Here is a 57,671-nt window from a genome sequence, read left to right as displayed (position 1 = left end):
TCCATATACCATTTGTGCGGAATTGACCAACTCAATAGCTAATTTGCCATGAGCGGCGATGATCAAATGCACCATTTTTCACCTCTGTATAAGTTGTGTTGTATTTGTTTGCTAAACCGCTTTAGCGGTGTTGCGAGCATATGCAATCGTTTGCTTTTTTGCAAACAGATAATCGTAAATATGAGATCTAGATCAGTTTTTTATAAAAAAAGCCTTTTGCTTATTTACAAAAGGCTTGGTTGAATCAAAGTAAAATACTACCGATAAGAGCAATTATAAAACCTACCACACCAATTGAGGTTTCAAGCATTGTCCAAGTTTTTAAGGTGGTTTTAGTATCCATTTCTAAGAAACGGCTGATTAGCCAGAAACCAGAATCATTCACATGAGAAAGCACTGTTGCACCAGAAGCTATCGCAATCACAATAAAGCAAAGGTCAAACTGACTTAAATCAGTCGCATTTGCAACACTTGGTGCAATTAAAGCAGCTGCCGTAGTGAGTGCAACGGTTGCTGAACCTTGGGCGACACGCATTGCTACCGCAATAATAAAAGCTGCAACGATAATTGGCATACCAGTATCCGAAAGCATTGCAGAGAGTACATCGCCAATACCACTTGCACGTAATACCCCTCCAAACATACCGCCAGCGCCTGTGACTAAAATAATTGAACAAATTGGACCTAATGCATTGTTACATAAGCTTTCGATTTGTTCGTAGCTACGTTCACCACGCAACAGCATAATTGCCAACAATAACGTAATTAATAGTGCAACAGGTGTTTTACCAATTAAACGTAGGCTTTGCACCCAAAGTTCGGATCCATCAATCACTTTTGCTACGCTTAAGGTATTTAAACCTGTATCAAATAAAATTAAGAAAATTGGTAATAGCAAAATAAATAATACTCTAGCGAATGAAGGAGGCGTTTGTACCGAGGTTTCACTAATGGCAGAGCTGTTTAAAAATGCTTTTGGAAGTTCGACATAAACACGTTTACTCACAAGCATACTGAATAAGTAAGTGCCAATGTACCAAGTTGGAATCGCACAAATTAAACCGACCAGAACCATTAATCCCATATTCACACCAAGCAAATCGCCAGAGGCAACTGGACCTGGGTGAGGTGGTAAAAATGCGTGCATGACCGCAAATGCCCCCGCTACAGGGAAGGCATAACGTAATACGGAACCGCCAAACTGTTTCGCTACACTAAATACGATGGGTAACATCACTACTAGACCCGCATCAAAGAAAATCGGAAAACCAAATAGCAACGCCGCCACCCCTAATGCAAAGGGCGCTTTTTGTTCACCGAATTTATTGATTAGCGTATCGGCTAATATTTTAGCGCCACCTGTAATTTCCAATAAACGTCCAATCATAGCGCCTAAGCCGACTAATAATGCGACCGAAGCGAGCGTATTACCAAAGCCTGTTAGCAAGGTTGGCAGAATTTTATCAACAGGAATACCAGCCGCTAATGCGGTTAATAAACTGACGATCAGCAATGCAACAAATGCATGTACTTTGAATTTTATAATCAATACTAACAGTGCGATTATCGCAACAACCATAATAAAAATTAACATAAGAACCTCATTCAGAAGTATTTAATTGTTACTGGTAACATAAATTTAAACGTTTGTGTTGTAAATATAATGTTAGAATTAATTTTAAAATTGAGAGCTAACTCACAAAATTTAATGTTACCTGTAACATTAAACGTTAAAATTTGCTATGTTGTATTTAACAGGAGGAAATGGCTATGAAATCTGGTCAAAGTTTTATTCTAATGGGGGTTTCCAGTACAGGAAAAACGAGTATTGGCAGCGAAGTCGCACGCCGTCTAGGGATTAAATTAATTGACGGTGATGATCTGCACCCAAGAGCTAATATCCTAAAAATGGCCCAAGGGCAGCCATTAAATGATCAAGATCGTTTTCCATGGCTAGAACGCATTAATGATGCGGCATTTAGTCTTGAACAAAAAAATGAAATTGGCATTATTGTTTGCTCGGCATTGAAAAAACAATATCGAGATCACATTCGCCAAGGTAATCAAAAGGTGAGATTTATTCACCTACATGGTCCATTTGAATTAATTTTAGAACGTATGAAAAAGCGTCAAGGGCATTTTATGAAAACCGAAATGCTAAAAAGTCAGTTCGAAACACTCGAAATCCCGCAAGCTGATGAACCTGATGTAACTCGCATTGATATTAGTGGTAGTTTTGAAGACGTAGTAGCGCTATGTGAACAAGCCATTCTCTCACTATAGAAATTAAATGGAATGTTGAGTAGTACAAGCGGTCATTTTTTGTGAAATTTGACCGCTTTCTATTTCTAAATACTCTCCCCAATATGAATTTTATAGCCTAAGTTAATTACTTCATCTTGGATCGGGTGCTGGTTAATGCGGTTTAACAGTTGTTGGGCGGCAACTTTGCCAATTTCAAACCGAGGGGTGATAACGCTAGCAAGTTGTGGAGTGATTGATTGCCCTACATCGTGTCCGTGGAATCCTGCAATGGCAATTTGTTCAGGAACTTTAATGCCTAACCGTTGGCATTCGAATAATGCGCCAATTGCTAAATCATCATTGGTGCAAAAGATACCGTCCATATTTGGATATTTTTCCAACGCAATATGCAGTTGTCGAGCGCCTAAAGTGAAAGATGATGGCTCTTCAGTGGCAATAGTGTAAGGCGTTAGTTTATGCTTTTGCATAGCAAGTTCGTAACCTTGCATCTTTAAGCGGGTGCGTTTGTCCATCCTGGCGGAAAAATAGACCACTTGACGACAACCTCTTTTAATCATGGTTTCGACCATTGCTTGTGCGGCAAAAATATTATCAAATCCGACCGCTTGTTGTAGGCCTTTTTCAGCCGTATCCATAATTTCAATCACAGGAATTTTTGCTACGCTGAGCATTTTGAGCGTACGCTCGCTATGTTGATTTTCCGATAAAATCAGTCCATCCACATGATAAGAAAGCAATGATTCAATTCGTTGTTCTTCCTTTTGTTCGCTATAACCATAGTGAGCCAGCATCGTTTGATAGCCTGCTACATCGGTTACGCTTTCAATGCCTTTGAGTACATCGGCAAACACTTGATTAGTTAAAGACGGTAACAAAACGCCGATCGCTTTACTTTTGGCATTAGATAAAATATCGGGCGCACGATTGGGTATATAGCCGAATTGTTCAATCGCCACCGCAATACGTTTGCCTGTTTCGTCAGCAACAGAGGCAGGATTGCGTAAATAGCGACTTATCGTCATTTTAGTAATGCCTAAATGTTCGGCAATATCTTGTAATGTAGGGCGTTTATGTTTGCTCATAATGGTGAATTTTGTGAAGTTTGTCGCTATTTTAGCGAAAACTACGATTTTATGTTTTATTTGTAAAATAACAAGCGGTAAGATTTTAGCTAGATTTTGCAAGGCGCTATTTAAATAAGGTAAGTAAGGCGATTTTATGGCAACAATGAAAGATATTGCTCGCATTGCGGGCGTTTCGACTTCCACTGTATCTCATGTGATCAATAATTCTCGTTTTGTGAGTGATGAAATTCGCCAGCGTATTGAGAAAGTGGTAGCGGATCTCAATTACACCCCTTCATTAGTTGCACGTAGCCTAAAAGTGAAAGAAACTAACACGATTGGTATGTTAGTCACCACCAGTAGTAACCCTTTCTTTGCGGAGGTAGTACGCCATGTGGAACGCTACTGTGAGCGACATAATTACCATTTAATTTTAGTGAATACCGATGGTAAAACACGTAATTTGGAGCAACATTTAGACCGCTTGTTACGCAAACAAGTGGACGGTTTATTGCTGATGTGTTCCGAACCACAAGATCTGGATGAAAGTGTTATGGCAAATATTCAGTTACCTATGGTGATTATCGACTGGTGGCAACAAGCGTTAAAAGCAGATAAAGTTCACGAAAATTCAGAATTAGGTGGTTATCTTGCAACAAAAGCATTAATTGATGCAGGTTATCGTGATATCGCAGTGATCACAGGGGAACAGTCCAAATCGCATACCCAAAACCGTTTACAAGGCTACAAGCGGGCAATTTTGCAACATAATTTACAATTACACCCAGAGTGGATTGTCGAGGGGCATTTCCATTCGCAAGCAGGGCTTGAATGTGCCAGTCGATTACTGGCGCTTACGCCTCGCCCGCAAGCGATTTTTGCGATGAGCGATAGCATTGCAATCGGTGTATATCAAGCCGCATGGCTGGCAGGATTACGTATTCCCGAAGATATTGCGGTGATCGGTTACGATAATATCGAATTAGCACAATACCTTGCGCCACCACTTTCTACTATTCATCAACCCAAAGCCCGTTTGGCTAAAAATGCGGTGGAACGCTTGATCGCCCGCATTCAGCAACCAGACAGTGCTTATCAAGAAATTGAATTAACGCCTGAACTGATCGTTCGCCGTTCCTTTTAAAAAATTGTGATAGAACTCTCAATTCTGAAAAGAAGCATTTGCTTTTTTGGTTGATATTTTCTATTTTTTATTCATCGAAACGTTTCGATAGGTGTAATTCCAACATTTTGTTGAGAGCAAAGGAGGCAATATGAAAAAAACAGCACTATTAAATGCAAAACTTTCAGGCGTGATTGCAAGCCTTGGGCATACAGACGGTTTAACCATTTGCGATGCGGGGTTGCCGATTCCTTCTGAGCAACAATGTGTTGATTTAGCCCTCACTCAAGGTGTGCCAAGTTTTGTGACAACGCTGAAAGTGGTGCTCACTGAACTCTTTGTCGAACGTATTGTATTAGCGCAAGATATTAAACAATTTAATCCAAGCGTTGAAAAACAACTTATTGAAATCATTGATGAAATTGAACAGCAACAAGGGCGTAGTATCGAAATTGAATATATTGCGCATAGCGAATTTAAACAGCGTAGTAATCAAGCAAAAGCAGTGATACGCACGGGCGAATGTTCGCCTTATGCGAATGTAATTCTCTACTCGGGTGTGCCATTTTAGTGTGAGAAAAATATGAAAATCTTGTTAAAAATCAGTGGTATAGACAAAGCTTTTCCAGGTGTGCAAGCGCTCAAAAATGCCTGTTTGAATGTGTATGCAGGCAGAGTGATGGCATTAATGGGCGAAAATGGTGCTGGTAAATCAACGCTGATGAAAATCCTAACAGGAATTTATCAGCGGGATGCAGGCACGATTGAATACCTCGGTAAAGCGGTCAGTTTTGCGAATCCAAAAGCATCACAAGAGGCTGGACTAAGCATTATTCATCAAGAACTCAATATTTTGGGGAATTTGTCAATTGCAGAAAATATTTTCTTAGGGCGAGAATTTACCAATGCTTGGGGAGGGATTGATTGGCGCAAAATGTATCAAGAATCCGACCGCTTGTTAGCGCGTTTGGGGGTAAAGCATTCTAGCCGTTTGCCTGCTAATGAATTATCAATCGGTGAGCGACAAATGGTCGAAATTGCCAAAGCACTCAGTTTTGAATCCAAAGTGATTGTAATGGATGAACCGACCGATGCGCTTACTGATACTGAAACTGAAGCATTGTTTAGCGTGATTCGAGAACTCAAAGCGGAAGGACGAGGTATTGTTTATATTTCTCATCGTTTAAAAGAAATTTTCCAAATTTGTGATGATGTTACTGTACTACGTGATGGTCAATTTATCGGCGAAAGTGCAGTAGCAGATTTAACCGAAGATCGCTTAATTGAAATGATGGTTGGCCGCAAGTTAGAAGATCAATATCCGCATATCAATAATCCAATCGGCGAGGTTCGCTTAGCGGTGAAAAACTTGTCGGGTAGTGGCGTAAACAACGTTTCTTTTGAATTACATAAAGGTGAGATTCTCGGTGTTTCAGGGCTAATGGGGGCAGGGCGAACCGAATTAATGAAAGTGCTGTACGGTGCATTACCAAAAACGACTGGTGAAGTGCAATTAGACGGCAAACTAGTCGACAATCGCTCTAGCCAAGATGGATTGAATAACGGCATTGTTTATATTTCGGAAGACCGCAAAGGCGATGGCTTAATTTTGGGGATGTCTGTCAAAGAAAATATGTCGCTAACCGCGCTGGAATATTTGTCTCACTGGGGGCGAATCAATCATGCCAAAGAACAAATGACCGTGGTAGATTTTATTGATTTATTCAATATTAAAACCCCGAGCCCCGATAAAATTATCGGTGAACTCTCTGGTGGTAATCAGCAAAAAGTAGCGATCGCCAAAGGCTTGATGACTCGCCCAAATGTGCTGATTTTAGATGAACCGACCCGAGGGGTGGACGTTGGTGCTAAAAAAGAAATCTATCAACTCATCAATAAATTTAAAGCGGAAGGGTTGAGTATTATTTTAGTTTCCAGTGATATGCCAGAAGTATTAGGGATGTCCGATCGCATTATTGTGATGCGAGAAGGTGCTATTAGTGGTGAGTTTTTCCGTGAGCAAGCGACCCAAGAAAAAGTATTAGCGGCAGCAATTGGTAAATAAACAAGCGGTCGAATTTAACTCAAATTTTGCAAAAGGAATCAATATGAACAAAGCTTTTAATCTCAAAAAATTCCTGATAGAACAACGCTCGATCATCGCATTGTTGGCGCTTATTGCGGTGGTGTCATTTTTAAATCCAAACTTTTTTAGTGCGGATAATTTATTGAATATCCTACGTCAAACTTCAGTCAATGCAATTATTGCGATCGGTATGACGTTTGTGATTTTAATTGCGGGGATCGATCTCTCAGTTGGTTCAGTCTTAGCTCTCACAGGGGCGGTGGCGGCAACACTTATCGGCTTAGATTTTTCGATTTATTTAGTGGTGCCAGCGGTATTGGTGTTTGGTGCGGCAATTGGTTTACTAAATGGTGCGTTGGTTGCATTTGGTAAAGTGCAAGCCTTTATGGCAACTTTAATCACGATGTTGTTGTTACGAGGCGTAACCATGATTTATATGGAAGGTCGTCCAATTTCGACAGGCTTTTCCGATAATGCCGATTATTTTGCTGAAATTGGTACAGGCGAATTATTTGGTGTACCAGTGCCCGTTTGGGTAATGTTTGTGCTATTCGCTATAGGCTGGTTTATTCTGACCCAAACACGTATAGGTCGTTATATTTATGCGCTAGGTGGTAACGAGTCGGCAACCGCATTATCTGGCATTAACGTGAATAAAATTAAGTTATTCGTGTTTGCAGTAAGCGGTTTATTAGCCGCATTAGCAGGGTTGATTGTCACTTCTCGTTTAGGCTCTGCACAACCAACAGCAGGCACTGGCTACGAGTTAGATGCAATTGCAGCGGTGGTTGTGGGAGGTACCAGTTTAATGGGCGGAAAAGGGCGTATTATCGGCACGCTGATCGGTGCATTAATTATTGGTTTCCTGAGTAATGCTCTGAATTTATTAGATATCGACTCTTACTATCAGCTAGTGGCAAAAGCGTTAGTAATTTTAGCTGCGGTCATTTTAGATAACTTTCTTGGCCGCAAAAAAGCGTAGTTTGTTATTTCTATCCTCAAAAGGAGCTTCCTATGAAAAAATTAACTTCTTTAGCAGTTGCTTTAGGTTTGGCATTTGGTGCAAAAGCGATGGCACAAGACACATTAGCGTTAGCCGTTTCTACGCTAGATAACCCGTTCTTTGTGACGTTAAAAGAAGGCGCAGAGCAAAAAGCAAAAGCACTTGGTTACAAATTAGTGGTGTTAGATTCACAAAATGACCCCGCAAAAGAATTGGCAAATGTGGAAGATCTCACGGTGCGTGGCGCTAAAGTGTTATTGATTAATCCAACGGATTCAGAAGCGGTCGGAAATGCGGTAGCGATTGCAAATAAGAAAAACATTCCTGTTATTACACTCGACCGTGGCGCCAACAAAGGTGAAGTGGTGAGCCATATAGCTTCAGACAATATTGCAGGTGGTAAAATGGCGGGGGATTTTATTGCGGAAAAAGTGGGTAAAAATGCCAAAGTGATTCAATTAGAAGGGATCGCTGGTACTTCTGCTGCTCGTGAACGAGGCGAAGGCTTTAAACAAGCCGTTGCAGCAAATCAATTTGAATTATTGGCAAGTCAGCCTGCTGATTTTGACCGTACCAAAGGTTTAAACGTAACCGAAAACTTACTGGCAAGCCACGGTGCAGCAAAAGCCATATTTGCACAAAATGACGAAATGGCATTAGGTGCGTTACGAGCGATTAAAGCGGCAGGTAAAGAAATGATTGTCGTTGGCTTTGATGGTACTGATGATGCAGTAAAAGCAGTGAAAAGCGGAAAATTAGCCGCGACCATTGCTCAACAACCAGAAAAAATTGGTGAGCTAGGCGTAGAAACCGCAGATAGATTACTGAAAGGCGAAAAAGTGGAAGCGAAAATTCCAGTGCCATTAAAAGTGATTAGTCAGTAAGTTTTACAGAATGGTTGGTGAAAAACGTTCTGCGTTTGAACGGAGAGGGAATGTGCTAAATTTCTCAGAAATTTGGACCGCTTCCCTTTCCGATAATAGTACGAACGATATTGAGGTAATGATGAAAAAACTTTGTGTATTAGGCAGTGTCAATGCGGATCATGTAGTGCGAGTGCCTTATTTCCCACAAGCAGGTGAAACGCTTAAAGGAGGCGCTTATCATATTGCTTATGGTGGCAAAGGCGCGAATCAAGCGGTAGCAGCAGCTCGTGTGCGTGATCGATCATTAGTTTCGGTGGATTTTATTGCATGTATCGGTAGTGATGAAATTGGGATAGCAATGAAGCAAGCATTCGAGCGCGACGGTATTTATACCGATCATATTGTGGAAATTGCTGACCAAATGACGGGCATTGCAATGATTCAAGTGGCGGATTCTGGCGAAAATAGCATTGTGATTTCAGCAGGCGCAAATGCGAAACTGGATGAAAAAGTGGTGGAAGCACATCAAACCATAATTGAAACCGCCGATTGTTTACTGGTTCAACTTGAAACCCCATTACAAGCGATTGAAAAAGCGGTCAAAATTGCAAAAGCGCACCATACGCAAGTCATCTTAAATCCCGCCCCAGCTCAACCGCTTTCGGATGAGTTATTGGCGCATATTGATATTATCACCCCAAATGAAACCGAAACTGCTCTGCTCACAGGCGTACACGTAACAGACGAACAAACCGCACAACAAGCGGCAAATGTATTCCATCAAAAAGGTATCCAAACCGTATTGATTACCCTCGGCGCCAAAGGTGCGTTTTTAAGTGAAAACGGCAAAGGTGAAATTATCGAAGGCTTTAAAGTAAAAGCGCTAGATACCACCGCTGCGGGCGATACATTTAATGGTGCATTAGCAGTGGCATTGTTAGAGGGCAAAACCTTGCAACAAGCGGTTGTTTTTGCGCATAAAGCCTCGTCTATTTCGGTGACGCGTCTGGGTGCACAAAACTCAATTCCACAGCGTGCAGAACTGAATTAGTATCCTTTTTCTATTACAACATTTTTTGCGTGAATTTCACTTTTTTCACCGTTACAATATCCGAAAAGAGGAATGCAAAAATGTCAGAAAATTTAACCGCTTGTCCGTGCCAATCGGGCAAGCTTTATCACCAATGTTGCCAACCATTTCACCTTAAACAAGCCTTTCCTTCCAATGCCGAACAACTTATGCGCTCACGTTATAGCGCTTATACGTTAGTCAATATTGATTATATTGTAAAAACCACGGTGGCTAGTCAGCAGAAGTTTTTAAATCAAGCAGCGATGAAATCATGGGGCGAAAGCACGAAATGGGCAGGGTTAGAAATTATTGCGTATCAGCCGAATATCAGCAAAATACATAGTTTAGTTGAATTTAAAGCCTTATTTGATACTGAAAATGGAATTGAAGCACACCACGAATTGTCGTTATTTGTGCAAATCAATCATCGTTGGTATTTTGTTGATCCAACAGTGCCACTCCCGTCTCAAAAACAAAATTGCGTTTGTGGCTCAGGCAAAAAATTTAAACATTGTTGCGGGGCATATCTTGCTTAAAAAATAAGGGATTGATTAGATATTGGTTAATCAATTCCTTATCTCATCTCTTTAATCGCTCAATTTCTTTTACAACGATTATACCTAATCTCTTTTTCAACTTAACATTACTTTGCTCAAATTAACATCGTTACAACATTTCGCTAATTATTATTCTATTTAGTTATTTGAAGCTAGTCACAAATTTTCTAATAATGCGCCACAACACAACCTCATACTTTTTATCTATTAATAACATCTCATTAAGAGGAACCTACTATGTTAAAAAAATTATCAGTTGTTGCCGTCTCAGCGATTGCACTTGTAACCTCAGCAACGTCATTTGCAAAACAAAGTTTAATTGAAAGAATTCATGCGAAAGGCACGATCACAGTTGGTACAGAAGGAACTTATGCGCCATTCACTTATCATGATGCAAGCGGTAAATTAACAGGCTACGATGTAGAAGTAACACGTGCCGTGGCAGAAAAATTAGGCGTCAAAGTGGAATTTAAAGAAACCCAATGGGACGCAATGTTAGCAGGTTTAAAAGCGGATCGTTTTGATTTAGTCGCAAACCAAGTAGGCTTAACTACCCCAGAGCGCCAAGCAACTTTTGATAAATCAGAGCCTTATAGCTGGTCTGGTGCGGCATTAGTGGTGCGTAATGATGAACAAAAAATCAAACAAGCAGCAGATGTAAAAGGCGTGAAAACTGCACAAACCTTAAGTTCAAATTATGGTGAGTTAGCGCGTGCGAATGGTGCGGAAATCGTGCCAATCGATGGTATGGCGCAAGGCTTATTATTAATTCAACAAAAACGTGCAGATGCAACCTTTAACGATAATTTAGCATTATTAGATTATCTGAAGAAAAACCCAAAATCTGGCTTAAAAATTGTGTGGGAATCAACCGACAAAGTGGGCGCAGGCTTAATTGCCAACAAAGGCAACCAAGAAGCATTGGCTAAAATCAGTGAAGTTATTGTTGAGCTACAAAAAGACGGTACACTGAAAAAACTCGGCGAACAATTCTTTGGTCGTGATATTAGTGTGAAATAATTGATTGGTTCAGACGTAATTTAAACAAGCGGTCTAAATCTGCAAAATATTAGCAAATTTAGATCGCTTGTTTTTCTCTTTGGTTAGATTAGCCGTCTAGACGTATACATTTCTATCTATATCGCTTAGAATTCAAACTATGATTTTGAAGAAAAATACATCTAATTAGGAAAGCCTGTGTTAGAAAATTTATTACTGCAAATTCCATTTATGGATGAAGCTCGTGTGAAACTAGTGATAGATGCGTTCTTACCTATGGTGGAAGCGGCTGTATTGGTTTCTATTCCGTTGGCGGTAGCCTCTTTTATTATTGGTATGGCAATTGCAGTTGGGGTTGCGCTAATTCGTGTTACACCAGTGAATGGTCTTTTACATCGCATTGTTCTGGCGATTGTGAAGGTGTATATCTCGATTATTCGTGGTACGCCAATGTTGGTGCAAATCTCGGTAGTATTTTACGGTTTGCCTGCGCTTGGTATTTATATTGATCCGATTCCTGCAGCGATTATTGGTTTTTCGCTGAATATCGGCGCATACGGTTCAGAAACGGTGCGGGCAGCGATTTCTTCCGTCCCGAAAGGACAATGGGAAGCGGGTTATAGCATCGGTATGACCTATATGCAAACCTTCCGTCGTATAATTGCGCCACAAGCGATTCAAGTGGCAGTACCGCCGTTAAGCAATACCTTTATCGGTTTGTTTAAAGATACTTCACTTGCGTCAGTCGTGACGGTAACTGAAATGTTCCGAGTGGCACAGCAAATGGCGAATATGTCGTATGATTTCTTGCCAGTATATATTGAGGCGGGGTTGATTTATTGGTGCTTCTGCTGGGGTTTATTCTTAATTCAAGCAAAACTGGAACGTCGTTTTAACCGCTTTGTAGCGAAATAATAGCTAACGGATAATAAGATGATTAAAATTAGCAATATTCATAAAACCTTTGGCGATAACACCATTTTGCGTGGCATTGATTTAGAAATCAAAAAAGGCCAGGTAGTCGTAATTTTAGGACCTTCTGGCTCGGGTAAAACGACTTTCTTACGCTGTTTAAATGCGTTGGAAATGCCAGAACAAGGCTCTATCACTTTTGATGGATTAGCTCCGCTCAGTGTGGATTTTTCAGTTAAAAATGTGAAAAAACAGATTCTTGCTTTACGCCGTAAATCGGGCATGGTTTTTCAAAATTATAATCTATTCCCTCATAAAACAGCGCTAGAAAATGTGATGGAAGGCCCAATTTTTGTGCAAGGTAAAACGCCTGAACAAGCAAAAATAGAAGCGGAAAAATTATTGGCAAAAGTGGGATTGTCCGACAAAGCACAACTCTATCCGTACCAATTATCTGGTGGTCAGCAACAGCGTGTTGGTATTGCGCGTGCCTTGGCTATTCAACCTGAATTAATGTTATTTGATGAGCCAACCTCAGCGCTTGATCCAGAGCTTGTGCAAGATGTATTGAATACGATGAAAGAGCTGGCTGTAGAAGGCTGGACGATGGTGGTGGTAACTCACGAAATCAAATTTGCGTTAGATGTGGCGGATGTAGTGGTAGTGATGGACGCTGGCGAAATTGTGGAACAAGGTTCTCCTGCACAACTGTTCCAAAACCCACAACATGAGCGCACCAAACGTTTCTTACACCAAATTCGCGCAGAATAACCCTTCTAACAAGCGGTTTAAATTAGCAAAATTTTGCAAATTTAGACCGCTTAATTTTATTCCTTTTAGCCCTGTGGTTTTTTCCACTTCCTCAATCTGTTACACTTATCGCCTATTTTTTCTTAACTTAATAGCGAACTCATGACTCAAGATCTTTCTAAACACACGCCAATGATGGCGCAATATTTACAGCTTAAAGCGCAAAATCCCGATATTTTGTTGTTCTACCGAATGGGGGATTTTTACGAGTTGTTTTATGACGATGCAAAAAAAGCGGCGGCGTTATTAGATATTTCTTTGACTAAACGAGGTGCGTCGGCAGGCGAGCCGATTCCAATGGCGGGCGTGCCTTATCATGCAGTAGAAGGCTATTTAGCAAAATTGGTGGCGTTAGGCGAATCAGTTGCCATTTGTGAACAGATTGGCGATCCTGCAACTAGTAAAGGCCCTGTTGAGCGCAAAGTGGTACGCATTGTTACTCCTGGTACGGTCAGCGATGAGGCGCTATTGCCCGAACGACAAGACAATTTAGTGGCGGCGATTTATGAAGAAAAAGGTGTATTTGCCATTGCGACACTCGATATGACTTCTGGGCGCTTTCTAATTAGCGAATTAGCGAGTAAAGAAGCGCTCGCAGCCGAATTGCAACGCTTACAGCCCGCAGAAATTCTTTACGCAGAAGATTTTTCCAGCGCAGAAATTCTAAATAATTATAAAGGATTGCGCCGTCGTCCAATTTGGGAATTCGAACTGGTTACTGCAATTAATTTACTCAATCGCCAATTTGGTACGCAAAGTTTAGCAGGCTTTGGCGTGGAAAAAGCGGTCGTAGCATTATGTGCTGCTGGCTGTGTTTTACATTATGCGCAAGAAACACAACGTACAGCGCTACCGCATATCAACAGTATTCATTTAGCGCAAAATAGTGAAACCGTGTTGTTAGATGCCGCTACGCGTCGCAATTTAGAACTCACTCAAAACTTGGGCGGTGGTGTTGAAAATACGTTGGCAGCCGTATTAGATAAATGTGTTACGCCAATGGGCAGTCGCTTACTTAAACGCTGGATTCATCAACCGATTCGAGACCTAGAAAAACTCAAAAAGCGTCAAGATGTAATTGACACTTTGCAAAAAAAACAGCGAATTGAATCTCTTCAAGCGCTATTGCAAAACGTAGGCGATATGGAGCGAATCCTTGCGCGTATTGCATTACGCTCGGCTCGTCCTCGAGATTTAACCCGCTTGCGTTCGGCATTGGCACAGTTGCCTGATATTGCAAAAGATTGTGAAAATTCGACCGCTTGTTTAGAAAACTTAGTTGGTCAAATTGCTGATTTTAGCGAATTACATACCTTGCTTGAGCGAGCAATTATCGAAACACCTCCGCAATTAATTCGTGATGGTGGTGTGATTGCCGAGGGCTACAATGCGGAGTTAGACGAATGGCGAGAATTGTCTGCGGGTGCAACCCAATATTTAGAAAATCTTGAAATTCGAGAAAGAGAAGCAACGGGAATTGATACGCTTAAAATTGGTTTTAATGCAGTGCATGGCTATTATATTCAGATTAGCCAAGGACAAGCACATCGTGCGCCGATTCATTATGTGCGCCGTCAAACCCTTAAAAACGCTGAACGCTATATCATTCCAGAGTTAAAAACCTATGAAGATAAAGTGCTGAAAGCAAAAGGCGCATCGCTTGCGTTAGAAAAACAGCTTTACGATGAATTATTCGATCTAATTATGCCTCGCTTGGGCGAGTTGCAATTAGCTGCAATGGTTTTATCGGAATTGGATGTGCTGACCAATTTGGCGGAACGTGCGGAAAGTTTAAATTATGTGCGCCCAATATTCAGTCACCAGCGTGGCGTGAATATTAAAGGTGGTCGCCATCCTGTGGTGGAGCAAGTATTAAAAGATCCATTTATTGCTAACCCCGTATTTCTTAACGCACAGCGCCATTTATTGGTGGTAACTGGACCGAATATGGGCGGTAAAAGTACCTATATGCGCCAAATTGCGTTGATTTGTTTAATGGCATACATCGGCAGTTTTGTACCAGCAGAAAGTGCTGAAATTGGCGCATTAGATCGTATTTTTACTCGAATTGGTGCTAGCGATGACCTAGCTTCTGGACGTTCTACCTTTATGGTAGAAATGACTGAAATGGCGAATATTTTGCATCAAGCGACAGAAAACAGCTTAGTGTTGATCGATGAAATCGGGCGTGGTACTTCAACTTACGACGGTTTATCGCTGGCTTGGGCGTGTGCTGAATGGTTGGCTAAGAAAACCCAGTCGCTCACGTTATTTGCGACTCATTATTTTGAGTTAACCAGTTTACCGAGCCAGCTCAAAGGTGTAGCAAATGTGCATTTAGATGCTAGAGAACATCAAGATTCGATCGTATTTATGCATAGCGTGCAAGAAGGGGCAGCAAGTAAAAGTTATGGTTTAGCGGTTGCCGCACTAGCAGGCGTGCCAAAACAAGTGATTCAGCTAGCAAAACAGCGTTTAGCACATTTGGAAGAAATTTCGATACAAACCAAAGAAGCGAATGCCAATCCACAAGCTGATTTGCTATTTAGCGCAGATTTGCCAGAAATTGAGCAAATTCAACCGCTTGTAGCAGAGGAAAGTGAGTTAGAAAAAGCGTTAAATCGTATTGATCCCGATGAATTAACCCCTCGCCAAGCGCTGGAAGCGCTGTATCGTTTAAAAAAATTAATGACTTACGTAAAATAAGAATTTCTGATACTCAACGAAATATATTAGCAAATAAAGTGAAACGTATTGTTGAATTAGAGATAAGGAGTAGTAGCGCTGTTATTGCGAATGGTAGATAAATCATTGCAATTATTGGAACAAATGGCGCAACTATAACTTCTTAAAATGCAAGCGGTTAAATTTGTAAAAAATTTTGCAAATTTAACCGCTTTACTTTTATCCATTTATCCGAACCCAAAATTTTTATGTTAAAATCCAACATTTGTATTTTTAAGAAAAGAGAATGTGTTGTGGAACAAAATTTAGTCGAATTTTTAACAAAAACATTAGATGATTTAAAAGCGCAAGATGTGTTAGCAATTGATGTGCGTGGCAAATCAAGCATTACTGAAACCATGATTATTGCAACAGGGACTTCGGTTCGTCACGTTGCTTCAACAGCAGATCGTTTAAGTGCTGAAGCGAAACAAGCAGGTTTTGAAGTATTCGGAGAAGAAGGTAAAGCAGTTGCAGATTGGATCGTGGTTGATTTTGGTCAAGCGATCGTGCATTTATTGCAAGCAGATGCACGTGAAATGTATCAGTTAGAGAAACTGTGGGCATAATGGCTCACTTTGTGGTTATGCAATGAAAATACAACTAATTGCGGTCGGACAAAAAATGCCTGATTGGGTGAAAGTAGGTTTTGAAGAGTATCAACGCCGTTTCCCAAAAGATATGCCGTTTGAACTGATCGAAATTGCTGCGGGCAAGCGAGGCAAAAATGCAGATATTAAACGCATTTTAGAGCAAGAAGGCAAAGCAATGTTAGCAGCGGCAGGCAAAGGCAAAATTGTAACCTTGGATATTCCAGGTAAGCCTTGGACAACGGAACAACTGGCGAGTCAATTGGAAGCGTGGAAGAACGATGGGCGAGATGTGTGCCTATTGATTGGTGGTCCAGAAGGGCTTTCGCCAGAATGCAAAGCTGCAGCGGAGCAAAGTTGGTCGCTTTCACCTCTAACCTTACCGCATCCTATGGTGCGTGTTATTGTAGCGGAAAGTTTGTATCGTGCGTGGTCATTAACAACAAATCACCCTTATCATCGAGAATAGTTTAGCTGTGTGAAACGGCAAAATTGCAAAAAAAATAGCAAAATTTGACCGCTTGTGTTCACACGGCTAAGCCAAAAATGAGATCAATAATGTTTGGTAAACTCGGAAAATTAACAAATCCAAAACCGCGAGAAAAAGTGCGAGATGGGCAAGCGGAAAGTAATCTGTTTGCCCGTCGTGCGTTGATCGCTTTTGTTGGGGTGTTGGCGCTTACGGGCGTGTTATTAACCAATTTGTATCACCTGCAGATTGTTAATTATGACGACTACCAAACTCGCTCAAATGGTAACCGCATTAAATTATTACCTGTACCGCCGACTCGAGGTTTAATTTATGACCGCAACGGTAAAGTATTAGCCGAAAATATCACCTATTTTGGGCTGTATATTATTCCTGAAAAAACTGAAAACTTAGAGGAAACGTTGGTTGAATTGCGTGATGTGGTTGGTTTAACCGATGAAGATGTTGAAGCGTTCCGCAAAGAGAAAAAACGTACTTCTCGCTATACACCTATTTTATTGAAAGGCAATTTAAACGAAGAACAAATGGCGCGTTTTGCGGTAAACCAATATCGTTTTCCAAGTTTAGATGTTCAAGCTTATTACAAACGTAATTATCCTTACGGTGAAACGCTGACTCATATTTTGGGATATGTTGCGAAAATCAACGAAAAAGACAAGAAAAAGCTCGAAGAAGAGGGTAAGTTTGGTAATTATGCAGGTTCGCATGATATGGGTAAATTAGGCATCGAAAAATTCTACGAAGACCAATTACACGGGCAAACAGGCTTTGAAGAGGTAGAAATTAACAACCGAGGCAAAGTGATTCGTAAATTGCGTGATCAGCCTGGTGTGGCGGGCAGTAGCATTCGTTTAACAATTGATGTGGAGCTACAACAATATATTCAGAATTTGTTAGGGAACCAGAAAGGCTCGGTAGTAGTGTTAGATCCTCGTGACAGTAGTGTGTTGGCGATGGTGACTAATCCAAGCTACGACAACAATTTATTTGTGGGAGGCGTATCGGGTGCGGACTATAAACGGCTATTAGATGATCCAGCCCGCCCGCTTTATAGCCGTGCAACACAAGGGACTTATCCACCCGCTTCAACCGTGAAGCCATTTTATGCCGTAATGGGGTTAGCAGAGGGAAAAATTACTCCTTATGGTGCGATTTATGATCCTGGCTTCTGGATTTTACCTGGTACTACACAACGCTACCGAGATTGGAAAAAAGGCGGACATGGCTCAACCAACGTGAATAAAGCAATTGCTGAATCGTCGGATACGTTCTTCTATCAGCTTGCTTATGATACAGGGATCGACAAAATGTCTGAGTGGATGCGTAAATTCGGTTTTGGGCAAAAAACGGGTATTGATCTGTTTGAAGAGTCTGCAGGGGTTTATCCAAATCGAGAGTGGAAGCAAAAACGCCATAAAAAACCTTGGGTACAAGGTGACACAATCCCTGTTGGCATTGGTCAGGGTTATTGGATTGCAACGCCATTACAAGTAGCAAAAGCACAAGCAGTGTTAATTAATAATGGGCGAGTAAATACCCCACATCTGATGATGGAAGTGATCGGTAGCGATAAAACGGAGCCTTATAAAGATCCATTGCTTTATGAAGACATTAAAGGTGTGCCTGAGCGTTTTTGGCAAGTTGCAAAATTGGGAATGTATAACGTTATTAATGCGGCGAATGGTACGGGGCGCAAAGCAGGTGGTTCGTTCTATCGTGCAGCAGGAAAAAGCGGTACGGCGCAGGTATTTAACCTAAATGGTGGTAAATACAATAAAAATGCGCTGAAAAAAGAATTACATGACCATGCATGGTTTATTAGCTATGCACCTTATGATGAGCCAAAAGTGTCGGTGGCGATTATTTTAGAAAATGCGGGGGGCGGTGGCTCAAATGCAGCGCCTGTTGCTCGTCAAGTGATGGATTTTGCGTTAAGCAAAACCTTAAAAGAACCAGTTAGCAATACAGAACCTTTGCAAAATATTGAGCAAATTCAACCGCTTATAAGTGAGTAAGGAATCATTATAATGAATAGTGGCTTTAAAAAACTTTTCTGGAAAGTCTTTTCACTCGACTTATGGCTGTTATTGGGATTGTTAGCCGTTACTGGCTATGGTTTGCTTGTGTTATACAGTGCCAGCGGTGGTAGTGAGCGAATGTTCTCCAATCGTGTGATTCAGGTGTCACTTGGTTTAGGCGTCATGTTATTTATGGCAATGATTCCGCCTCGTTTTTATGAACGGATTTCGCCTTATCTCTACTTAGTTTGCATTGTGATGTTGGTGTTGGTGGACTTAATTGGGGAAACCAGTAAAGGTGCGCAACGCTGGCTGAATTTAGGTTTTGTGCGCTTTCAACCATCTGAAATTGCTAAACTTTCGGTGCCACTTATGGTGGCAACTTATTTGGCAAAACGTGCGTTACCACCGAGTTTAAAAGATACTTTTATTGCGTTAGTGATTATTCTTGTGCCTACTTTATTAGTCGCAGTGCAGCCCGACTTAGGTACTTCAATTTTAGTGTGTGCAGCGGGGATTTTCGTACTATTTTTAGCTGGGCTAAGCTGGAAATTAATTAGCGCAGGTGTAGTATTTTTAGCGGGATTTATTCCCATTATGTGGTTCTTTTTGATGCACGATTATCAGAAAACCCGTGTCATGACGCTGATCGATCCTGAAAAAGACCCTCTTGGTGCAGGCTATCATATTATTCAATCGAAAATTGCGATTGGTTCGGGGGGGATTAATGGCAAAGGTTGGATGGAAGGCACACAATCTCAGTTAGAATTCTTGCCTGAACCGCATACCGACTTTATTTTTGCCGTGTTAAGCGAAGAGCACGGCATGATTGGTGTATTGATTTTATTGGCGATTTATTTATTTATTATTGCCAGAGGATTAGTGATTGGTGCCAAATCAGATGGCGCTTTTGGACGCCTTATTTCAGGCGGCACGTCGCTACTATTCTTTGTTTACGTTTTTGTAAACATTGGTATGGTGAGTGGTATTTTACCAGTAGTTGGTGTACCCTTACCACTATTTAGCTATGGGGGGACCTCTTATGTGACCCTTATGGCGGCTTTTGGATTAATGATGTCGGCGTATGTACATCGTAAGCGTGCGCATACACATAATCCTTATAGTAAACTTTAGGCAGACTTTAAGGCTGATTTATAAAGTCTGAACCTTTGCTTTTTTGCGGTATCAAAAAGCACATACAAGAGCAGTTATCTATCAAAAGAAAGATAAACAGCCACCACAAAATAATTCTGTTTTGTGGGCAAAACACATCGTTACACAGTACGATATCTAAATGAGGAAAACTTATTTATGCGATTAAGTAAAATGGTAACCCTGTTGTTAGCTGGATTCTTAACATTCGGATCATTGAATTCTGTTGCAGCAACCAAACACGCAAAGATCGCAGTAATAAAGAAACATCAAGTTTCTAAAACTGCAAAAAAATCAGTAAAATCGACCGCTTTAAAAGCGAAGAAGGTAAAAAAAACAACGAAATCCGTTAAAAAGAAATCGTTGAAAGAATTACACAAAAATACTGCTCGTAGCCACTATCAGTCTGGTGTTGCAAGCTACTATGCAGATAAGTTTAACGGACGCCGTACCGCAAACGGCGAAACATTTAGCAATTTGGCAATGACCGCTGCCCATAAAACGCTACCATTTGGTACTTTAGTTGAAGTAACTAACATGCGTAATGGGCGCTCAGTGGTGGTTCGTGTAAATGACCGAGGCCCTTATGCTCACGCTCGTGTAGTTGATTTATCTAAAGCGGCCGCGCGCCAATTAGGTATGCAACATAGCGGAACTGCACACGTGAAATTAGCTGTGCTAAATAAAAACAAGAAAAATACTCGAGAAGTAAGAAAAAATAGTTAATTGTTTAACTTTTCTTGCATTGGGGGTTGTTGAGCAATCAACAAACCCCTGCTTGCGTTATATAACCTGTCATTTCCTGAAGGATTGGATGCTTTTATGAAGAAAACATTATTTAAATCAGCGAGTCTTTTGGCTTTAGCTTTCTCTCAATTTGCAGTTGCTGATGCAAACGTAGATTTTGGCATTGCGCCTCCGCAACTCAATGCAAAAACCTATATCTTAATGGACTATAACTCTGGTAATGTGTTAGCAAGTTTAAATCCAGATCAGCGCCAATATCCAGCTTCCTTAACCAAAATGATGACAAGCTATGTGGTAGGCGATGCGATTAAACAAGGCAAAGTTAAAAACAGTGATATGGTGCTGGTAACGGAAAACTCTTGGGCGCAAAAATTCCCAGGATCATCATTAATGTTTTTAGATTTAAATACGCAAGTTTCGGTAGAAGATTTAATGCGTGGTTTAATTATTGTTTCAGGTAACGATGCAGCAGTTGCGTTAGCGGAACACACTTCAGGCTCACAACAAGCATTTATCGACCAAATGAACAAATTCGCTCAGCAGTTTGGTCTTAAGAATACGCACTTCACTACAGTACATGGTTTAGACGATCCAAACCAATATTCTTCAGCACGTGATATGGCAATTATTGGTGCGCATATTATTCGTGATCAGCCAGAAGAATATAAAATGTATGCTGAAAAAGAATTTAAATACAACATTAAAAAACCACAGCCAAACCGTAACGGCTTATTATGGGATAAAACCATGAACGTGGATGGTATGAAAACAGGTCACACTAACCAAGCGGGCTATAACTTAGTTGCATCAGCAACGAACAGCAATACTCGTTTAATTTCTGTGGTGATGGGTGTGGATACTTATAAAGGGCGTGAAGTAGAAAGTAAGAAACTCCTACAATGGGGCTTTGCGAACTTTGAAACAATTAAATCGTTACCAGCAGGTCAAGCCGTTTCTGAGCAAAGCGTGTATTATGGCGAAGCAAATAAAGTACAACTAGGTTCAGTTCAAGATAGCTTTGTAACCGTGCCAAAAGGTAAATCTTCAGAGTTAAAAGCGCGTTATGAACTTGAACTCAAAAATCTTGAAGCGCCTTTAGTAAAAGGGCAAATAATTGGTAAAGTGATTTATCAATTAGATGGTAAAGACGTTGCAAGTAGTGAATTACAAGTGCTACAAGATGTGCCAGAAGCGGGTATTTTCGGTAAAGCATGGGATTGGATCGTGCTAACGGTGAAGAGTTTATTCGATTAAAAGCGCCTACTTGTGAACGAGAAAATGATCCCCATATTCAGGTGATTCACAAAACAAGCGGTGTGATTTCGCAAAAAATTGCAAAATCATACCGCTTAGTCTTAATAGCAAATGAAAGAAAAGGATATAAATATGACACAATCAAAAGCAGTAAATCTCCAAGATTTACCACAAGCAAAATTAAAAGATTTATTAGAATTCCCATGTTCATTTACGTTTAAAGTGGTTGGTGCACACCGTGATGATCTGGTTGATGATGTTGTGGAGGTAATCCAAATTCATGCAAAAGGTGATTACAACCCTCGCCAACAACGTAGTTCAAAAGGTACCTACAACTCAGTTTCAATTGATATTATTGCAGAACATATTGATCAAGTTGAAACGCTTTATGCTGAACTCGCTAAAATCTCAGGCGTGCGTATGGTGCTATAAATCGTAATGCTTTTAAACGGGAGAGAATCTATGAGTCAACTTATCGTTCGCCAACTGGATATTCAACCCTATGAAGAAATCTGGCACCGAATGCAACAATTCACCGATACTCGTGATGAGCATACTGCCGATGAAATTTGGTTAGTTCAACATCCAGCGGTATTTACTCAAGGTTCTGCGGGTAAACCAGAACATTTACTTAATCCAACCAATATTCCTGTCGTGCAAACTGACCGTGGTGGGCAAATTACCTATCACGGCGAAGGACAGCAGATTATGTATGTGCTGATTGATATTAAGCGGTTAAAAGCACAGGGTAAAGCGGTATCAGTGCGAGATCTAGTCACCGCACTTGAGCAATGTGTGGTTAAGACATTGGCTGATTATGGCATTGAAGGTTATCCGAAACCTGATGCACCAGGGGTATATATCAGCGGTAAGAAAATTTGTTCGCTTGGGTTGCGTATTCGTCAAGGACGTTCATTCCACGGTTTGGCATTTAATGTGAATATGGATTTAGCTCCGTTTCGCAATATTAACCCGTGTGGTTATGCAGGCTTAGAAATGGCACAATTAAAAGATTATATTGCGGAATCTGAAGCACAATGCGATTTAGTTTCGCCTAAATTAGTAGCTCACTTTTGCAACATTTTAGGGTATAATGAGCAACAAATTATTAACAAATAATGTTTATCTGGCATTTGCCCTTTAATAGAAATATTATCAGAATTGTAAGAACTGTATGGGGCGGAGTTTATCTCCGCCCTTTAAAATTGCAGAGAAAAGGATAGAACTTAATGACAACTGCTACAGGCACAAAGCCTAAAAAAATGGAAGCATTTAAAATGGAGCGTGGCGTTAAATATCGCGACGCTGCTAAAACTTCTGTAATTCAGGTGCGCAATATTGACCCTGACCAAGAGTTATTACCAAAACCAAGTTGGATGAAAATTAAATTGCCAGCGGCATCGGCAAAAATTGACAGTATCAAACACGGTATGCGTCGTCATGGCCTACATTCAGTATGTGAAGAAGCGTCTTGCCCAAATTTGCATGAATGCTTTAACCACGGTACGGCGACATTTATGATTATGGGCGCAATTTGTACTCGTCGTTGTCCGTTCTGTGATGTGGCACATGGTAAACCATTACCGTTAGATCCCGAAGAACCGCGTAAAGTGGCGGAAACCGTGCAGGATATGAAGTTAAAATATGTGGTTATTACTTCGGTTGACCGTGATGATTTAGCCGATCGTGGTGCGGCACACTTTGCTGCAACCGTACGTGAAATCAAAGCGTTAAATCCAGAGTGTAAAGTAGAAATTTTAGTGCCAGATTTCCGTGGACGTGTGGAGCAAGCGGTTGCAATTTTAAAACAAAACCCGCCAGATGTGTTTAACCATAACCTTGAGAACGTTCCACGTTTATACCGTGAAGTGCGTCCAGGCGCAGACTATAAATGGTCACTTGAATTATTACAAATCTTCAAACAAGAATTTCCAAATATCCCTACTAAATCAGGTTTAATGGTGGGGCTTGGTGAAACTAACGAAGAAATTTTAGAAGTGATGCAAGATTTGCGTGATCATGGCGTAACTATGCTGACTATCGGTCAATATTTACAGCCAAGTCGTCACCACTTAAAAGTAGAACGTTATGTGCCACCTGAAGAATTTGATATGTTCCGTAATGAAGCGGAAAAAATGGGCTTTGAACACGCCGCTTGTGGTCCGTTTGTTCGTTCGTCATATCACGCAGACCTACAAGCTAAAGGTGAATTAGTTAAATAGTATTCTCCAACGACAACCACGGCGTGCAGCGCATTCCGTGGTTTTCATTTTCTAGTCAAAATTTGACCGCTTATTTGCGCATTTATTGATAAATGTTACAATCAGCCACTTTCAATTAGCCTTAAACAAAGATTCGCTATGTTAAAAAAAATTCTTTTAGTTGGAATGACGGTATTTACTGTCGGTTGTTCTTTCTCAAATCAATCAGCACAGCAAGAGGCATTTCCTGGTGAATTTGCTAATGCTGATTATGTGTTGGTGGACAAAGATGCTCAACGCTGGGTAGCATTGAGTGAACAAGCTTCGCAATGTATTTATCCAAATCTTACCCGCATTCAACAAGCGCATTTCTCTAAAGAAGATGCCTATATTCATTCACAATATGTGTTTTTCTACCCATTAGAAGACGTTATTGGTGAGCAATATGTGAAGCTGGTACAAGCGGATGAAAAATCTATGGGCTATGCGCAGTATCAATTTAAGAAATTCAAAAATAACCCCGCAGACATCGACAAAATGAGTAGCAAACAATGCCAAACGTTACGCGCACAAGCAAAAGATGATTTGGCAGTGGTGAAAGGTCAATATAAAAGCGGGATGGTGGAAGAGAGCAAAACTGAAACCAAAAACGGTGATGGCGTAGCAACCAACGAGAATAAATTTTTCTTCGATATTATCAAATGGGGTTCGGCATTATTGCTGTAACCCGTTTAAATGCTGGCAAGCGGTCTAATTTTAGTGAAAAACCACGGAATATATGGACTGATTTCAGTCTGTTCCGTGGTTTACTTTTTGTAAGTTTCAGCCGAAATTTAACCGCTTGTTGCTACGCTTAATACACATCTCTTAACAAACGTTTTTCCGCCACTAGCTGTGCTACGATATTATTGAATGCGTCCACATAGGATTGATTCCCCTCTTGTTCGGCAATCTGGATCAGCGTCTCATCAATTGCTTTACTCATCGCTTTGCTCCCGCATACATAGAAATAAGCGCCTTGCTCGATTAACAGCCAGACTAATGCTGCCTGTTGTGCTAACACATCTTGTACATAGAATTTCTCCGCTTGATCTCGAGAGAAGGCAGTAAAGAGGCGTGTGAGTGTGCCATTTTGTAGATGTTGTTCCAATTCAGCCTGATACAGAAAATCTTTAGCCATATAACGCTCACCAAAGAATAGATAGCTTGAGTTTGGTGAACTTTGGGTTGCAAGATTTTGCAAGAAGCCAATATAAGGCGCAATACCCGTGCCAGAACCAATCATCACGATAGGTTTTGCATTTGTAGGCAAGTGGAAATGTGGATTGGATTTTGCAAAAATTTGTACAAAATCGCCCGCTTGTAGCTGTGCTAACTGGCAACTTGCTGTGCCGTAATAGTGGCGTTCTGCAAGTTGATATTGCACTTGGCGTACACATAAATCTACATATTCAGGATGCGTTTTACCACAAGAACTAATTGAATAAGCACGTGCAGTAAGATTGCCAAGAATATTTTGCAAATCGGCAAGCGAAATGGTTTTTTCGGGGTCAAAATCACGCAATACGTCCAGCAGATCGTGTCCGTAGAGATATTGTTCAAGTGCTTTTTTATTGGCGATTTTTAACAAATCTTTGAGAGCAGTGTTTGCACAAATTTTTGCCAGGTCACGCAAGACGTTTTTGCTTAAAATACGCAATTCTTTATAGCGCAATTGCTCAGTTGCGCTTTTATCACCAAACCATTGTACAAAAGTGTCCAATAAGTGTGCAGGTTGTTGAACTTGTACATAAATTAAATCACCCGCTTGATAAAAAATGCCGCTATTTTTTAGGGATAAACGAATATGGTAAACCGCAGGTTCAGCGTGAGCTAACGGTTGGATTTCTAGCACTTTTGCTTGATAGGTACGCTTCTCGTCATACACTTTAACCGATAGATCATGCGCCACAGGCGTGGTTTCTGGTTGAGTGATTGCTCGTTCAACAAGCGGCAACCATTTTTTGAAAATTTCCTGATAATTTAAATCGGCATCAACACGTTCAATCAGTGCGGATACTTGCTGGCTTTGCAACAATTGGTCAAGCTTTTGGCTGTAACCGCAGAATTTGTCATAACTTGCATCGCCCAGCCCAAAAATAGCGTAGCGCCCTTGATAAGCGGTTGGATTTGCAAGGTAATTTTCAATAAAATCTTCCGCATTTTCAGGTGGTTCACCATCGCCAAACGAACTCGTTACAATCAAGAGCAAACTATGCGGATCGAGCGATGAAAGATCGGTATCGTTCAGCGTTGCAAGGGTGGGTTGATAAGGCTGTAGAAACGTTTGTTGTGCTAGCTGTTGAGCAAGTTGTTCCGCATTGCCAGATTCTGAGCCATAACCAATATGGACATGAGAAATCGATTGCATTAAAGATTCTCCTAAACGAAAAAGCGTGCGCAAAGCATTGCACACGCTTTCAAAAATAAAATTATTTATCGTAGAATTCGTCGTAAATTTCTTTTGATAATTCAACCGCTTCGAAATTTTCCATTAAATCATTAATGACACGGCATACGCTGATGTAGCCAGTAATATTACCTGCTTCGTCAAACATTGGCTGAACGGTAGTGTCCACAACATAAACAACACCACCTTTACCGCAGTTTGGTACGATACCTGTCCAGATTTTACCTGCTTGAATGGTATCCCACATTTCTTTATATACTTCTTTCGCAACCGCAGGGTGGCGCACGATATTGTGCGGCTGACCAATTAATTCTTCACGAGAGAAACCTGTTAATTTACAGAATAAATCATTGGCATAAGTAATCACACCTTGTAGGTCGGTGGTTGAGATGACGAGAGTGTCTTGTACTGCTTTTAAAATTGCATCATTTGAAGGCACGATTTGTTCAGCCATATTGAAGCTCCATTTTAGTTAAGTTATGTTGATATTTATTTCAGTACGGAAAATTAATACCTTACTAAAATACTAGGAATAAGATACGCTAAAAATGTTGGAATGTAAATTGGCTTCATTTTTTTATGGTGAAGGAGTAATAAAGAAGCGGTCAATTTACTTGTAAAATTTGCAAGAAAATTGACCGCTTGTTAGAGGCAAATGCCTCAGGGGGATATGTCGAGTTTGGATTAAATGTTACCAGTGCCGTTATCTAAATGCGCACGAATAAACCATTGTAGTTTTTCAAGCGCGCGAGTTTGTGCTACTAATAAATCTTCGCTGATTGGATCTAAATGCCCATTATGTTCAAGCACAACACGGTGCGCTTCAATATTATGTGAATAGTATAAATCAATCATTTTTAAGTGATCTTGTACTGTTGCACGACCTAACGGATATTCTGGAGTTTGGCGTGTTGCAACAAGATTGCCTGACAAGCCATTTGGTGCAACGCCTAATGCAGCCATACGCTCTGCGATTTCATCTACGAAATCACGCACTTCATCTACTTGGCTATCAAGCATTTCATGTACAGCAATAAAGTTTGCGCCAACCACATTCCAGTGTGCGTGTTTTAAGATCATCGATAATTCATTTAAGCCCTGTAAACGCATTTGTAATGCCTCTGCGATTAAATGACCTGTTGAAGTCGTTAAACCTGGCACGGTGTGAGTTGCGTTTTTATTGATATCTGCAGTTAATGCTTGTGCTTGAGTATTTAAAGTTAGTACTGGGAAGGTAATAGTTTTGTTGCTCATATCTACACTCCTATCGTTGTTTCTCATCAAATTTATGTTGTACATTATGCGTACAATACCCATGATTGTCTAATTGTTATTGCTGATAAGTTTGATAGTTGTTGATAGTTACTGGTAATCAAAAATTGGTATTGGATAGCATTTATCTATTAATTGTTATGAGATTCATTTGCAATACACTTACCCGTGTGGGTATTCTTCCTGAATTAAGCAAACGTTTGCGCAAATTGGCTAGTCAAACATTATAAACAGCACTATACTCATTGCTCTTATAATATGCACACTCGAGGAAACAACAATGAGCAATTCAGTGATTACGGTGATCGGTAAAGATCGTGTAGGTATCGTGTACGATGTATCAAAAATCTTAGCAGAAAATCAAATTAATATCGTGAATATCAGCCAACAGTTAATGGACGATTTTTTCACGATGGTGATTTTGGTTGATACCAGCAAATGTGAACAATCATTCCCACAGCTAGCGGAGTTTTTTAGCCAAGAAAGTAAAAAATTAGCGCTAGATATTCGTATCCAAAATGAAGATATTTTCAAAGCAATGCACCGCATTTAAGGGAGTGGCGAGATGAGTATTCAATCCAGTGAAATTATTGAAACGATAAAAATGGTCGCTGACCAAAATTTTGATGTGCGTACAATTACCATTGGTATTGATTTGCATGATTGTATCAGTGCCGATATTGATCAGTTAAACCAAAATATTTACCAAAAAATCACGACAGTCGGTAAAGATTTAGTCAAAACGGCCAAAATCCTTTCCGCTAAATACGGCGTTCCAATTGTGAATCAACGTATTTCTGTAACGCCGATTGCACAAATTGCGGCTGCAACAAAAGCGGATTCTTATGTTTCTATCGCACAAACGCTTGATCGCGCAGCAAAAGCGATAGGGGTTTCTTTTATCGGTGGCTTTTCGGCGTTAGTCCAAAAAGGGATGTATCCTTCAGATGAAGTGTTGATTCGTTCAATTCCAGAAGCAATGCAAACTACAGATATTGTGTGTAGCTCAATTAATATTGGCTCAACTCGTGCGGGGATTAATATGGAGGCAGTGAAATTAGCGGGCGAAACCATTAAACGCACAGCGGATATTACCCCCGAAGGTTTTGGCTGTGCCAAAATTGTGGTGTTCTGTAATGCGGTGGAAGACAACCCATTTATGGCGGGCGCATTCCACGGTTCGGGCGAAGCAGATGCGATTATTAATGTCGGCGTTTCAGGGCCTGGTGTCGTAAAAGAAGCGTTAGAAAATTCCAATGCCACCACACTGACTGAAGTAGCAGAAGTGGTGAAGAAAACTGCCTTTAAGATTACCCGTGTGGGTGAATTAATTGGTCAAGAAGCGTCAAAAATGCTAAATATTCCGTTTGGTATTTTAGATTTATCCCTGGCGCCAACCCCTGCAATTGGTGACTCTGTGGCACGTATTCTAGAAGCGATGGGACTCAGTGTGTGTGGAACGCACGGCACCACCGCAGCCCTAGCGCTGTTAAATGATGCAGTGAAAAAAGGTGGCATGATGGCCTCTAGCTCGGTGGGCGGTTTGAGTGGGGCATTTATTCCTGTTTCTGAAGATGAGGGAATGATTGTCGCAGCTGAAAGTGGCGTTTTAACCCTCGATAAATTAGAAGCGATGACAGCAGTTTGTTCGGTGGGTTTAGATATGATCGCTGTTCCTGGTAAAACGCCTGCTCACACCATTTCAGGGATTATTGCGGACGAAGCTGCAATTGGTATGATCAACAGTAAAACCACAGCAGTGCGGATTATTCCAGTAACGGGCAAAGACGTGGGTGAGAGCGTTGAATTTGGTGGATTACTTGGCTATGCGCCGATTATGCCAGTGAAAGAAGGCTCATGCGAAGTATTTGTTAATCGTGGTGGACGAATCCCAGCGCCAGTTCAATCAATGAAGAACTAAGCTTAATAACAAAAGCAAGCGGTCAAATTTACCTAAAATTTTGCAAAAAACTGGGGAAATTTGACCGCTTGGTTGTTTTTCTAATCTGGCTAGAGATCATCAATTAAGGTGCTAGTTTTTTTGGGTTGATAACGTAAATTCAGCTGTGCTGGTACAGTAGTTTGCCCTTGTAGTGTATCAACTTTGCTCGAAGGCACAAAGACTAAACGGATACTGTCATCATCAAATACCATAAACCATTTTTGGTCGGTTGGTAAGCGTTGCCCTAATTTGATATTGCCTGAAATTTGTGTAGGTTCGCCATATTTTTGGCGTAAACCTTGGCTGACTCTGTCTCGTTCGTGTGCGGCAAGCACCAGATTGATTAATTCCAGTTTTTGATCAGCAAAACGGATAATAGCTTTAATTGGCTGTTCAGCAAATTTAAATTGGCTACAACGCCAAATCTTGTTGGCTTCCAATTCTTCCCATACACTTAAGCACAGTTTACTTTTACGCACCTCATCAATTGAAGCGCCAAATTTGAGGTCTTTATAGCCATCAGCAGCTTGCACACTTAACGACAATAACCCCATCAATAACATAAGATATTTTTTCATTGCTATCCTCAATAAGCGGTCGAATTTGCAAAATTTGTTACAAATTCAACCGCTTGTTTATTATTTACACGTAAAACTGGTTGCTTTGTTTTCATCACCACCCACATAAGTGGCGATTTTTGGATATGGGCAAAGGGGCATTTCTTTGGCTTTATTTGCCATTTCAGGCCCCGCTTTAGCAAGAATAAAATCAGGCGCTTTACCTTCGTCCGTCCATGCTTCTAACGCACTAAGCGGGTCAAAATTCTCAGTAGCAGGCCCCATACCGCAATGGTTCATGCCAGGAACCATAAACACGCGTGCAAAGTCATCTACATTTTGCATATTGGCTTGTAATTGCTGATACCAATCACGTAAATCATGCGCAGAGAAGACAGGGTCGGATACACCTTCAAAAATAATCATTTTTCCGCCTTTTGCTTGGAAATAAGATAAATCCGTTTCATCCGCATCATTTACCCCAGCAATTTCAAAGGTTTTTGCGACATCTTTATCAAAATCGAACTGAAGCGTATCAAAATTCGGATTATGTGGTGTCATAAAGTATTGTGATAAGCTTTTTACTCCCATCATAAAATTGATTGAATTTGGCTCAGTGGTTTGTGATGAACCATGTTTCCATATACGCCAGCCGTTGGTGTTTAAACCCGCATCATAAGGCCAAGAAGAGTAAACATTTTCACCTTGACTGTTTTTGGCGCCACCAAAAATTGCGTTCAGTAACGCTACTTTTTGTTCTGCTCGATCACCTAATTCGGCTTGAACCATTTCAGGTTTAAAGTCACATTGCTCCCATGCATTGATAATGCCATCCGCTAAACCATCTTTAGCATCACATTGTTTAAGCACACCTTTTACTACCACATCTAAATCCGCTTGAGTAAGTGCATTGGCAACAATTTTCTCGCCTTTTTCATTGGTTGGTGCATATTTAAGGAAGTGTTGGTTATCCCACGCCTCTGCTACTGCCGCTCTAGATAAACGAAAACCAGGGTTGCCCGCTACTACGCCATCAAATTCTTGTGGATAGCGCATTGCCGCCTGCATCGCTTCTCGTCCACCATTCGAACACCCCATAAAAAAGCTTTTGCTTGGTTTAGTTTGATACATTTGTTCGATAAGCTGTTTGGCGACCACGGTCACTTTGCCTGTGGAAGCAAGCGCATAGTTAAAGCGAGCTAACTGATCTTCAGAGAAAGAGGTGTCTCGAGAACCACCGCCGTGTCCGCTGTCAGTACTCACAACCGCATAGCCACGAGAGAGTGCAGGAAGTGCGGTAGAACCACGAACAGGCGTTTTACCAATTGCTGGTGAAACGACGCCATTTGTACCGCCACCACCTTGAAATAAGAATTTTTTATTCCATTGCTCTGGCAGACGTAATTGGAAGCCAATGGCGTATGGTTTACCGTTCACACCAATGCGTTTTTCAATTTCACCTGTGACGATACAGTGTGCGCCCGCGGTTACTGGTTTAGCGCTAGCACCGCTCATTGCAGCGTTTTTGTCTTGTGGTAATTCACCAGCCGCTAACCATTCAGTTTGCGTAATTTGGGTATCGTAAATTTTCGCATCCTTTAACGCGATACATTGCAGTTGTGCCGTGGATAAATCACTTTGGGTATTAGCATGAGCAGCTTGGCTGAGGTAAACCAGCACAAGCGTACTGGCGATGGTGGTAATTTTGTGCATAGGGTTACTTCCTTTGATTGTTATGTCATAAAAATAGTGTGTCGTTTAGTGATAACGACCTTTAAATGCGTTAATTGTTACTAAACCAAAGAATAGTGCAAATAACAGATCACCGAACCCATAGCTAGCAAAGAAGCAAAACATCAGCATGGATTGTCCAGCAAGTACATCTAATTTTTCGGGTTGAGTTGCAAGCCAATATGCCCATGCCGCCGCATAAAGCAGTTTTTCTATACAAAAAATCAACACTAAATGCGGAGTTAGCCAAAAGCGACGAGCAACTGACCAATAAGCTAAACCCCATAAAACAATGGCAATTTGTCCGACCCAAGAGAACACTACTGGGTCATTTTCCATAAGGGTAGAATCGGTAAAAAATTGGGTAAAGCCTAAAATACCGATTAGGTTATACAGTCCTGCTAAAATAAAACCTTGAATGGCAGAATGTTTACTTAACATACATTTCTCCAATTTATATCTTATTAAAAGATATATTTATATGTCATACTAAAAATAAGCAAGTTCTTATCTTCAAATCATTTTATGAAACTTTACACAATCGCAAGCTGTTTTTTGTGCCTTGCCCCGATAGCCTTTGCAGCTCACACTACCGTTCAGTCTGAACACTCTGCGAGTGATAACCGCATTGTGACTGCTCAAACGGAACCGCAATATAGCCGTAATTTGATAGTGTTTTTTGATGCTGAAATGGGCGATCAAGCGTTGTTACAAACGGTTGAAACTCAAGGCTATATCTTGTTATATCATTACAATATGTTGAAGGCGATTGCGATTCATATTCCTGACACCAAATCTATCAAGGCTGCAATTCGCCAGTTAGTATCAGTTAAAGGCGTAATTGGGGTAAACCAAGATCAAGTGTTAGAGCTTAATTGATCGCAATAAAAGTATTCTTTATTCACCAAGGTTTGTAACTGTGGCAATAATTGCACAATCAAACGCAGTTGCTGAGTTAATACTAATGCTAAACGATCTTCCATTGTTTGATGCATAATTTCAAACTGGTTCAATGTCAGATCTATGTCCAGTAATTGTTGTGAAATCTCCTCGCTGCTGGTTTGGGCGTGAATAATTGCCTCTAATAAATTCACCATTTGTTTGCCTTGGCGGAAGAAAACGGCTGAAAAATCAATATGATGATTAATTTCATTGCTTTCGACACGATAAGCGCCCAACGCAGAAATATAGCTCAATAGCGTATAAGTCACACCCAATAAAGTGGGCGCAAAATGTAGCGCCTTTTGGTATTTTTGTGGCTCGCTATGCATATTGGAAATCACGGAGCTTAATGCCGAAATATGATTATGTACATCACGCCGTGCAACACGATAGCCAAGTTGGTCGTTATAACCAAATTGCAATTGCGCCAAAATGTGGCGTAAATATTGACCGCTTGCTTTCAGGGTATTTTGCAAGTTTTGGTGCAGATTTAAATATTTCCAATCGGGATAAATAAACGACACAGCCAGCCACGCAATTGCAGTGCCAATTAATGTATCAAACAAACGAGGCAATAACGCATTCTGGGCGCCTAAACCTGCGACATCAAGGCTTACAAAAACGAGTAGTGTAATAAAAAAGGTTGAGGAGCCATAATTACTTACCCTAAAAAAGTAATACAAACTACCTGTAATGGTAATTAAGCCTAATTGCGCCTCTAAACTGGGTGAAAAATATTGGAAACAGAAGCCAATAAACACGCCAAGTACCGTGCCGATGACTCGCTGAATAAGGCGCTTTTTAGTTGCGGAATAATTGGGCTGACAGACAAAAATTGCCGTGAGTAGAATCCAATAACCTTTATTATCCAAATCGAAGAGAAACACGCTCAAACTCCCAACTAACACCACTAAAGCTAATCGCAACGCATGTCGGAATAGCTGAGAGGAAAGGGTGCATTGGTTACGAATAGCAGAAAACATATTGTGTAAGCCTGATACATTTTCGGCGCTCAAGCGGGCGGATTTCAGCAAATCTTTGCGTAAATTGTCTACGGCAGTTTGTTGTTCAATTTGGCTTAATTGTCCTTCAATATTGCGTAGGTTTTCTGCGATAGAAAGCCAGCGATGCGCACTTGCCAGTCCTTTTGCTTGATGATAGTTCAACGAATTTAATAACCCTTGTAGCGCCTTTTCACCCCGAACGCTGTGCTGATAGCTTTCGCCGTGACGTAATGCCACCGCAATTTGCTGGCAAGCAATCGCTTGAAGCTCCAAGACCCGCTGAAAGCGGAACATTAAATCGCTATTGTTTAACTGCTGGAATAGTTCGTGATATTGATAATGGCTGGAACTCGCTCGTTCTAAAATATCTTGCGCAGTAAAGTAATAACGTAACAAGCGGTATGTTTTGACATGTCCATGTTGTCCTTGTAGACGATAAAAGAGAGAAACTCGTGTTTGGTCAAAGGCGAGCATCACTTGCTGATTGGCTTTTGCCAACGCTAATTGTTTTATAGGCAGGTCATCATCATCGGGATCAAAATAAGCGGATTTAGCTTGTAGATAGGCGGCGAGCGCATCGTATGCCTTCGCTAAATTTTCTTGCACTAAGCGGTTTGGAAAGCACAAATGCACCACAATGCTCACCACACCGTACAACAATGCTCCCGCTAAAATCATCAGTGGATTGCCATACCAACTATCGCTAGCGCTGTAGGTGAGACAAGTATAAATTGCCACAATCAATGTGCCGAATGCAATTGTGCTATAACGTTGCCCAATCGCCCCTAACATGACTAGTGTAAAGGTGCTTAGCATCGCCAGTGGTAAAAATAACCAACCCATGCTTAACGACCATTGCGCACTGAGTGCTGAAAGCGTAAAAGCCACCAGACTTAGTGCCAAATTTTTGATTCTGCCTGCCAAACTGCTATCTAAATCAACTAAACCACCTGCAATCACCCCCAATACCAATGGCATAGCTAGATGTGACAATTGTAATTGCCACACCACCACGGAGACTAGATTGATCGCAATAAAAATGGGCAGGGTTTTAATGATATTTTCGGATAACCAGTGAGTTTGAATCTTTTTGAATAGGCTTTTCATAGGCTATAAGCAGTCAAATTTCTACAAAAGTTTGCAAATTTTAAAGCAAATTTGACCGCTTGAGAAATAGTTAAAACGGATTATAAATAACCTTGATAACTCCGATATTGCCCATCTCCTTTACCCTCCACACACGAGCCGTGCGTGGTTACGAGGCACAGTGTGACTGTTGCGTAGCTTTGCTGCCTTTATTGCCAACTCCAGCGGAGCTACACTATTCGTAACCTAGCGCGGTGAGTGCTAGGCATTATTCAGTAAAATAAAACCGCTTATTTATACCTTTTGCATTGACTAACGAAGGATAATGACTAGAATCAGACAAATCACTTTAATATAAAGGACTTATCCGAATGAACTTATACAACATCAAACACCCCGAAGAGCAAGTGAGTTTTTCCCAAGGCGTACGCCAAGGTTTAGGTAAAGATCAGGGCTTATTTTTCCCTGAGGTGTTACCAAAATTTGACGACATCGACGCGTTATTAAACTTACCTTTAGTAGAGCGTAGCCAAAAAATTCTCGCCGCTTTGATTGGCGATGAACTTCCACAAGAAACCGTGAACAACATGGTAAAAAATGCGTTCACTTTCTCTGCACCTCTCGCAAAAGTAAACGACGATATTTATGCACTTGAGTTATTCCATGGTCCGACTTTAGCGTTTAAAGATTTTGGTGGTCGTTTTATGGCGCAAGCGCTAGCAAGTGTGCGTGGTGATGGCAAAATTACTATTCTAACCGCAACGTCTGGCGACACAGGTGCGGCAGTTGCACACGCATTCTACGGTTTAGAAAATATCAACGTGGTGATCCTTTATCCAAAAGGCAAAATTAGCCCATTACAAGAAAAATTATTCTGCACGCTCGGCGGTAATATTCGCACTGTTGCAATCGAATCAGACTTTGACGCTTGCCAAGCGTTAGTAAAACAAGCGTTTGATGATGCTGAATTACGCCAGGCAATCGGTTTAAACTCAGCAAATTCAATTAATATCAGCCGTTTATTGGCACAAGTGTGCTATTACTTTGAAGCGGTAGCGCAATTACCAAAAGAAAAACGTTCATATGTCGTGGTTTCAGTACCTAGTGGCAACTTCGGTAACTTAACCGCAGGTTTAATCGCAAAAACTTTAGGTTTACCAATCAAACGTTTTATCGCTTCAACCAATGCGAATGACACGGTACCTCGTTACCTCAAATCAGGCAAATGGGAACCAAATGCTACGGTTGCAACCCTTTCAAATGCAATGGACGTAAGTCGCCCGAACAATTGGCCTCGTGTTGAAGAACTCTTTAAACGTAATGGCTGGAATTTAACAGATTTAGGCTCAGATGCCTTAAATGATGAGGAAACCGAGGCGGCATTAAAAGCACAATATGCGGAAGGTTACTTATGCGAACCACATGGAGCAATTGCTTACCAAGTGTTAAAAGATCAGCTTCAAGCAGGTGAGACGGGGATTTTCCTCTGCACTGCACACCCAGCGAAATTCAAAGAAAGCGTAGAACGCATTTTAAATATTGAATTACCACTGCCAGAAGCATTGGATAAACATAACAAAATGGAATTATTATCCGACACGATGCCAGCAGATTTCGCGAAATTACGTGAATATTTGTTAGCAGGGAATTAATCCAACATAACAATAAATCAATCACGGGCTATTCAAATATTTCTGAGTAGCCCGTGTTTTTTTACTGAAATTCGACCGCTTATTCCGCTAATTCGGTTTGTTCGTGCGCCATTAGCGCTTGTCCAACCGAATCTAGCAGTGATAAATAACGCTCGTAGTGCTTCAGAATATCCGCAATCAGCTCTTCGCCTTGCATATATTGCACGTCATAGCCTACCCGTCCGTCAAAGAAATAAGCGATAGGTTCATACGTAACGCTATTTTGAATATGCGGCAAATGTTCATCATTGATTAACTGCTCCGAAACTTCTCGCCCAACCGATTTAATGCCATACATAAAATCTCGCATTGATTCTTTATGAATCACCAGTTCCACTGCTGGCTCGGCTTGTTCAAAGTAGCAATTTACATCAACGCTCAAACCGTATTCTGCAATCAATTCACGGCGAAGCTCACGCATAGCGGGAAGAGCGGTCTTTTTCAGGAATTTATTTACATCTTTTTCTTCAGTTTGATTCAGCATTTGGCTGAGATAGTCTCGCCATTTATCTCCTGTCCATAGCACCGAAGTTGGGGTAAGTTTAGCCGCAAAATATTTTTTATCTGCACCAAGCCCCATCCATAAACTTACACACATTACCGCCATTAAAATCGAGAAGGGTAATGCGGTAATCAGCGTCATGGTTTGCAGATTGGCCAAACCACCCGCACCAAGAAGCGCAATTGCTACCGCCGACATTAACACTCCCCACATTACTGCCTGCCAACGAGGTGAAGTTAAACTTTTATCACGAGAAGCAATATTGTTGAGTACATAAATACCCGAGTCAGCAGAGGTAATAAAGAACAGCGAAATACTTAACAATGCCACTACTCCTGTTATAGCAGAAAGCGGTAAATAGCCTAAAAATTTAAATAGCAAGGTCTCAGGCGTTGTCACAAATTGCGCTAAAGCGCCTTGTGCTTCATGTAAATCAAACCAAATTGCGCTATTTCCAAACACAGTAAACCACAGTACACCGAATAAGCTTGGCAAGGCTAACACCCCAAAAACAAATTCGCGAATGGTACGCCCACGAGAAATACGTGCGATAAATAATCCCACAAATGGCGCCCAAGAACACCACCATGCCCAATATAAAATCGTCCAGCCGTTAAACCATTCAATATTTTGTTGCTCGTAAGCATAGGTTTTAAAGCTAAGTTGTACTAAATTGGTGAGATATGTACCGATATTGTCGCTAAATGCGGCTAACAAGTGGAGTGTTGGACCACTTGACAGCACAAAAATCAATAAGCAAATCGCCAACAATAAATTGGTTTCACTTAAAATTTTTACTCCTTTACCTACGCCAGAAATAGCAGAGATAATCGAAAGCGTCATCACCACGACGATTACCGTAATTTGTAGTCCAAAGCTATTTTCGCTAAGCCAGCCCATTTCTACTAAGCCAGCGCCCAACTGTGCGGAGCCAAATCCTAATGTGGTGATAATACCGAATAATGTTGCGATCAGCGCCATAATATCAATAAAATCGCCAATCTTGCCGTTAATACGATCTTTTAACAGCGGATAGAAACATGAACGTAGTGCTAAAGGAAGTTTATAACGAAAGCCGAAATAAGCGAGCGCTAGCGCAATCACTCCATAAATTGCCCAAGCGTGCATTCCCCAGTGGAATACCGTGTGCAACAATGCTTGTTGGGTTTGCTGTTCACTGGTTCCGCCTGTTATTGAGGACAAATAATGCGAAAGTGGCTCTGCAACACCAAAGAACATTAGCCCAACCCCCATTCCAGCGGCAAATAACATTGCCATCCAAGAGATAAAACTAAATTCAGGTTCTTCTTCATTTGTGCCGAGTTTGATATTACCTAAACTACTCACCGATAAAATCAGCAAGAAAAATAAGAAAATCGAGCACATTAAAATATAAAACCAACTGAAATTAGCAAAAATCGCCGCTTTAGTGGCATTTAAAATCGCCTGTGTCCCATTCGGGAAAATTAAAATCGACGTGACAAGTAGAATAACTAATAATAACGTAATGCCTGTCACAAACGGATTAAATGAAGATCTGTCACGAATAAACGTGGCTAAGCCCATACTGACTCCTTTGATTGACATGAAGATAATTTAATTAAATGTGTAATCTCACGATTAAATTTGAACGCCCGAAGCGGACGAATGAAAAGGTAAGAAACCTTATTTTGACGAGCAGGAACGCTCTGATTGAATAAACTATTAGCAATACTAGCATAAAATATCACCCATAACAAACTGGCGATATTTTTAACTAATTAGATAAGTTTTTTTGGTAAAAAATATCAGGTGAGTCACCCCATGATGTAGGGGGATATAAGCGGTTAAATTCCCCCCAAAATTTGCAAATTATAGGAAGAATTTGACCGCTTGGACATTTTTCTAACTTTTCAATTCTTAAAAGATATTTATATAGTTTATGCTATATTGATAGGTATTTTAAATGATTCATTGGAGGGAAAAATGGCTGCAGAAAGCGCAAGTCAATTGACCAGTGTTGTTGCTTTATTAGGAGCTGCGATTATTGCAGTGCCTATTTTTAAACGAATTGGTTTGGGCTCGGTATTAGGATATTTAGCAGGCGGTTTGGCGATTGGCCCATTCGGCTTTGGGCTATTTACCGATCCACAAACGATTTTACACGTCGCCGAATTAGGCGTAGTGATGTTTCTGTTTTTAGTGGGACTCGAAATGCAACCTTCACATTTATGGGGGTTGCGTAAATATATTTTCGGGCTGGGTAGCTTTCAAGTTGTCGGAGCTGCTATTGCGCTTACTGGCTTAGTTATGGCATTTGGTTATGCATGGCAAGTAGCATTTGTAAGCGCTTCAGGCTTTGTGCTCACTTCTACAGCAATTGTAATGCAGGTATTAAGCGAGCGAGGCGAAATGACCTCAAACCGTGGGCGTAAAATGGTCTCTATTTTGCTGTTTGAAGATATGTTGATCGTGCCATTACTCGCTGTGGTTGCATTCCTTTCGCCGTTACATAGTGCGGAAGCCAGTACGCCAATTTGGCAGAAAATCGGCATTGCATTGTTAGCCATTGCGTTCTTATTGGTGATTGGCACTAAGGTGTTAAATCCATTCTTCAAAATGTTAGCTCGCACCAAAATTCGAGAAATGATGACGGCGGTTGCGCTGTTTGTGGTACTAGGTTCTGCATTATTAATGGAAGTGAGTGGGCTTTCTGCCGCAATGGGCGCATTTGCAGCGGGCGTGTTGCTTTCAACCTCAAGTTTCCGCCACCAATTAGAAGTGGATATCGACCCATTTAAAGGCTTACTGCTTGGCTTGTTCTTCCTCGCCGTGGGAATGTCACTCGATCTTAATGTAGTATGGGATAACCTTGGGCTGATTTTATCTGGTGTGGTGTTAATGATGTTATTAAAAGGCTTGGTAATTTTTGTGGTAGCACGTTTATCAGGTAGTAATAATGCGGATGCTCACGACCGCGCCATTGTCATGGCGCAAGGGGGCGAATTTGCCTTTGTATTATTTGCATCGGCACACGCTCAAAAGGTGATCGATGACACGGTACATGCCAATATGACTGCAATTGTGGTGCTATCTATGGTGTTTACGCCATTAATGATTGTGTTGAGCCAAAAATTTATTGCACCACGTTTGAAAAAAATGGTGGACGAACAACCTGATGATCATATCGAAGAACAAAATCCAATTATTTTGGTTGGTTTAGGGCGCTTCGGACAAATTGTAAATCACTTATTACAAATGACAGGCTTTCACCCAACTATTATTGAATTAGATTCAAAACTGATTGCGGGGATGAAAAAACGTGGTGTGAAAAGTTACTATGGTAACGGTGCTCACCCTGATTTACTCAAAGCGGCGGGCATTGCGACTGCACAAATGTTGATTGTGGCAATTGATAATCCAAAACAAGCGTTAGAGATTGTCAAATATGCACGTAGTGTAAATCCACATATCAAAATTATCGCACGTGCTTACGACCGCTATCACGTTTATGAATTGGTGCAATCAGGTGCAGATATTGAAGTGCGTGAAACTTTCGATGGTGCATTGCGTGCAGGTAAACAAGCGCTACGAGAACTAGGTATTGATGCGGATAAAGTGCATGAAATCGGTAATATGTACTTCGGCAAAGACCGCCACAGCGTGAAGTTAATGTCGGAAGTGTATGATCCAAAAATTGAAAAATTCAAAAACGAAGAAATGTATCGCATCGCCCTCGAACAAGACCAAGAAATCATGGCTGAAATCCAGAAAATTTTAGATCGAGAATAAAGGCTATCCCAAAATCCCCCGCTCTTTAGGAAAGCGGGGTAGGGAGATTTGATTGCGATAGCGATTGGGTACAAGCGGTTAAATTTCTAATGATTTTTACAAGGATGCTAAGCGTGGCGTCTCTACTAGAGAAGCCAACGTAAGTTACTCCCTCAACGTATCAATCACACATTTCAGCGCAGGAGAAACATTGCGATGAGGGTAGTACAGATGAAAGCCCGTGAAGGTATAGCTATATTCTTTTAACACCTGCACTAACTCGCCTTTTTCTAAAGCTTTCTGAACTAAATCTTTGCAAACATACCCTAAGCCTAGTCCCAATTTTGCAGCATCTCGAATCGAATAATCATTGGAAAATGTCCATTGCCCTTGGGTTTTGATTTGTATCGTTTTTCCATCTACCACAAAATCCCAGTCATACATTGCTCCGCTGGCATAACGGTAATTTAAACATTGATGATACGCTAAATCATCTGGCGTTTTTGGGAAGCCAAATTGACGAAAATAATCAGGTGAACCCACCACCGCCATTTCTTCATCATTGCTAATTTTTGCCGCAATCATACCTTCCGCTACTAAATTGCCAAACCGCACGCCTGCATCAAACCGTTCTAAAATAATATCGGAAAAAGCCGTATCGCTAATGAGCTCTAACTGAATATCGGGGTAATGAGTTTTAAATTTGGCGAGCTTGGGTAATAACACTTTGTCTACCGCATATTGTGAAGCGGTAATGCGTACCAAACCTGAAGGCGTATCACGATAATACCCTAACATTGCTAATTCGTGCTCGAGCTTGCTGAAGGTCTGCTCTGCGGTCTGAAAAAGCTGATTGCCTGCTTGGGTAAGCGATAGTCGGCGCGTAGTACGAGCAAACAATTGCACACCTAAACGGGCTTCCAATTGTTTAATCGTACGGCTTAATGCGGATTGGGAAATACCGAGTTGAGTTGCCGCTTTAGTAAAGTTCTGCACTCGTGCAACACATAAAAAAGCGTATAGGTCGTTGTAGTTTTCTCGTTGAAGCATAGGCGTAAAAAGTGAAGGAAATTTAACCGCTATTCTAACTTATTTAGAACCTATATGCATAAATGTTAGCGAAATTTTGTGTATTATCATCTTATTTATGCGTTTTATAATAGCTGCATATTTTGAACTATTTGAGGAAAGCAACATGAAAATTCGCAACAAATTAACCGCAATTTTACTTGGTTCAACGCTAATTGGAGGCAATGCAATGGCAAATTTACCGCAATCGACACCAGTAGTGGAAGTTCCTGCTCAAACTATTCAACTCACCCAAGAATGGGACAAAATTTTCCCGAAATCTGACGAAGTTGAACACCGCAAAGTAACCTTTAAAAACCGTTATGGCATTACGTTAGTCGGTGATTTATATGTACCGAAAAATGCTAAAGGTAATAAATTACCTGCGATTGCAGTAAGCGGTCCATTTGGCGCAGTAAAAGAGCAGAGTTCAGGCTTGTATGCACAGCATTTAGCAGAACGTGGTTTTATCACTGTCGCATTTGATGGCTCGTTTACGGGCGAAAGCTCAGGTATGCCACGTAATGTGCCGTCACCTGAAATTAATACTGAAGATTTTTCAGCAGCCGTTGATTTTTTAGGAGCGCTGGATAACGTTGATCGTGAAAAAATTGGCGTTTTAGGCATCTGTGGCTGGGGCGGTTTTGCGTTAAATGCTGCAATTTCAGATACACGTGTGAAAGCAGTGGCAGTGAGCACAATGTACGATATGAGCCGAGTGAATGCAAACGGTTACGAAATCAAGTTAGATCCAAAAGGGCAATACGATCGCGTGCCTGCACAGTCCGCTGAAGCACGTTACAAAATGAAAGAAAACCTTAACAATGCTCGCTGGGAAGCGATGAAAGATGACTACGCAACCTTATTGCCTGCCAATAACCTTGATCCGAAAAAAGATATTACGGCTGAAACCCCAAAATTCTTTGCAGAATATGCGAATTTCTACCGTACGGAACGTGGTTTTCACCCACGTTCGGTAAACTCAAATCCACAACACTCGTGGACGACAACGGGCTTTTTACCTTTGATCAATATGCCAATTTTGCAATATGCAGCAGAATTGAACGCTCCAGCTTTAGTGGTACATGGCGAAAAAGCACATTCTCGCTATTTCGGAGAAGATGCGTTTAAAGCGTTAGGTAGCAAAAATAAAGAATTAGTGATTGTTGAAGGGGCTTCGCATACGGATTTATATGATGATGTTGCAGGCAAAATCCCATACGATAAATTTGAACAGTTCTTTAAAGCGAATTTGAAATAGTGGTATAACTGACAAGGAAAATAGTGCGTTAGCAAACGCATCTTACGATCCATTGATGTAAACAATGTTATCGGGTTACATCAGCTCCCTCTTCAGAACAGAGGGAGTAGGGAGATTTGATAGTGATTGGAGATAAGCGGTTAAATTCTCCATGATTTTTACAAGAGCGCCAAGCGTGGCGTCTCTATTGGAGAACTCTATGCAATATGCCCTTGATTTACCACTAGATACGCTGATTCCAAAAGGTAGCGCGATCTTTGACGAAATTCATAAAATTGTCGCTGAGAATGCGCCTAAAATCGCTGAACTATCAGGAACATATCAAACACCTGCGCAAGTTCGTGCGATTTTAGCGGATATTACCCAATCCGATATTGATGAAAGCTTGCATGTAAATTTGCCGTTGTATAGCGATTTTGGTCGCCATATTCGTATTGGCAAAAATGTATTTATTAACACCGCCTGCGTGTTTACTGATTTAGGCGGTATTACGTTGGAAGATGATGTATTGCTCGCCCCAAGAGTGAATATCATTACCGTCAATCACCCAAGCGATCCGCAAGCTCGGCGTGGTGTGATTGCTAAACCTGTTGTCATCAAGAAAAATGCGTGGATTGGCGCAGGTGCTACCATTTTAGCAGGGGTAACGGTGGGCGAAAATGCAATTGTGGCTGCGGGCGCAGTAGTTACTAAAGACGTACCAGCAAATAGTATTGTGGCAGGCATTCCAGCCAAAGTGGTTAAGTCAATTACTGAGGTAAATAATGAAATTTAACCTGTTTTTACTGATTTTTAGTCTCTTTTTCAGCACTTTTACACAAGGGAAAACCATGCAAATCACGATTGGAGCTCAAACCTTTGAAGCAGAACTTGCTTCAACACAGGCAGCGAGACAGCTAGAAAAACTATTACCACTTACATTAAAAATGCAAGATCATTTGCGTAACGAGAAATTTGCAGAATTACCACAAAATTTGACCGATTCTGATCAAGCGGTAGCTTCAATTCAAACAGGCGATATTTTGCTATGGCAAGGCGATACGTTGGTTATTTTCTACGAAAATTTCAACACCCCTTATCGCTATACAAGACTAGGAAAAATTAGTGGTGCAGATAAATTAAAAGCGGTATTAGGCGCAGGCAATATCACAGTGTCGTTAGCACAGAAATAAGCTTCTATTAACTTTATCAACAGGCTCGTAGAGCAACCTCGTAACTACGCACGGCAGTAGAGAACAAGCGGTCGAATTTCTCGAAGGTTTTGCAGATCCCCCTCTTTAGGAAAGCGGGGGTAGGGGAGATTTGATTACACAATTGGCTACAAGTGACTAGAGTAGTAAAAATCAATGTTCTTTACACGCCCATTCAGTGACGATCAGCTTTATCACGGCAATTTTGTTGAGTTCATTTTCTTCAAATTGCCAATAATGCTTTGGTAGCGGAATGAGTAATGACAAGCAATATCGGCACGCACGATTTCATGTTTGCGATCCATTTGAAAGCCCGCGATGTTCTGTTGTTTAATTAGGTCAATTTTTTGCCCTTTTGATGACTGTGAAAATAAAGCACCAACTGCTCACCTTCCTGCCGAAACGCAAAATTTAACGGCAGAATATATACGCCCTGTTCTTCCTGAAAGCCCAAGCGACACACATCGCATTGGCGCATAATTTCTAGCATTTGCTGATAATCGTTAACGGCACGGTCTTTACGACGAATTTTATTTTGTTGCATTTTGCTTCCTGTTTTTCTTTCGTTTAATTAGGTATTTTTTATCTAACTTACTAAAAATAGATTTTATGAACCTCGCTGATTTTAGTAAATTTTAAGCAAAATTAGACCGCTTGTCTCCAATCACTCTCGTCATCAAATCTTCCTAATCCCGTTTTTCTAAAGAAGTGGAGCTGGGCGAAATCCAAAAATATTGTTATATCTGAGAGCACGAAAACAGAGCCACAATGTGGCTCAACAGGTTTATAGAGTGAGTGGGCAGTAAAAAATAAGCGGTTTAATTTCACTTATTACTTGTAAAAGTTAAGTGAAATTAAACCGCTTGATTAACTAGAAAATTTTATTCGTTAAAGACGGTAAATCACAGATTTACCAGTAGGCAGGGAGACTGCTAAATGGATTTTGCCCCCGATTGCGTCGATATAACGTTGGATTGAAGATAATTTTATGTCATTACCTCGTTTTTCCAAAGCGACAACAGACGGTTGGCTGATATTAAGTTTATGAGCGAGTTCTTGTTGCGTTATATGTAGTTCTTCACGCAAATGGCTTAACTTGAGTTCGACATTTACCTCTGCCAGAGCTTGACGAAGTTTAAGTTTTTTCTCTTCAAGTGAAGGTTGTTGCTCAAGTACTACATCCAGATTTGTTTCTTTCATTTTGGACCTCGTTGTTATACTGCGACCAATTTATAGATAGCAAATTTATTTAGGTCGCAACCATATCGAATAATGGCTAATATTGCATTTCGCAATCATTGCTTTTTCGATCTTGGTCGCAGAAATACTAAAATGTACTTGAATTTTCAGAAAAGTCAAGTTTTGTAATTTAAGGTCAAACCTTATACAGTCTGTCAGCAAGGTGAATAGGCTATTCAGCCAAGCAACGTTTTACCACTTCTTGGAGCAAATCCACCATTTGTTCGGGGCTTTCTTGCCTGCCTCTTTTTATCCACTCATCTAATGCACCAAAGCAAATTCCCACCATGATTGAGTTTTGAAACGCCTCAGGATTGGGCTGTTCTGGTTTCGCACCAATTGTGAGAGCAAAATATTGCAAAAAGAGGTGTGATAGCTGTTGGGCGTAGAGCAGATCTAAAATATCACCTAGTTCGTCGGTAACTTTAAATAAGCCAATAAGGCGTTCACGCACGTTAGTCGTTTGTAACTTAGCAAAGGTTGCGATGGAACGCTCATACATATGTTTAATTAGCACATCTTCTTTCGAACCAAAGTTACGATAAAAGGAAACTCGACTCACGCCAGCTAAATTCGTTAGTTCGGTAACGGTAATCGTGTAAAAATCTTTCTGTTGCATTAAACGTAACAGCGCCTCTGTGATACTTTCCTTTACTACATCATTCACAGTTTTTTTCATCTTGTTATCCCTTTCTTATCTTGCCTGTGTTAGAGGCAAATCTATAAATGAAGTTCGTGCTTTTGCCGTAAAAACAAAAAAGTTCAAAAAATTTTTATTGCTGTTACAGATCTATCTTATTGTTTCAGTTAGCTTTTCTAGGCTTGACGAGCTTAGGTGCAATATTGAAAATAGGCGCCATAAATTTATCACTATGCTTATTATTTTTTTATTTTTGTGTTTAACAACTTGAAATTGGAGAGTTCGAGGTATTTATGAAATCAGTAATCATCAAAGGCTTAATGATTGCCTTGTTATCAACTTCAGTTACTGCACACGCATTGAATCGTTCACAACATGATACAGCGGTTGGCGCAGTGCTTGGTGGGGTAGCTGGTGCTGTTACAGGGCAAGATATTACTTCAACCGTTGCTGGCGCAGCATTAGGTGGTGTGGTGGGTAGCCAATGGAATGCACATAAAATTGAAAAAGAACGTGATGAACGTTATCGTTCAGCGCGTCGCCATGCGGAGCATCACGAACGCCGCTATAAAAAGCACCACCGTGCAGAACGTCATCATCGAGACTATGATAAAAAACATCATAAGATTGCACACAGAGACTACGGGCATCACCGTGGGCACTATAAAAAACATCGCCATCATGAAGATGATTAATTAACAAACAAGCGGTCAAATTTCCAAAAGATTTTGCAAAACATTTAGGGAATTTGACCGCTTGCTTATGGCGAAGTTATGCCCAGTATTTGTCAATTTCTGCGCGAATGGCTTCGGCGGTTTGTTTACCTTTTTCGCCTACTAAAGCACGCCCTGCGATAAAGGCTTTGGCGTTTTTGATTTCTTTAAAGAGGTGAATGTCTTCTGGCACGATACCACCTGTAATGGATAATTCTAAGCCGAGTGCAGAAAGTTGTTTCATTAATTCTACATCTTCAGTTGTCCAGCCTTTGCCTGCTAATTCTGCATCACGAGATCGATGGTAAATAGCTTGTTTTATGCCTAACTCAACCCATTCTTTCGCATCTTTTTCTACTGTCCAATTGCCGTAAATTTCGATTTGAATCTCTTTTTTCACTTTGAGTTCTGGGTGGGCTGCGTTGAAATCATCCGCTACTTTTTTACACGCTGCTTTGGTTGCTGGGTGGGCGGCAGCTGAAACGGTTAGCCAGTCTGCGCCTGCTTCAAATGCCATTTTAGCGAGGATTGCACCGCCGTCGGTGGTTTTTAAGTCGCATACAATAATATGATTTGGGTGTAATGCGCGTAAGGTGGACACGGCTTTCATACCTTCGGCACAAGCGAGAATCGTACCGCATTCAATAATTTCAACTACGCTTTCTGCTTGTTTCGCGTCGGCAACCGCTTTTTCTAAACTTAATGAGTCTAATGCAATTTGTAGTAATGGTTTTGACATATTTTGTTCCTTTTGGAAATTTGGGGAAAAATTTGACCGCTTGTAATTAGCCCTCTAGCGCCTGATCGATCACGGCATATACCTCTTCTTTCGTTTGACAACGCAGGATTTTCTCAAGATTGACGCCTGTGTCGCTGTCTGGATCGTCCAACATTTGGGTAATTTCCATTAAACCTTCCATATGTTTATCTGAATCGCTACCTGCTAACGTAACAAATACTGAAACAGGTTCATCCTCTCCATCAAAGTAAACGGGTTCTGTGAGTGTAACGAGCGCAAATGAGGTTTTAATCACGCCTTCTTCAGGGCGAGCGTGTGGCATCGCAAGACCTGGTGCAAGAATGATATAAGGCCCCATTTTCTCAATGTTTTCAATGATACTGGTATAGTAACGAGGTTCAATTGCACCTGCTTTTTCTAATAGATTAGTACCCAGTTTAATGGCGGCTTTCCAGTCCGTAGCACTTTGATTTAAAAGGATTGAGTTATTTTCAATAAGCGATTCTTTTAACATAGCTTTGCTTCCTTCATTTAGATAGGTTTAAATCGAAGTGACCGCCTCCGCTGTGAAAGGCGGCCTTGAGAGTTATTGATATTTTTTGATAAGAGCTAATAACTCTTCACCAAAGGTATTTGGGTTCAACATATTTTGTACGCCTAATACTGAGATATGATCATTTGCCACAATCTCATTTTGTAAGTGTTTAGAACATACGATGATATCTACTGAACCTACTTTACCTTTATGGTCGGTTACCGCACATGAATCCATCACATTTGGGATACCACGTTTATCAAGGTATTGTTTAATTTTCATTTTCATCATCATTGATGAGCCTTGACCAGAACCGCAAACCGCTAAGATGCGTACTGCTTTTGCATCTCCTTCCGCTGTATTTTCCGTTGTTTGTGCTGGTTCTGTTTCTTGTTCAACGGGGTCGCCGAAACCATATAATTGGTCAACGGTTTTGCCTTCTGCTTTCGCACGTTTTTCGTCTGCACGTAACTGTTTACCTGCAAATGCCATATAAACGAGCGCTAAGGCAATACATACAAAGGTTGCGCCCGCAGGGCTAAAGAACATACCTTGGATAATTGGTGGGAATAATAACGCCCAGTCTGCCATACCCATCCAGCCGTTAAAGCCTGCACCAGCTTCTGTGCTAGTAATTAAGCTAACTACCCATGCCGAACCAAGCACTTCGATGATCCCCATGACGAAACAGATTTTCATCACGGCTTTCCAGCCACCGAAATGGTTTGCGAATACGCCGATAGTTGCGTTAGAGAAGAACATTGGGATAAAACCAGGGATAATTAATACTGCCGCAGAAGCATCACCACCAAATTGTTGGTAAGCAATTAATGCACCTACCGCAACGAATTGACCAATTGCACCCCACATGAAGCCGAATACTACCGCATTTGGTGAGAAGGCATAAGTTGCTGCACAGTCAATGGCTAATACCGCATTTGGAATTAAGCGCTCTGAAATACCTTTGAATGATTCTGATAATTCAGCCACAAACATCCGCACACCAAGTACGATAACTTGAATCGCTACCGCAAATTTTAAACCTGTTTCAAAGATATAAATCGTCCAGTGCGTTTTACCTGCCATTTGTTGAAGATTATCTAAACCGAATGACATCAAGATAATACCGAAGAATACGGTCATAACAATCGCAGTGGCTGAGATACTGTCGTGGAAAATATGTAGCCATTTAGGTAAGTTGAGCTTATCAACGGTTTCTTCTTTTTTACCTAATTTGGGTGCAACTTTTGCTGCTAACCAAGACGCAAATTGTTGTTGGTGACCGATTGAGAAACCAGCACCACCTGTAATTTGTTGTGTGGCTTGGTACATCATATTAGAGAAGATACCCCAGTAAAGTGCCATAAGAATAGCGGTATAAACCACCACTTCCCACGGTTTTGAACCAAGCACCCAGAATACTACAGCAACTAAGCCCGCTTGTTGGAACATAATATGCCCTGTAAGCATAATAGTACGGATACCTGTGAAGTGTCTGAATAATACAAGTAGGATATTAAGGAATAAGGCGAGAATTACTGCATAGCCCACGTACGCATAAGCATCACCCATGGTACTCATTGTTGCTTGCCAGCTAGTATAAGGATCGATTACAGCCCCTTTAAGATTGTGATATTTGGATAAACCTTCAATAACAGGTTTAAAGTTTTGTACAAGTGTACCAGAACCAACTTGCACTAGCATAAAACCAACAATGGTTTTGATTGTTCCTTTGAGGATGGTGGTTGAATCTTTTTTTAGGAAAATATAACCGATACAAGCGACAAGACCGAGTAACAGCGGTGCTTTAGAAAGTATTTGGTCATTAATTGCCATAAAGATACTCATTACTGTATCCATAGTGAGCCTCTCTTTTATATGTTGAGTAATAATGATGAGATTTGGAAGATCTCGCTATTTTTAGATTGGTTAAGTTAAAGTCAAAAATATATAGGCATATCTATACCTACGGCACAAATGATAAACAGTTATAGTATTTCTAAAAAGATTATTTTTGATTATTTGTGAGAAAGATCACATTTTATTTTACATTTTGATGATTTTTGTGTTCATTTGTTAAAAAATGGATCATAATATTTTTAATAATAAAACATTATATTTTTATAACTTATTGATTTTATTTAGTAAAATTTAGTTTATCATTTGATTTTTTAGATTTGAGGCAAATAGCAATCATTTCTGTTTATGCAAAATTAAGGAAAAAATTAGAGGTAGATCACATTTTTGATAAAAAGCGTTTTACAAAAGCGTATGATTATTTATGATTATATATGATTAAATTATTCGTCTATTCCTTTTCCTTTAAATAAAATAAACCAGGAGATTACTATGGCTAACGTTAATGAAATCACACGTGAAAGTTGGATCCTCTCTACCTTTCCTGAGTGGGGGACTTGGCTTAACGAAGAAATCGAAGAAGAAGTTGTGCCAGAAGGCAACTTTGCTATGTGGTGGCTGGGCTGCGTAGGCGTGTGGATTAAAACACCTGCAGGTGCAAACATTTGTATGGACTTATGGTGTAGCCGTGGTAAGTCCACTAAGAAAGTAAAAGATATGGTGCGTGGTCACCAAATGGCAAATATGGCGGGCGTACGCAAATTACAACCAAACCTCCGTGCGCAACCAATGGTATTAGACCCATTTGCGATCAACGAAGTGGATTTCATCCTTGCCTCTCACTATCATAGCGACCATATTGACATCAACGTAGCAGCGGCGATAGTTAATAATCCTAAATTAAATCATGTGAAATTTGTTGGTCCTTGGCACTGTGGTGAATTATGGAAAAAATGGGGCGTACCAGAAGATCGCATTATTATTGTAAAACCAGGTGATGTGGTAAAAATTAAAGACGTAGAAATTCACGCATTAGATTCATTCGACCGCACTTGCTTAGTGACTTTACCTGTTGAAGGTGCGGAAGAACGTGGCGGTGAATTAAAAGGCTTATGCCCTTCAGATGAAGAAATGGGCCGCAAAGCTGTAAACTATGTATTCAAAACCCCAGGCGGGAATATTTACCATGGTGCAGACTCACACTATTCAATCCAATTTGCGAAACATGGTAAAGAATTTGATATTGATGTGGCATTAAATAACTATGGTGAAAACCCAGTAGGTATCGCAGACAAAATGACGTCGATTGACCTACTGCGTATGGCGGAATGTTTACGCGCCAAAGTCATTATTCCAGTACACCACGATATTTGGACAAACTTTATGGCAAGCACGCAAGAAATCATTGATTTATGGCGTATGCGTAAAGATCGCTTACAATATAAATTCCATCCGTTTATTTGGGAAGTTGGTGGTAAATATGTTTATCCACGTGATAAAGACTTAATTGAATACCACCATCCACGTGGCTTTGATGATTGCTTCGAGCAAGAACCAAATATTCAATTTAAATCTATGCTTTAATTGAAGTTAAGCCACTCTTAATTCGTTAGGAGTGGCTTCTTTAGTAAATGTTCATGATTTAAAGCGTTAAAAAGAATGAAAAGGGAATATAGTCATGAATGAAAGTTTTAGACACAAGAAATTATTAGCCTTGTTAGAAGCAAAACAAATGCTTTCTACGCTAGAAATTATTAATTTATTAAATATTTCGCCAGCTACAGCTAGACGAGATATCAACAAATTAAGTGAACAAAATAAATTACGCAAAGTGCGTAACGGCGCAGAAGCAATTACGCCACAGCGTTCATTAGAAAAAGATAAACCGATTAATAATTTTGAAGAAAAACGTCGTATTGCCGAAGCGGCCAGTAAGTTATGCCACGAAGGAGATAGCGTTTTATTGACTTGTGGTTCCACGATGCAATTGCTCGGGCAGGAATTATGCGGACAGAAAGTGCAAATTATGACTAATTTTCTACCGCTTGCGAATTATTTGATTGAGCAACAGCACGAAGATCTTGTGATTATGGGCGGGCAATATAATAAAAATAAAAAGATTACACTTTCGCTCAATCAGCAAAATGAATTTACCTATGCGGCAAACATTATGTTTACCAGTGGTAAAGGCTTTACCCATGAAGGTTTATTTAAAACCGATATGATTATCGCCAATTCCGAAGCACAAATGTCATCGAAAGCAAATAAATACGTGGTGTTGCTAGATAGTACTAAACTTGGCACGGAAATTGGTATGTTATTTAAAGGAATAAGTAAAGTTGACTTGCTTATTACAGGTAAAGAGGCTGATCCCGATATTATTCAAGAATTAAAAGCTAATGGCTTAGATATCATTTTGGTTTAGCTTAAATAAAACTTTTCTTATACAACACTGTCCATCAACAGAGCTTGTTTATAAGAAGATATCTATGAAAAAATCACCATTTTTTTTGATTTTATTTTTTACTCATAATCTATTAGCTAATGACGGATTAAAATATAAAAGAGTTGTATCAGTAAATAATAATGATATAAAAACTTTAACTAACTGTTTTTTTATTGAAATACCGAAATATTTTAACAGTTTTTCATATTTCAAGATTGATAATCGTTATACTTACGAGATAAATGGAAACTATAAGCATAAAATAGTCATTAATGCTTTCTCAGAAAAAACTATCGTTAGTTTATTAGGTGTAAATAGCAATGAGTACCAAATTATTTATGATAAGGTTTTTTCTATTTGTGAGAAAAATGGAGAATAGAATGGTTGAATATATAATTCATGAAACATTTTTAAATGTTAAGTTTAAATGCCGTCCTAACCAATATATTTTAGATGCAGCTGAAGAAGCTGGTTTTGACTATCCTTATTCAAGTAGAGCTGGTGCAGCACTTAGCAAGTGCTTGTAGATTATTAAGTGGGAAAGTGGATACTTCGGATAATGAATTTTTAGATGATTATGATGTAGAGCTTGGATATTTTTTAATGGACACAACTTATCCATTGTCTGATTGTGTAATTAGAGCCTTTGCAGAAGAAGAAATAACTCATTCTTTAAGTAATGGTAGCAGAGGAAAACGAGATTTTGGTTCTATTAAAAAAGAATAATCAGCATGTAAGGAGTCTTTTCTATGAGAAAACACAAATTAGGCATTTATGAAAAAGCACTTCCAAAAAACATTTCTTGGCAAGATCGACTCTCGATTGCCAAAGCGTGTGGGTTTGATTTTGTTGAAATGTCAGTAGATGAAACAGACGAACGGTTAGCCCGCCTTGATTGGAGCAAAGCAGAACGTATCGAATTAGTTAAAGCGATCATCAATACTGGCGTGACTATTCCGTCAATGTGTTTATCTGGTCATCGCCGTTTTCCATTTGGTTCTCGTGATGAAGCGACTCGTCAAAAAGCCTATGAAATTATGGAAAAGGCAATCCAACTTGCGGTCGATTTAGGCATTCGTACCATTCAGTTAGCGGGTTACGATGTGTATTACGAAGAACAAGATGAAGGCACAATTCAACGCTTCCAGCAAGGCTTAGAATGGGCAACCGAACTTGCTGCTAGCAACCAAGTTACGCTAGCAGTAGAAATTATGGATACCCAGTTTATGAGCTCAATTAAGCGTTGGAAGAAATGGGATGAGCTTATCAAATCACCATGGTTTACCGTGTATCCTGATATTGGTAATGTTTCAGCGTGGAATGATGATATTGAAGCAGAATTTGCTTTAGGCATTGATAAAATTTCAGCAATTCATTTAAAAGATACTTACAAAGTAACCGAAACCTGCAAGGGGCAATTCCGTGATGTGCCATTTGGCGACGGTTGTGTGGACTTTAAAGGCTTCTTTGAGATTTTAGCTAAATTAAATTATCGTGGCGCATTTTTAATCGAAATGTGGACGGAAAAGGCGGAAGAACCAATTGCGGAGATTATTAATGCTCGCCGTTGGATTGAACAAAAAATGAAAGAGGGTGGTTTCCAATGCTAACAGAATTATCTCCAAAATTACTCGCAATGCGCGATCGTGTATTCAAAGCTAATCTTGAATTACCAAAGTATAAATTAGTCACTTTTACTTGGGGTAACGTGAGTGAAATCAACCGTGAAACAGGTTATGTGGCAATTAAGCCATCTGGTGTGGAATATGAAACCATGCAACCAGAAGATATTGTGTTTGTCGATTTGCAAGGCAACCGTGTTTTTGGCGACAAAAAACCGTCATCAGATACTGCAACGCATTTAGAATTTTACCGCCAATTCCCAAATATTGGCGGTGTGGTACATACTCATTCACGTCATGCCACCGCATGGGCGCAGGCAGGTGAAGATATTTTGGCATTAGGTACAACGCAAGGCGATTATTTCTATGGCTCAGTGCCTTGCACTCGCCGTATGACGCCAGAAGAAATTGCGGGTGAATACGAATTAGAAACAGGGAAAGTGGTAGTAGAAACTTTCCGTAAACGTGGTATTAACCCAGATATGGTGCCAGGTGTATTGGTGCATTCACATGGTCCTTTCACTTGGGGTAAAGATGCACACGATGCGGTGCATAATTCAGTGGTGTTGGAAGAAGTGGCGTATATGAATTTTGTCAGCCACCAAATCCGTCCTAATATTGGTTCAATGCAACAAGAATTGCTAGATAAACATTATCTACGTAAGCACGGAGCGAATGCCTACTATGGGCAATAAGCGGTCAAATTGCTGCTGAATTTTACCAATATCTAGCCACGGGATGTGTATATTACTTGAAGCTATTTCAGGGTAATTTGCACATTCCGTGGTTTTTATTTAGCATAAGCGGTCAAATTTGGCTGCTTTTGGGCAAATGAAACCAGATCATAAAAAGCGAGCGATTTTCTTTCATTTTCGGGTGATTTATCCACTAATCTCATCAATTTGTGTGATCTTTCGCACATTTTTACAAAAAATTCACATCTTGTTATATCTTCACTAACATTTTTGATCTAAAATCTAAATATTAATTATTCGCATTAAAATCAACTCCAGAATATTTAGAAGAAAAGAGGTTAAAATGATTATTTCATCAGCCAATGATTATCGTGAAGCCGCACGTCGCCGTGTTCCTCCATTTATGTTTCATTATGCAGACGGCGGATCATTCGCAGAGCGTACTCTAGAACGCAATGTGACTGATCTCGCCGATCTTGCATTGCGTCAGCGCGTGTTAAAAGATATGTCCCAGCTTGATACTGAGATTGAATTATTTGGTGAAAAACTCGCTATTCCTGCGGTGCTTGCACCTGTTGGGGCTTGTGGAATGTACGCTCGTCGTGGCGAAGTGCAAGCGGCACAAGCGGCCGAAAATAAAGGGATTCCGTTTACGCTTTCAACCGTATCAATCTGCCCAATTGAAGAAGTAACTGCGGCTATTAAACGCCCAATATGGTTCCAACTTTATGTGTTAAAAGACCGTGGCTTTATGCGACACGTGTTAGAGCGAGCAAAAGCGGCAGGCTGTTCAACCCTTGTGTTTACTGTAGATATGCCAACTCCAGGTGCGCGTTATCGTGATCGCCATTCTGGTATGAGTGGTGACTACAAAGAAATTCGCCGTGCGCTACAAGCGGTGGCTCATCCATTCTGGGCATGGGATGTAGGCGTGAAAGGAAAACCGCATACGCTTGGTAACGTTTCAGCTTATACAGGTAAACCTGTTGGCTTAGATGACTATGTAGTGTGGTTAGGTGAAAACTTCGACCCTTCAATTTCATGGAAAGATTTAGAGTGGATTCGTGATTTCTGGGATGGTCCGATGGTGATTAAAGGCATTTTAGATCCTGAAGATGCAAAAGATGCGGTGCGTTTTGGTGCAGATGGTATTGTGGTTTCAAACCATGGTGGTCGTCAGTTAGACGGCGCATTATCAAGCGCAAGAGCATTGCCTTCAATTGCAGACGCAGTAAAAGGTGATATAAAAATTCTTGCTGATTCGGGGATTCGTAACGGTTTAGATATCGTGCGTATGTTGGCATTAGGTGCTGATGCAACGATGCTAGGTCGCGCGTTTGTTTATGCACTAGGTGCGGCAGGAAAAGCAGGTGTAGAAAATATGTTAGATATTTTCAAACGAGAAATGCACGTAGCAATGACGCTCACCAGCAACCAAAAAATCAGCGACATTACTCGTGATGCGTTAGTGGACTTAACAAAATTATAAATTTAATGATTGGTCTTAGTATCCTGTCATAAAAATGCACCCTAACCAATTGGGTATATCGTACAATCATTAGGGTGCAGCGCAACATGGTAGGTCATCTGAATAAAAGAATACTATCAAATTCAAAAACACTACCGAGTACCATATTAGGTACTTAATTTTTTCCTGCCATTTCAAAATCCATCAATATTTAATATAGCGTACACTTCCTAAGCTAAATTTGAGTAAAGAAAATTTATTTCTGGTCCCATTTTATTAAATGTTTTTGCTTGCAAAAGTTTGTCACACTGTTAGTGTAAACTAAGGAGTTATCGCTTTAGTGAAGAGGAAAATGCACAACAACGTCATTATTTGCATTGATGAAAATTCAGATTATGGCAGTCTAGCTTGTTATTATGATTTATAGCGAGTTAATCATTCGAAAGGGTAATATGTAATTTTGGCAATTTTTTGCCAGAAAGTTGAAAAAAAAGAGATAAAAATAAATTTTTTAGTAGAAGGTTGAACAATTTCTGCTTAGTATTGGACTGTCTTTTACAAAGACAGTCTATTTTATACCATATTTTTAGGAGATTATTATGCCAACACCAGCTTTTATTTCTATTGAAGGTAGCAACCAAGGAAAAATCACAGCAGGCGCATTTACTGAAGATTCAGTAGGTAATGTATATGTTGAAGGTCATGAAGATGAAATCATGGCGCAAGCAATCAGTCATATCGTGACTGTACCAACTGATCCACAATCGGGCCAGCCATCGGGTCAGCGTGTACATCAAGCGTTTAAATTTACATGTGCACTTAATAAAGCTGTACCATTAATGTATAACGCATTAGCTTCAGGTGAAATGTTACCAAAAGTAGAAGTAACATGGTTCCGTACATCAATTGATGGTCGACAAGAAGAATTCTTCTCAACAGTATTGGAAGATGCAATTATTGTTAATATGAATTTAATTATGCCAAATGCACAGGATCCAAGTAACGCACCTTATACTCAATTATTAGAAGTGAGTATGAGTTATCGTAAAATTAACTGGGATCACACAATTTCAGGTACATCTGGTTCAGACGACTGGCGTAAACCACAAGTTTGATATTTGTTTAATAAACATTCAACCCCTTGCATTTACCTTGCTGGGGGTTTTTTGTATGATATAGCAAATTACTTTTTATGATAGGAACAACATGACAGTACAATCCAATTACCGCTACAGCCTCAAGGTTAATGGCGAGACGGAATTTGATGTAGTGAGTTTTGTGTTAAAAGAAGGGCTTTCACAGTTATTTCGTTTAGAATTAGAGCTGGCGAGTTTTAATC

The 57,671-nt window shown here is 40.4% G+C and carries 57 protein-coding genes (1 of these 57 running past the window's edge); 39 read left to right on the top strand and 18 right to left on the bottom strand.

The annotated features are described in order from the left end of the window. Together F8M47_RS02025 and F8M47_RS02020 are read right to left on the bottom strand one after the other, a co-directional pair. Positions 1–75, bottom strand: the beginning of a protein-coding gene (locus F8M47_RS02025; protein ID WP_150538559.1) for a mannose/fructose/sorbose PTS transporter subunit IIB. Its footprint begins 894 nt before the window's first position; only the first 75 of its 969 coding nucleotides appear in the window; the start codon lies at positions 73–75; the stop codon falls past the left edge of the window. 169 nt (positions 76–244) lie between these two features. Next, a complete protein-coding gene (locus F8M47_RS02020; RefSeq protein WP_150538558.1) occupies positions 245–1,594 on the bottom strand; it encodes a GntP family permease in 1,350 nt (449 codons plus the stop codon). A 176-nt stretch (positions 1,595–1,770) separates the two neighbouring features. Here F8M47_RS02020 and F8M47_RS02015 point away from each other — a divergent pair, with 176 nt between their 5' ends. Beyond that, the gene (locus F8M47_RS02015; RefSeq protein WP_150538557.1) at positions 1,771–2,283 is read left to right on the top strand and encodes a gluconokinase; all 513 of its coding nucleotides are present in this window, start codon (positions 1,771–1,773) and stop codon (positions 2,281–2,283) included. A 65-nt stretch (positions 2,284–2,348) separates the two neighbouring features. Here the strand turns inward: F8M47_RS02015 and gntR are convergent, their stop codons facing one another. After that, the gene (gntR, locus tag F8M47_RS02010; RefSeq protein WP_150538556.1) at positions 2,349–3,347 is read right to left on the bottom strand and encodes a gluconate operon transcriptional repressor GntR; all 999 of its coding nucleotides are present in this window, start codon (positions 3,345–3,347) and stop codon (positions 2,349–2,351) included. 136 nt (positions 3,348–3,483) lie between these two features. On the opposite strand from gntR, the gene F8M47_RS02005 reads away from it, so the two are divergent. The 21 genes from F8M47_RS02005 to F8M47_RS01905 all read left to right on the top strand — a co-directional run bounded on the left by F8M47_RS02005 (position 3,484) and on the right by F8M47_RS01905 (position 24,659). After that, positions 3,484–4,473 carry a substrate-binding domain-containing protein gene (locus F8M47_RS02005; RefSeq protein ID WP_150538555.1) on the top strand — a complete coding sequence of 330 codons (990 nt, stop codon included), beginning with the start codon at positions 3,484–3,486 and terminating at the stop codon, positions 4,471–4,473. Positions 4,474–4,603: 130 nt separating this feature from the next. Further along, positions 4,604–5,023 carry a D-ribose pyranase gene (rbsD, locus tag F8M47_RS02000; protein ID WP_150538554.1) on the top strand — a complete coding sequence of 140 codons (420 nt, stop codon included), beginning with the start codon at positions 4,604–4,606 and terminating at the stop codon, positions 5,021–5,023. 12 nt (positions 5,024–5,035) lie between these two features. Then, the gene (gene rbsA / locus F8M47_RS01995; RefSeq protein WP_150538553.1) at positions 5,036–6,517 is read left to right on the top strand and encodes a ribose ABC transporter ATP-binding protein RbsA; all 1,482 of its coding nucleotides are present in this window, start codon (positions 5,036–5,038) and stop codon (positions 6,515–6,517) included. 43 nt (positions 6,518–6,560) lie between these two features. Next, positions 6,561–7,520, top strand: coding sequence for a ribose ABC transporter permease (gene rbsC / locus F8M47_RS01990; protein ID WP_150538552.1), 960 nt, complete (start codon positions 6,561–6,563; stop codon positions 7,518–7,520). Between the two features lie 32 nt (positions 7,521–7,552). Then, positions 7,553–8,425 carry a ribose ABC transporter substrate-binding protein RbsB gene (rbsB, locus tag F8M47_RS01985; RefSeq protein ID WP_150538551.1) on the top strand — a complete coding sequence of 291 codons (873 nt, stop codon included), beginning with the start codon at positions 7,553–7,555 and terminating at the stop codon, positions 8,423–8,425. Between the two features lie 121 nt (positions 8,426–8,546). Beyond that, complete coding sequence (gene rbsK / locus F8M47_RS01980; RefSeq protein ID WP_150538568.1) at positions 8,547–9,458, top strand: ribokinase; 912 nt, start codon at positions 8,547–8,549, stop codon at positions 9,456–9,458. 80 nt (positions 9,459–9,538) lie between these two features. After that, the gene (locus F8M47_RS01975; RefSeq protein ID WP_150538550.1) at positions 9,539–10,015 is read left to right on the top strand and encodes a YchJ family protein; all 477 of its coding nucleotides are present in this window, start codon (positions 9,539–9,541) and stop codon (positions 10,013–10,015) included. A gap of 258 nt (positions 10,016–10,273) precedes the next feature. Further along, a complete protein-coding gene (locus F8M47_RS01970; protein WP_150538549.1) occupies positions 10,274–11,056 on the top strand; it encodes an amino acid ABC transporter substrate-binding protein in 783 nt (260 codons plus the stop codon). A 177-nt stretch (positions 11,057–11,233) separates the two neighbouring features. After that, complete coding sequence (locus tag F8M47_RS12135) at positions 11,234–11,950, top strand: amino acid ABC transporter permease (protein ID WP_150538548.1); 717 nt, start codon at positions 11,234–11,236, stop codon at positions 11,948–11,950. Positions 11,951–11,968: 18 nt separating this feature from the next. Continuing rightward, positions 11,969–12,718, top strand: coding sequence for an amino acid ABC transporter ATP-binding protein (locus F8M47_RS12130; protein WP_150538547.1), 750 nt, complete (start codon positions 11,969–11,971; stop codon positions 12,716–12,718). A gap of 141 nt (positions 12,719–12,859) precedes the next feature. Then, a complete protein-coding gene (gene mutS / locus F8M47_RS01955) occupies positions 12,860–15,463 on the top strand; it encodes a DNA mismatch repair protein MutS (protein WP_150538546.1) in 2,604 nt (867 codons plus the stop codon). A gap of 272 nt (positions 15,464–15,735) precedes the next feature. Continuing rightward, complete coding sequence (gene rsfS / locus F8M47_RS01950) at positions 15,736–16,050, top strand: ribosome silencing factor (protein WP_150538545.1); 315 nt, start codon at positions 15,736–15,738, stop codon at positions 16,048–16,050. 22 nt (positions 16,051–16,072) lie between these two features. Beyond that, positions 16,073–16,540, top strand: coding sequence for a 23S rRNA (pseudouridine(1915)-N(3))-methyltransferase RlmH (gene rlmH, locus F8M47_RS01945; RefSeq protein ID WP_150538544.1), 468 nt, complete (start codon positions 16,073–16,075; stop codon positions 16,538–16,540). Positions 16,541–16,629: 89 nt separating this feature from the next. After that, complete coding sequence (mrdA, locus tag F8M47_RS01940) at positions 16,630–18,576, top strand: penicillin-binding protein 2 (RefSeq protein ID WP_150538543.1); 1,947 nt, start codon at positions 16,630–16,632, stop codon at positions 18,574–18,576. Between the two features lie 12 nt (positions 18,577–18,588). Further along, positions 18,589–19,713 carry a rod shape-determining protein RodA gene (gene rodA, locus F8M47_RS01935; protein WP_150538542.1) on the top strand — a complete coding sequence of 375 codons (1,125 nt, stop codon included), beginning with the start codon at positions 18,589–18,591 and terminating at the stop codon, positions 19,711–19,713. Positions 19,714–19,890: 177 nt separating this feature from the next. Then, a complete protein-coding gene (locus tag F8M47_RS01930; RefSeq protein ID WP_150538541.1) occupies positions 19,891–20,457 on the top strand; it encodes a septal ring lytic transglycosylase RlpA family protein in 567 nt (188 codons plus the stop codon). 96 nt (positions 20,458–20,553) lie between these two features. Then, on the top strand, positions 20,554–21,732 hold the full coding sequence (locus F8M47_RS01925) for a D-alanyl-D-alanine carboxypeptidase family protein (protein ID WP_150538540.1): 1,179 nt from the start codon (positions 20,554–20,556) through the stop codon (positions 21,730–21,732). A 132-nt stretch (positions 21,733–21,864) separates the two neighbouring features. After that, positions 21,865–22,164, top strand: a complete 300-nt coding sequence (gene ybeD / locus F8M47_RS01920) for a DUF493 family protein YbeD (protein ID WP_150538539.1) — start codon at positions 21,865–21,867, stop codon at positions 22,162–22,164. Between the two features lie 30 nt (positions 22,165–22,194). Next, a complete protein-coding gene (lipB, locus tag F8M47_RS01915; RefSeq protein WP_150538538.1) occupies positions 22,195–22,851 on the top strand; it encodes a lipoyl(octanoyl) transferase LipB in 657 nt (218 codons plus the stop codon). Between the two features lie 110 nt (positions 22,852–22,961). Further along, positions 22,962–23,954 (top strand): lipoyl synthase, encoded by a 993-nt coding sequence (lipA, locus tag F8M47_RS01910; protein ID WP_150538537.1) that lies wholly within the window; start codon positions 22,962–22,964, stop codon positions 23,952–23,954. Positions 23,955–24,092: 138 nt separating this feature from the next. Continuing rightward, a complete protein-coding gene (locus tag F8M47_RS01905) occupies positions 24,093–24,659 on the top strand; it encodes a DUF5358 domain-containing protein (RefSeq protein WP_150538536.1) in 567 nt (188 codons plus the stop codon). 127 nt (positions 24,660–24,786) lie between these two features. On the opposite strand, the gene F8M47_RS01900 is transcribed toward F8M47_RS01905, so the two are convergent. The 3 genes from F8M47_RS01900 to F8M47_RS01890 all read right to left on the bottom strand — a co-directional run bounded on the left by F8M47_RS01900 (position 24,787) and on the right by F8M47_RS01890 (position 27,636). Further along, on the bottom strand, positions 24,787–26,343 hold the full coding sequence (locus tag F8M47_RS01900; protein ID WP_150538535.1) for a diflavin oxidoreductase: 1,557 nt from the start codon (positions 26,341–26,343) through the stop codon (positions 24,787–24,789). Between the two features lie 61 nt (positions 26,344–26,404). Continuing rightward, positions 26,405–26,836: a PAS domain-containing protein gene (locus F8M47_RS01895; protein WP_150538534.1), complete on the bottom strand. Its 432-nt coding sequence runs from the start codon at positions 26,834–26,836 to the stop codon at positions 26,405–26,407. Between the two features lie 230 nt (positions 26,837–27,066). After that, the gene (locus tag F8M47_RS01890) at positions 27,067–27,636 is read right to left on the bottom strand and encodes a Dps family protein (protein ID WP_150538533.1); all 570 of its coding nucleotides are present in this window, start codon (positions 27,634–27,636) and stop codon (positions 27,067–27,069) included. Between the two features lie 298 nt (positions 27,637–27,934). Here F8M47_RS01890 and F8M47_RS01885 point away from each other — a divergent pair, with 298 nt between their 5' ends. Then, positions 27,935–28,207 carry an ACT domain-containing protein gene (locus tag F8M47_RS01885; protein WP_150538532.1) on the top strand — a complete coding sequence of 91 codons (273 nt, stop codon included), beginning with the start codon at positions 27,935–27,937 and terminating at the stop codon, positions 28,205–28,207. Between the two features lie 12 nt (positions 28,208–28,219). After that, positions 28,220–29,575: a PFL family protein gene (locus tag F8M47_RS01880; protein WP_150538531.1), complete on the top strand. Its 1,356-nt coding sequence runs from the start codon at positions 28,220–28,222 to the stop codon at positions 29,573–29,575. Between the two features lie 89 nt (positions 29,576–29,664). On the opposite strand, the gene F8M47_RS01875 is transcribed toward F8M47_RS01880, so the two are convergent. Genes F8M47_RS01875 through F8M47_RS01865 form a run of 3 tightly spaced genes read right to left on the bottom strand, consistent with a single transcriptional unit; the run spans position 29,665 to position 32,325 of the window. Beyond that, complete coding sequence (locus F8M47_RS01875; RefSeq protein ID WP_150538530.1) at positions 29,665–30,174, bottom strand: hypothetical protein; 510 nt, start codon at positions 30,172–30,174, stop codon at positions 29,665–29,667. 60 nt (positions 30,175–30,234) lie between these two features. Beyond that, positions 30,235–31,866 (bottom strand): tannase/feruloyl esterase family alpha/beta hydrolase, encoded by a 1,632-nt coding sequence (locus F8M47_RS01870; protein WP_150538529.1) that lies wholly within the window; start codon positions 31,864–31,866, stop codon positions 30,235–30,237. Positions 31,867–31,911: 45 nt separating this feature from the next. Continuing rightward, positions 31,912–32,325 carry a hypothetical protein gene (locus F8M47_RS01865; RefSeq protein ID WP_150538528.1) on the bottom strand — a complete coding sequence of 138 codons (414 nt, stop codon included), beginning with the start codon at positions 32,323–32,325 and terminating at the stop codon, positions 31,912–31,914. Between the two features lie 84 nt (positions 32,326–32,409). Here F8M47_RS01865 and F8M47_RS01860 point away from each other — a divergent pair, with 84 nt between their 5' ends. After that, entirely contained in the window at positions 32,410–32,763 is a 354-nt protein-coding gene (locus tag F8M47_RS01860) for a hypothetical protein (protein WP_150538527.1), read from the top strand. Here the strand turns inward: F8M47_RS01860 and yccS are convergent. After that, a complete protein-coding gene (gene yccS, locus F8M47_RS01855; protein ID WP_150538526.1) occupies positions 32,742–34,937 on the bottom strand; it encodes a YccS family putative transporter in 2,196 nt (731 codons plus the stop codon). The genes F8M47_RS01860 and yccS overlap by 22 nt on opposite strands. 350 nt (positions 34,938–35,287) lie before the next feature. Here yccS and thrC point away from each other — a divergent pair, with 350 nt between their 5' ends. Next, positions 35,288–36,568 carry a threonine synthase gene (gene thrC / locus F8M47_RS01850; RefSeq protein ID WP_150538525.1) on the top strand — a complete coding sequence of 427 codons (1,281 nt, stop codon included), beginning with the start codon at positions 35,288–35,290 and terminating at the stop codon, positions 36,566–36,568. A 79-nt stretch (positions 36,569–36,647) separates the two neighbouring features. On the opposite strand, the gene F8M47_RS01845 is transcribed toward thrC, so the two are convergent. Beyond that, complete coding sequence (locus tag F8M47_RS01845; protein WP_150538524.1) at positions 36,648–38,675, bottom strand: BCCT family transporter; 2,028 nt, start codon at positions 38,673–38,675, stop codon at positions 36,648–36,650. 399 nt (positions 38,676–39,074) lie between these two features. Here F8M47_RS01845 and F8M47_RS01840 point away from each other — a divergent pair, with 399 nt between their 5' ends. Beyond that, positions 39,075–40,880 carry a monovalent cation:proton antiporter-2 (CPA2) family protein gene (locus tag F8M47_RS01840; protein ID WP_150538523.1) on the top strand — a complete coding sequence of 602 codons (1,806 nt, stop codon included), beginning with the start codon at positions 39,075–39,077 and terminating at the stop codon, positions 40,878–40,880. Between the two features lie 144 nt (positions 40,881–41,024). Here F8M47_RS01840 and F8M47_RS01835 read toward each other — a convergent pair whose 3' ends face one another. Further along, a complete protein-coding gene (locus F8M47_RS01835; RefSeq protein ID WP_150538522.1) occupies positions 41,025–41,909 on the bottom strand; it encodes a LysR family transcriptional regulator in 885 nt (294 codons plus the stop codon). A gap of 145 nt (positions 41,910–42,054) precedes the next feature. Here F8M47_RS01835 and F8M47_RS01830 point away from each other — a divergent pair, with 145 nt between their 5' ends. The 3 genes from F8M47_RS01830 to F8M47_RS01820 all read left to right on the top strand — a co-directional run bounded on the left by F8M47_RS01830 (position 42,055) and on the right by F8M47_RS01820 (position 44,360). Then, positions 42,055–43,188, top strand: coding sequence for an alpha/beta hydrolase (locus F8M47_RS01830; protein ID WP_150538521.1), 1,134 nt, complete (start codon positions 42,055–42,057; stop codon positions 43,186–43,188). Positions 43,189–43,387: 199 nt separating this feature from the next. Beyond that, positions 43,388–43,963: a DapH/DapD/GlmU-related protein gene (locus F8M47_RS01825; protein WP_150538520.1), complete on the top strand. Its 576-nt coding sequence runs from the start codon at positions 43,388–43,390 to the stop codon at positions 43,961–43,963. A 55-nt stretch (positions 43,964–44,018) separates the two neighbouring features. Then, positions 44,019–44,360, top strand: coding sequence for a cyclophilin-like fold protein (locus F8M47_RS01820; RefSeq protein WP_150538519.1), 342 nt, complete (start codon positions 44,019–44,021; stop codon positions 44,358–44,360). A 352-nt stretch (positions 44,361–44,712) separates the two neighbouring features. On the opposite strand, the gene F8M47_RS12195 is transcribed toward F8M47_RS01820, so the two are convergent. The 3 genes from F8M47_RS12195 to F8M47_RS01805 all read right to left on the bottom strand — a co-directional run bounded on the left by F8M47_RS12195 (position 44,713) and on the right by F8M47_RS01805 (position 46,296). After that, positions 44,713–44,922 carry a pyridoxamine 5'-phosphate oxidase family protein gene (locus F8M47_RS12195; protein WP_244298039.1) on the bottom strand — a complete coding sequence of 70 codons (210 nt, stop codon included), beginning with the start codon at positions 44,920–44,922 and terminating at the stop codon, positions 44,713–44,715. Positions 44,923–45,266: 344 nt separating this feature from the next. Next, positions 45,267–45,578 carry a helix-turn-helix domain-containing protein gene (locus F8M47_RS01810; protein ID WP_150538518.1) on the bottom strand — a complete coding sequence of 104 codons (312 nt, stop codon included), beginning with the start codon at positions 45,576–45,578 and terminating at the stop codon, positions 45,267–45,269. 211 nt (positions 45,579–45,789) lie between these two features. Continuing rightward, complete coding sequence (locus F8M47_RS01805; protein WP_150538517.1) at positions 45,790–46,296, bottom strand: TetR/AcrR family transcriptional regulator; 507 nt, start codon at positions 46,294–46,296, stop codon at positions 45,790–45,792. Between the two features lie 254 nt (positions 46,297–46,550). On the opposite strand from F8M47_RS01805, the gene F8M47_RS01800 reads away from it, so the two are divergent. Continuing rightward, a complete protein-coding gene (locus tag F8M47_RS01800; protein WP_150538516.1) occupies positions 46,551–46,952 on the top strand; it encodes a glycine zipper 2TM domain-containing protein in 402 nt (133 codons plus the stop codon). Positions 46,953–47,028: 76 nt separating this feature from the next. On the opposite strand, the gene F8M47_RS01795 is transcribed toward F8M47_RS01800, so the two are convergent. The 3 genes from F8M47_RS01795 to F8M47_RS01785 all read right to left on the bottom strand — a co-directional run bounded on the left by F8M47_RS01795 (position 47,029) and on the right by F8M47_RS01785 (position 50,104). Continuing rightward, complete coding sequence (locus F8M47_RS01795) at positions 47,029–47,709, bottom strand: 3-keto-L-gulonate-6-phosphate decarboxylase UlaD (protein WP_150538515.1); 681 nt, start codon at positions 47,707–47,709, stop codon at positions 47,029–47,031. Positions 47,710–47,755: 46 nt separating this feature from the next. Beyond that, the gene (locus F8M47_RS01790; protein ID WP_150538514.1) at positions 47,756–48,223 is read right to left on the bottom strand and encodes a PTS sugar transporter subunit IIA; all 468 of its coding nucleotides are present in this window, start codon (positions 48,221–48,223) and stop codon (positions 47,756–47,758) included. A 72-nt stretch (positions 48,224–48,295) separates the two neighbouring features. Beyond that, positions 48,296–50,104 carry a PTS ascorbate-specific subunit IIBC gene (locus tag F8M47_RS01785; protein ID WP_150538513.1) on the bottom strand — a complete coding sequence of 603 codons (1,809 nt, stop codon included), beginning with the start codon at positions 50,102–50,104 and terminating at the stop codon, positions 48,296–48,298. 489 nt (positions 50,105–50,593) lie between these two features. Here F8M47_RS01785 and ulaG point away from each other — a divergent pair, with 489 nt between their 5' ends. The 8 genes from ulaG to F8M47_RS01750 all read left to right on the top strand — a co-directional run bounded on the left by ulaG (position 50,594) and on the right by F8M47_RS01750 (position 57,447). After that, positions 50,594–51,685 (top strand): L-ascorbate 6-phosphate lactonase, encoded by a 1,092-nt coding sequence (ulaG, locus tag F8M47_RS01780; RefSeq protein WP_150538512.1) that lies wholly within the window; start codon positions 50,594–50,596, stop codon positions 51,683–51,685. 94 nt (positions 51,686–51,779) lie between these two features. Then, on the top strand, positions 51,780–52,526 hold the full coding sequence (ulaR, locus tag F8M47_RS01775) for an HTH-type transcriptional regulator UlaR (RefSeq protein ID WP_150538511.1): 747 nt from the start codon (positions 51,780–51,782) through the stop codon (positions 52,524–52,526). Positions 52,527–52,590: 64 nt separating this feature from the next. Beyond that, positions 52,591–52,926, top strand: coding sequence for a hypothetical protein (locus F8M47_RS12025; protein WP_167509590.1), 336 nt, complete (start codon positions 52,591–52,593; stop codon positions 52,924–52,926). A gap of 95 nt (positions 52,927–53,021) precedes the next feature. Continuing rightward, complete coding sequence (locus tag F8M47_RS12340; protein ID WP_208790021.1) at positions 53,022–53,273, top strand: ferredoxin; 252 nt, start codon at positions 53,022–53,024, stop codon at positions 53,271–53,273. Between the two features lie 23 nt (positions 53,274–53,296). Next, the gene (locus F8M47_RS01765; protein ID WP_150538510.1) at positions 53,297–54,157 is read left to right on the top strand and encodes an L-ribulose-5-phosphate 3-epimerase; all 861 of its coding nucleotides are present in this window, start codon (positions 53,297–53,299) and stop codon (positions 54,155–54,157) included. Beyond that, positions 54,151–54,864, top strand: coding sequence for an L-ribulose-5-phosphate 4-epimerase (locus tag F8M47_RS01760; RefSeq protein WP_150538509.1), 714 nt, complete (start codon positions 54,151–54,153; stop codon positions 54,862–54,864). Before F8M47_RS01765 ends, F8M47_RS01760 begins: the two co-directional genes overlap by 7 nt. A 343-nt stretch (positions 54,865–55,207) precedes the next feature. Beyond that, entirely contained in the window at positions 55,208–56,353 is a 1,146-nt protein-coding gene (gene lldD, locus F8M47_RS01755; protein ID WP_150538508.1) for an FMN-dependent L-lactate dehydrogenase LldD, read from the top strand. A gap of 578 nt (positions 56,354–56,931) precedes the next feature. Then, the gene (locus F8M47_RS01750; RefSeq protein ID WP_150538507.1) at positions 56,932–57,447 is read left to right on the top strand and encodes an Hcp family type VI secretion system effector; all 516 of its coding nucleotides are present in this window, start codon (positions 56,932–56,934) and stop codon (positions 57,445–57,447) included. The last annotated feature ends 224 nt before the right edge of the window (positions 57,448–57,671 follow it).

Source organism: Actinobacillus vicugnae (assembly GCF_901687125.1).
Taxonomy (GTDB): Bacteria; Pseudomonadota; Gammaproteobacteria; order Enterobacterales; family Pasteurellaceae; genus Actinobacillus; species Actinobacillus vicugnae.
Note: the sequence above shows the minus strand (reverse complement) of the source record. Positions and strands in the feature narration are given on the sequence as shown.

What these genes read in the sequence shown, in the direction of transcription:
- F8M47_RS01800 (WP_150538516.1), top strand. Translation starts at nt 46,551, where the DNA reads ATGAAATCAGTAATCATCAAAGGCTTAATGATTGCCTTGTTATCAACT.
- F8M47_RS01875 (WP_150538530.1), bottom strand. Translation starts at nt 30,174, where the DNA reads ATGAAAAAATATCTTATGTTATTGATGGGGTTATTGTCGTTAAGTGTG.
- F8M47_RS01895 (WP_150538534.1), bottom strand. Translation starts at nt 26,836, where the DNA reads ATGGCTGAACAAATCGTGCCTTCAAATGATGCAATTTTAAAAGCAGTA.
- F8M47_RS01900 (WP_150538535.1), bottom strand. Translation starts at nt 26,343, where the DNA reads ATGCAATCGATTTCTCATGTCCATATTGGTTATGGCTCAGAATCTGGC.
- F8M47_RS12025 (WP_167509590.1), top strand. Translation starts at nt 52,591, where the DNA reads ATGAAAAAATCACCATTTTTTTTGATTTTATTTTTTACTCATAATCTA.
- F8M47_RS01835 (WP_150538522.1), bottom strand. Translation starts at nt 41,909, where the DNA reads ATGCTTCAACGAGAAAACTACAACGACCTATACGCTTTTTTATGTGTT.
- gntR (WP_150538556.1), bottom strand. Translation starts at nt 3,347, where the DNA reads ATGAGCAAACATAAACGCCCTACATTACAAGATATTGCCGAACATTTA.
- F8M47_RS01860 (WP_150538527.1), top strand. Translation starts at nt 32,410, where the DNA reads ATGAAACTTTACACAATCGCAAGCTGTTTTTTGTGCCTTGCCCCGATA.
- F8M47_RS01880 (WP_150538531.1), top strand. Translation starts at nt 28,220, where the DNA reads ATGAGTATTCAATCCAGTGAAATTATTGAAACGATAAAAATGGTCGCT.
- F8M47_RS01975 (WP_150538550.1), top strand. Translation starts at nt 9,539, where the DNA reads ATGTCAGAAAATTTAACCGCTTGTCCGTGCCAATCGGGCAAGCTTTAT.
- rlmH (WP_150538544.1), top strand. Translation starts at nt 16,073, where the DNA reads ATGAAAATACAACTAATTGCGGTCGGACAAAAAATGCCTGATTGGGTG.
- thrC (WP_150538525.1), top strand. Translation starts at nt 35,288, where the DNA reads ATGAACTTATACAACATCAAACACCCCGAAGAGCAAGTGAGTTTTTCC.
- ulaG (WP_150538512.1), top strand. Translation starts at nt 50,594, where the DNA reads ATGGCTAACGTTAATGAAATCACACGTGAAAGTTGGATCCTCTCTACC.
- F8M47_RS01790 (WP_150538514.1), bottom strand. Translation starts at nt 48,223, where the DNA reads ATGTTAAAAGAATCGCTTATTGAAAATAACTCAATCCTTTTAAATCAA.
- F8M47_RS01795 (WP_150538515.1), bottom strand. Translation starts at nt 47,709, where the DNA reads ATGTCAAAACCATTACTACAAATTGCATTAGACTCATTAAGTTTAGAA.
- F8M47_RS01865 (WP_150538528.1), bottom strand. Translation starts at nt 32,325, where the DNA reads ATGTTAAGTAAACATTCTGCCATTCAAGGTTTTATTTTAGCAGGACTG.
- F8M47_RS01810 (WP_150538518.1), bottom strand. Translation starts at nt 45,578, where the DNA reads ATGAAAGAAACAAATCTGGATGTAGTACTTGAGCAACAACCTTCACTT.
- F8M47_RS12130 (WP_150538547.1), top strand. Translation starts at nt 11,969, where the DNA reads ATGATTAAAATTAGCAATATTCATAAAACCTTTGGCGATAACACCATT.
- rodA (WP_150538542.1), top strand. Translation starts at nt 18,589, where the DNA reads ATGAATAGTGGCTTTAAAAAACTTTTCTGGAAAGTCTTTTCACTCGAC.
- rbsD (WP_150538554.1), top strand. Translation starts at nt 4,604, where the DNA reads ATGAAAAAAACAGCACTATTAAATGCAAAACTTTCAGGCGTGATTGCA.
- F8M47_RS01885 (WP_150538532.1), top strand. Translation starts at nt 27,935, where the DNA reads ATGAGCAATTCAGTGATTACGGTGATCGGTAAAGATCGTGTAGGTATC.
- F8M47_RS01820 (WP_150538519.1), top strand. Translation starts at nt 44,019, where the DNA reads ATGCAAATCACGATTGGAGCTCAAACCTTTGAAGCAGAACTTGCTTCA.
- F8M47_RS01930 (WP_150538541.1), top strand. Translation starts at nt 19,891, where the DNA reads ATGCGATTAAGTAAAATGGTAACCCTGTTGTTAGCTGGATTCTTAACA.
- F8M47_RS02015 (WP_150538557.1), top strand. Translation starts at nt 1,771, where the DNA reads ATGAAATCTGGTCAAAGTTTTATTCTAATGGGGGTTTCCAGTACAGGA.
- F8M47_RS01925 (WP_150538540.1), top strand. Translation starts at nt 20,554, where the DNA reads ATGAAGAAAACATTATTTAAATCAGCGAGTCTTTTGGCTTTAGCTTTC.
- F8M47_RS02005 (WP_150538555.1), top strand. Translation starts at nt 3,484, where the DNA reads ATGGCAACAATGAAAGATATTGCTCGCATTGCGGGCGTTTCGACTTCC.
- lldD (WP_150538508.1), top strand. Translation starts at nt 55,208, where the DNA reads ATGATTATTTCATCAGCCAATGATTATCGTGAAGCCGCACGTCGCCGT.
- ybeD (WP_150538539.1), top strand. Translation starts at nt 21,865, where the DNA reads ATGACACAATCAAAAGCAGTAAATCTCCAAGATTTACCACAAGCAAAA.
- F8M47_RS01890 (WP_150538533.1), bottom strand. Translation starts at nt 27,636, where the DNA reads ATGAGCAACAAAACTATTACCTTCCCAGTACTAACTTTAAATACTCAA.
- lipA (WP_150538537.1), top strand. Translation starts at nt 22,962, where the DNA reads ATGACAACTGCTACAGGCACAAAGCCTAAAAAAATGGAAGCATTTAAA.
- mutS (WP_150538546.1), top strand. Translation starts at nt 12,860, where the DNA reads ATGACTCAAGATCTTTCTAAACACACGCCAATGATGGCGCAATATTTA.
- F8M47_RS01870 (WP_150538529.1), bottom strand. Translation starts at nt 31,866, where the DNA reads ATGCACAAAATTACCACCATCGCCAGTACGCTTGTGCTGGTTTACCTC.
- yccS (WP_150538526.1), bottom strand. Translation starts at nt 34,937, where the DNA reads ATGAAAAGCCTATTCAAAAAGATTCAAACTCACTGGTTATCCGAAAAT.
- F8M47_RS01805 (WP_150538517.1), bottom strand. Translation starts at nt 46,296, where the DNA reads ATGAAAAAAACTGTGAATGATGTAGTAAAGGAAAGTATCACAGAGGCG.
- lipB (WP_150538538.1), top strand. Translation starts at nt 22,195, where the DNA reads ATGAGTCAACTTATCGTTCGCCAACTGGATATTCAACCCTATGAAGAA.
- F8M47_RS01785 (WP_150538513.1), bottom strand. Translation starts at nt 50,104, where the DNA reads ATGGATACAGTAATGAGTATCTTTATGGCAATTAATGACCAAATACTT.
- mrdA (WP_150538543.1), top strand. Translation starts at nt 16,630, where the DNA reads ATGTTTGGTAAACTCGGAAAATTAACAAATCCAAAACCGCGAGAAAAA.
- rbsK (WP_150538568.1), top strand. Translation starts at nt 8,547, where the DNA reads ATGAAAAAACTTTGTGTATTAGGCAGTGTCAATGCGGATCATGTAGTG.
- F8M47_RS01765 (WP_150538510.1), top strand. Translation starts at nt 53,297, where the DNA reads ATGAGAAAACACAAATTAGGCATTTATGAAAAAGCACTTCCAAAAAAC.
- F8M47_RS01970 (WP_150538549.1), top strand. Translation starts at nt 10,274, where the DNA reads ATGTTAAAAAAATTATCAGTTGTTGCCGTCTCAGCGATTGCACTTGTA.
- rbsA (WP_150538553.1), top strand. Translation starts at nt 5,036, where the DNA reads ATGAAAATCTTGTTAAAAATCAGTGGTATAGACAAAGCTTTTCCAGGT.
- F8M47_RS01825 (WP_150538520.1), top strand. Translation starts at nt 43,388, where the DNA reads ATGCAATATGCCCTTGATTTACCACTAGATACGCTGATTCCAAAAGGT.
- F8M47_RS01760 (WP_150538509.1), top strand. Translation starts at nt 54,151, where the DNA reads ATGCTAACAGAATTATCTCCAAAATTACTCGCAATGCGCGATCGTGTA.
- F8M47_RS01845 (WP_150538524.1), bottom strand. Translation starts at nt 38,675, where the DNA reads ATGGGCTTAGCCACGTTTATTCGTGACAGATCTTCATTTAATCCGTTT.
- F8M47_RS02020 (WP_150538558.1), bottom strand. Translation starts at nt 1,594, where the DNA reads ATGTTAATTTTTATTATGGTTGTTGCGATAATCGCACTGTTAGTATTG.
- F8M47_RS01840 (WP_150538523.1), top strand. Translation starts at nt 39,075, where the DNA reads ATGGCTGCAGAAAGCGCAAGTCAATTGACCAGTGTTGTTGCTTTATTA.
- F8M47_RS01750 (WP_150538507.1), top strand. Translation starts at nt 56,932, where the DNA reads ATGCCAACACCAGCTTTTATTTCTATTGAAGGTAGCAACCAAGGAAAA.
- F8M47_RS01905 (WP_150538536.1), top strand. Translation starts at nt 24,093, where the DNA reads ATGTTAAAAAAAATTCTTTTAGTTGGAATGACGGTATTTACTGTCGGT.
- rbsC (WP_150538552.1), top strand. Translation starts at nt 6,561, where the DNA reads ATGAACAAAGCTTTTAATCTCAAAAAATTCCTGATAGAACAACGCTCG.
- ulaR (WP_150538511.1), top strand. Translation starts at nt 51,780, where the DNA reads ATGAATGAAAGTTTTAGACACAAGAAATTATTAGCCTTGTTAGAAGCA.
- F8M47_RS12195 (WP_244298039.1), bottom strand. Translation starts at nt 44,922, where the DNA reads ATGCAACAAAATAAAATTCGTCGTAAAGACCGTGCCGTTAACGATTAT.
- rbsB (WP_150538551.1), top strand. Translation starts at nt 7,553, where the DNA reads ATGAAAAAATTAACTTCTTTAGCAGTTGCTTTAGGTTTGGCATTTGGT.
- F8M47_RS01830 (WP_150538521.1), top strand. Translation starts at nt 42,055, where the DNA reads ATGAAAATTCGCAACAAATTAACCGCAATTTTACTTGGTTCAACGCTA.